Annotated in this window: 45 protein-coding genes, 1 tRNA gene and 2 pseudogenes; 22 read left to right on the forward strand and 26 right to left on the reverse strand. The window is 71.0% G+C overall.

Annotated features, from left to right (window positions below; all coding sequences use genetic code 11):
• Positions 1-1,216, reverse strand: a 1,216-nt coding sequence (locus tag ABT288_RS30085; protein WP_502972860.1) for an SUKH-4 family immunity protein, incomplete at its 3' end; no start/stop codon positions are given.
• A 10-nt stretch (positions 1,217-1,226) separates the two neighbouring features.
• On the reverse strand, positions 1,227-2,246 hold the full coding sequence (locus ABT288_RS30090) for an SMI1/KNR4 family protein (RefSeq protein ID WP_351614231.1): 1,020 nt from the start codon (positions 2,244-2,246) through the stop codon (positions 1,227-1,229).
• Between the two features lie 297 nt (positions 2,247-2,543).
• Here ABT288_RS30090 and ABT288_RS30095 point away from each other — a divergent pair, with 297 nt between their 5' ends.
• Both ABT288_RS30095 and ABT288_RS30100 read left to right on the forward strand, forming a co-directional pair.
• On the forward strand, positions 2,544-3,059 hold the full coding sequence (locus tag ABT288_RS30095; RefSeq protein ID WP_351614234.1) for a YwqJ-related putative deaminase: 516 nt from the start codon (positions 2,544-2,546) through the stop codon (positions 3,057-3,059).
• Between the two features lie 51 nt (positions 3,060-3,110).
• Positions 3,111-3,605: an SUKH-3 domain-containing protein gene (locus ABT288_RS30100; RefSeq protein ID WP_351614237.1), complete on the forward strand. Its 495-nt coding sequence runs from the start codon at positions 3,111-3,113 to the stop codon at positions 3,603-3,605.
• Between the two features lie 63 nt (positions 3,606-3,668).
• On the opposite strand, the gene ABT288_RS30105 is transcribed toward ABT288_RS30100, so the two are convergent.
• Entirely contained in the window at positions 3,669-4,982 is a 1,314-nt protein-coding gene (locus tag ABT288_RS30105; protein ID WP_351614240.1) for a sensor histidine kinase, read from the reverse strand.
• 166 nt (positions 4,983-5,148) lie between these two features.
• Here ABT288_RS30105 and ABT288_RS30110 point away from each other — a divergent pair, with 166 nt between their 5' ends.
• The 8 genes from ABT288_RS30110 to ABT288_RS30145 all read left to right on the forward strand — a co-directional run bounded on the left by ABT288_RS30110 (position 5,149) and on the right by ABT288_RS30145 (position 11,055).
• Positions 5,149-6,021 (forward strand): helix-turn-helix domain-containing protein, encoded by an 873-nt coding sequence (locus ABT288_RS30110; RefSeq protein ID WP_351614243.1) that lies wholly within the window; start codon positions 5,149-5,151, stop codon positions 6,019-6,021.
• An 11-nt stretch (positions 6,022-6,032) separates the two neighbouring features.
• Positions 6,033-6,103: transfer RNA gene (locus ABT288_RS30115), tRNA-Gln, on the forward strand.
• Positions 6,104-6,236: 133 nt separating this feature from the next.
• Positions 6,237-7,685 carry a bifunctional UDP-N-acetylglucosamine diphosphorylase/glucosamine-1-phosphate N-acetyltransferase GlmU gene (glmU, locus tag ABT288_RS30120; protein WP_351614246.1) on the forward strand — a complete coding sequence of 483 codons (1,449 nt, stop codon included), beginning with the start codon at positions 6,237-6,239 and terminating at the stop codon, positions 7,683-7,685.
• Positions 7,686-7,839: 154 nt separating this feature from the next.
• Complete coding sequence (locus ABT288_RS30125; protein ID WP_228624688.1) at positions 7,840-8,820, forward strand: ribose-phosphate diphosphokinase; 981 nt, start codon at positions 7,840-7,842, stop codon at positions 8,818-8,820.
• A 207-nt stretch (positions 8,821-9,027) separates the two neighbouring features.
• Positions 9,028-9,624 (forward strand): 50S ribosomal protein L25/general stress protein Ctc, encoded by a 597-nt coding sequence (locus ABT288_RS30130; protein WP_351614249.1) that lies wholly within the window; start codon positions 9,028-9,030, stop codon positions 9,622-9,624.
• Positions 9,625-9,699: 75 nt separating this feature from the next.
• A complete protein-coding gene (pth, locus tag ABT288_RS30135; RefSeq protein WP_351614251.1) occupies positions 9,700-10,305 on the forward strand; it encodes an aminoacyl-tRNA hydrolase in 606 nt (201 codons plus the stop codon).
• Positions 10,306-10,357: 52 nt separating this feature from the next.
• Positions 10,358-10,873 (forward strand): hypothetical protein, encoded by a 516-nt coding sequence (locus tag ABT288_RS30140; RefSeq protein WP_351614253.1) that lies wholly within the window; start codon positions 10,358-10,360, stop codon positions 10,871-10,873.
• Entirely contained in the window at positions 10,870-11,055 is a 186-nt protein-coding gene (locus tag ABT288_RS30145) for a hypothetical protein (RefSeq protein ID WP_351614256.1), read from the forward strand. Before ABT288_RS30140 ends, ABT288_RS30145 begins: the two co-directional genes overlap by 4 nt.
• Before the next feature lie 68 nt (positions 11,056-11,123).
• Here the strand turns inward: ABT288_RS30145 and ppc are convergent, their stop codons facing one another.
• On the reverse strand, positions 11,124-13,856 hold the full coding sequence (ppc, locus tag ABT288_RS30150; RefSeq protein ID WP_351614258.1) for a phosphoenolpyruvate carboxylase: 2,733 nt from the start codon (positions 13,854-13,856) through the stop codon (positions 11,124-11,126).
• 301 nt (positions 13,857-14,157) lie between these two features.
• On the opposite strand from ppc, the gene ABT288_RS30155 reads away from it, so the two are divergent.
• Genes ABT288_RS30155 through ABT288_RS30165 form a run of 3 tightly spaced genes read left to right on the forward strand, consistent with a single transcriptional unit; the run spans position 14,158 to position 16,357 of the window.
• Positions 14,158-15,165 carry an acyl-CoA desaturase gene (locus ABT288_RS30155; protein WP_351614259.1) on the forward strand — a complete coding sequence of 336 codons (1,008 nt, stop codon included), beginning with the start codon at positions 14,158-14,160 and terminating at the stop codon, positions 15,163-15,165.
• Positions 15,162-15,839, forward strand: a complete 678-nt coding sequence (locus tag ABT288_RS30160; RefSeq protein WP_067049993.1) for a TetR/AcrR family transcriptional regulator — start codon at positions 15,162-15,164, stop codon at positions 15,837-15,839. The genes ABT288_RS30155 and ABT288_RS30160 overlap by 4 nt, the downstream gene beginning before the upstream one ends.
• Before the next feature lie 29 nt (positions 15,840-15,868).
• Positions 15,869-16,357 (forward strand): hypothetical protein, encoded by a 489-nt coding sequence (locus tag ABT288_RS30165; protein ID WP_351614260.1) that lies wholly within the window; start codon positions 15,869-15,871, stop codon positions 16,355-16,357.
• Here the strand turns inward: ABT288_RS30165 and ABT288_RS30170 are convergent.
• Together ABT288_RS30170 and ABT288_RS30175 are read right to left on the reverse strand one after the other, a co-directional pair.
• Positions 16,306-16,689 (reverse strand): VOC family protein, encoded by a 384-nt coding sequence (locus tag ABT288_RS30170; RefSeq protein WP_351614263.1) that lies wholly within the window; start codon positions 16,687-16,689, stop codon positions 16,306-16,308. The genes ABT288_RS30165 and ABT288_RS30170 overlap by 52 nt on opposite strands.
• A 2-nt stretch (positions 16,690-16,691) precedes the next feature.
• A complete protein-coding gene (locus tag ABT288_RS30175) occupies positions 16,692-17,516 on the reverse strand; it encodes a trans-aconitate 2-methyltransferase (protein WP_351614266.1) in 825 nt (274 codons plus the stop codon).
• An 88-nt stretch (positions 17,517-17,604) separates the two neighbouring features.
• On the opposite strand from ABT288_RS30175, the gene tamR reads away from it, so the two are divergent.
• Entirely contained in the window at positions 17,605-18,102 is a 498-nt protein-coding gene (tamR, locus tag ABT288_RS30180; protein ID WP_351614269.1) for a MarR family transcriptional regulator TamR, read from the forward strand.
• Here tamR and ABT288_RS30185 read toward each other — a convergent pair.
• Positions 18,061-18,834 (reverse strand): LuxR C-terminal-related transcriptional regulator, encoded by a 774-nt coding sequence (locus ABT288_RS30185; RefSeq protein WP_351614272.1) that lies wholly within the window; start codon positions 18,832-18,834, stop codon positions 18,061-18,063. The two genes, tamR and ABT288_RS30185, sit on opposite strands and share 42 nt — an antisense overlap.
• A 257-nt stretch (positions 18,835-19,091) precedes the next feature.
• Between ABT288_RS30185 and ABT288_RS30190 the strand changes: the two are divergent.
• Positions 19,092-19,517, forward strand: a pseudogene (locus tag ABT288_RS30190) (GNAT family N-acetyltransferase); the annotation flags it as partial.
• A 260-nt stretch (positions 19,518-19,777) separates the two neighbouring features.
• Here the strand turns inward: ABT288_RS30190 and galK are convergent.
• Genes galK through galT form a run of 3 tightly spaced genes read right to left on the reverse strand, consistent with a single transcriptional unit; the run spans position 19,778 to position 23,003 of the window.
• On the reverse strand, positions 19,778-20,944 hold the full coding sequence (gene galK / locus ABT288_RS30195) for a galactokinase (RefSeq protein WP_351614275.1): 1,167 nt from the start codon (positions 20,942-20,944) through the stop codon (positions 19,778-19,780).
• Positions 20,944-21,921 carry a UDP-glucose 4-epimerase GalE gene (galE, locus tag ABT288_RS30200; RefSeq protein WP_351614277.1) on the reverse strand — a complete coding sequence of 326 codons (978 nt, stop codon included), beginning with the start codon at positions 21,919-21,921 and terminating at the stop codon, positions 20,944-20,946. The genes galK and galE overlap by 1 nt, the downstream gene beginning before the upstream one ends.
• Positions 21,918-23,003 carry a galactose-1-phosphate uridylyltransferase gene (gene galT / locus ABT288_RS30205; RefSeq protein ID WP_351614280.1) on the reverse strand — a complete coding sequence of 362 codons (1,086 nt, stop codon included), beginning with the start codon at positions 23,001-23,003 and terminating at the stop codon, positions 21,918-21,920. Before galT ends, galE begins: the two co-directional genes overlap by 4 nt.
• Before the next feature lie 180 nt (positions 23,004-23,183).
• Here galT and ABT288_RS30210 point away from each other — a divergent pair, with 180 nt between their 5' ends.
• The gene (locus ABT288_RS30210) at positions 23,184-24,875 is read left to right on the forward strand and encodes a sodium:solute symporter family protein (RefSeq protein ID WP_351614282.1); all 1,692 of its coding nucleotides are present in this window, start codon (positions 23,184-23,186) and stop codon (positions 24,873-24,875) included.
• A 21-nt stretch (positions 24,876-24,896) separates the two neighbouring features.
• Positions 24,897-25,241 (forward strand): hypothetical protein, encoded by a 345-nt coding sequence (locus ABT288_RS30215; protein WP_351614284.1) that lies wholly within the window; start codon positions 24,897-24,899, stop codon positions 25,239-25,241.
• Between the two features lie 201 nt (positions 25,242-25,442).
• Here the strand turns inward: ABT288_RS30215 and ABT288_RS30220 are convergent, their stop codons facing one another.
• The 10 genes from ABT288_RS30220 to rsmI all read right to left on the reverse strand — a co-directional run bounded on the left by ABT288_RS30220 (position 25,443) and on the right by rsmI (position 38,998).
• Positions 25,443-26,126: a helix-turn-helix transcriptional regulator gene (locus tag ABT288_RS30220; protein ID WP_351614287.1), complete on the reverse strand. Its 684-nt coding sequence runs from the start codon at positions 26,124-26,126 to the stop codon at positions 25,443-25,445.
• Between the two features lie 228 nt (positions 26,127-26,354).
• Complete coding sequence (locus ABT288_RS30225) at positions 26,355-28,100, reverse strand: outer membrane protein assembly factor BamB family protein (protein WP_351614290.1); 1,746 nt, start codon at positions 28,098-28,100, stop codon at positions 26,355-26,357.
• A gap of 97 nt (positions 28,101-28,197) precedes the next feature.
• Entirely contained in the window at positions 28,198-29,982 is a 1,785-nt protein-coding gene (locus tag ABT288_RS30230; RefSeq protein ID WP_351614293.1) for an outer membrane protein assembly factor BamB family protein, read from the reverse strand.
• A 576-nt stretch (positions 29,983-30,558) separates the two neighbouring features.
• Positions 30,559-32,367, reverse strand: a complete 1,809-nt coding sequence (locus tag ABT288_RS30235; protein ID WP_351614296.1) for an ABC-F family ATP-binding cassette domain-containing protein — start codon at positions 32,365-32,367, stop codon at positions 30,559-30,561.
• A 254-nt stretch (positions 32,368-32,621) separates the two neighbouring features.
• Positions 32,622-33,515, reverse strand: coding sequence for a 4-(cytidine 5'-diphospho)-2-C-methyl-D-erythritol kinase (locus ABT288_RS30240; protein WP_351614299.1), 894 nt, complete (start codon positions 33,513-33,515; stop codon positions 32,622-32,624).
• On the reverse strand, positions 33,512-34,486 hold the full coding sequence (gene rsmA, locus ABT288_RS30245) for a 16S rRNA (adenine(1518)-N(6)/adenine(1519)-N(6))-dimethyltransferase RsmA (RefSeq protein ID WP_351614302.1): 975 nt from the start codon (positions 34,484-34,486) through the stop codon (positions 33,512-33,514). The genes ABT288_RS30240 and rsmA overlap by 4 nt, the downstream gene beginning before the upstream one ends.
• Before the next feature lie 145 nt (positions 34,487-34,631).
• On the reverse strand, positions 34,632-36,221 hold the full coding sequence (locus tag ABT288_RS30250; protein WP_351614305.1) for a resuscitation-promoting factor: 1,590 nt from the start codon (positions 36,219-36,221) through the stop codon (positions 34,632-34,634).
• Positions 36,222-36,409: 188 nt separating this feature from the next.
• On the reverse strand, positions 36,410-37,306 hold the full coding sequence (locus tag ABT288_RS30255; RefSeq protein ID WP_351614308.1) for a TatD family hydrolase: 897 nt from the start codon (positions 37,304-37,306) through the stop codon (positions 36,410-36,412).
• Between the two features lie 47 nt (positions 37,307-37,353).
• Positions 37,354-37,782, reverse strand: a complete 429-nt coding sequence (locus tag ABT288_RS30260) for a hypothetical protein (protein ID WP_351614311.1) — start codon at positions 37,780-37,782, stop codon at positions 37,354-37,356.
• A gap of 352 nt (positions 37,783-38,134) precedes the next feature.
• Positions 38,135-38,998, reverse strand: coding sequence for a 16S rRNA (cytidine(1402)-2'-O)-methyltransferase (rsmI, locus tag ABT288_RS30265; protein WP_351614314.1), 864 nt, complete (start codon positions 38,996-38,998; stop codon positions 38,135-38,137).
• 124 nt (positions 38,999-39,122) lie between these two features.
• Between rsmI and ABT288_RS30270 the strand changes: the two genes are divergently transcribed.
• On the forward strand, positions 39,123-40,871 hold the full coding sequence (locus ABT288_RS30270; protein WP_351614317.1) for a dolichyl-phosphate-mannose--protein mannosyltransferase: 1,749 nt from the start codon (positions 39,123-39,125) through the stop codon (positions 40,869-40,871).
• Positions 40,872-41,115: 244 nt separating this feature from the next.
• Positions 41,116-42,786: a penicillin-binding transpeptidase domain-containing protein gene (locus ABT288_RS30275; protein WP_351614319.1), complete on the forward strand. Its 1,671-nt coding sequence runs from the start codon at positions 41,116-41,118 to the stop codon at positions 42,784-42,786.
• Here ABT288_RS30275 and ABT288_RS30280 read toward each other — a convergent pair whose 3' ends face one another.
• Positions 42,787-43,125, reverse strand: a complete 339-nt coding sequence (locus tag ABT288_RS30280) for an SsgA family sporulation/cell division regulator (protein WP_351614321.1) — start codon at positions 43,123-43,125, stop codon at positions 42,787-42,789. It lies immediately after the preceding gene.
• Between the two features lie 288 nt (positions 43,126-43,413).
• Between ABT288_RS30280 and ABT288_RS30285 the strand changes: the two genes are divergently transcribed.
• From ABT288_RS30285 to ABT288_RS30295, 3 genes are all read left to right on the forward strand, one after another.
• Positions 43,414-43,875, forward strand: a complete 462-nt coding sequence (locus tag ABT288_RS30285; protein ID WP_351614323.1) for a MarR family winged helix-turn-helix transcriptional regulator — start codon at positions 43,414-43,416, stop codon at positions 43,873-43,875.
• A 106-nt stretch (positions 43,876-43,981) separates the two neighbouring features.
• Entirely contained in the window at positions 43,982-44,428 is a 447-nt protein-coding gene (locus tag ABT288_RS30290; RefSeq protein WP_351614326.1) for an organic hydroperoxide resistance protein, read from the forward strand.
• 83 nt (positions 44,429-44,511) lie between these two features.
• Positions 44,512-45,672, forward strand: coding sequence for a serine hydrolase domain-containing protein (locus tag ABT288_RS30295; RefSeq protein ID WP_351614327.1), 1,161 nt, complete (start codon positions 44,512-44,514; stop codon positions 45,670-45,672).
• A gap of 37 nt (positions 45,673-45,709) precedes the next feature.
• On the opposite strand, the gene ABT288_RS30300 is transcribed toward ABT288_RS30295, so the two are convergent.
• The 5 genes and pseudogenes from ABT288_RS30300 to ABT288_RS30320 all read right to left on the reverse strand — a co-directional run.
• Positions 45,710-45,985, reverse strand: a complete 276-nt coding sequence (locus tag ABT288_RS30300; RefSeq protein ID WP_351614330.1) for a DUF1876 domain-containing protein — start codon at positions 45,983-45,985, stop codon at positions 45,710-45,712.
• A 55-nt stretch (positions 45,986-46,040) separates the two neighbouring features.
• Positions 46,041-46,931: an NAD(P)-dependent oxidoreductase gene (locus tag ABT288_RS30305; protein WP_351614331.1), complete on the reverse strand. Its 891-nt coding sequence runs from the start codon at positions 46,929-46,931 to the stop codon at positions 46,041-46,043.
• A gap of 56 nt (positions 46,932-46,987) precedes the next feature.
• Complete coding sequence (locus ABT288_RS30310) at positions 46,988-47,164, reverse strand: hypothetical protein (RefSeq protein ID WP_351614333.1); 177 nt, start codon at positions 47,162-47,164, stop codon at positions 46,988-46,990.
• Between the two features lie 511 nt (positions 47,165-47,675).
• Complete coding sequence (locus tag ABT288_RS30315) at positions 47,676-47,876, reverse strand: hypothetical protein (protein WP_351614335.1); 201 nt, start codon at positions 47,874-47,876, stop codon at positions 47,676-47,678.
• 21 nt (positions 47,877-47,897) lie between these two features.
• A pseudogene (locus ABT288_RS30320) lies at positions 47,898-48,107 on the reverse strand (replication initiator); the annotation flags it as partial.
• Between the last annotated feature and the right edge of the window lie 113 nt (positions 48,108-48,220).

Consider the following 48,220-nt stretch of genomic DNA (forward strand, 5'->3'; position numbering starts at 1 on the left):
GCGCAGGCGCCGGCGCCTGCGGATAGCCGTAACCAGGAGCGCCCTGCGGAACGCCGGGACCCTGCGGATAGCCGTAGGTGGGCACGCCCGGGGGCGGCGGAGGCGTGCTGCCCTGCGGGGCGCCCGGGGCACCGGGAGGGACAGGGGGCGCGAGCGGAGTGCCGGGCGCCGGCGGGTACGCGGGTGCGCCCGGCGCAGGTGTGCCGGGAACCGCCGGCGGCTGCGGGTAGCCGTACGGCGGCGTACCGGGCGGCGGCGGGGGCGTACTGCCCTGCGGAGCGCCCGGCGCACCAGGAGCACCGGGCGCCACGGGCACACCAGGTGCGCCCGGCGCACCGCCAGGGGCGGACGGCCCACCCGGCGCGCCCGGCGGGAAGCCCTGCGCACCCGGCGGGAAGCCCTGCGCGCCCGGCGTGTTCGAAGGATCGAGCGCCGGCGCGACCGCCGTCGGCGGCAGCTGGCTGCCCCCCGACATCAACGCCGTCTTCGCATCCGGCGCACTCACCGGCGGCCGCGGAACCTCGTCGTCGGAATCGCTCAACGGCGGCGCGAACACCGTCGCGGGCAACGGCACCGAACGGTCGTCCTCACCGGAGTCCGCGTTCGTGTCCGTACCGGCCCAGGGCGTGGCCCCCACCGGCACATCCGCGGAAGGCGCGCCCACAGGAGCGGGCGCCCCGGACGCACCCGCCGGCACCCCCGCCTGCGTCTCCGCCGGCCCAGCCCCACCGGACGAAGCCCCACCGACACCGGAACCGGAACCCACACCGGAACCCACACCGGAACCGGCACCCGAACCGGCCCCCGAAGCACCCCCGCCCCCCGGCCGCCGCTCCCCGATGCCCAGCTTGTCCGCCGCCTCCTGCAACCACTCCGGAGGAGTCAGCAGGAACGACGTCTGATTCAGATCCACCCGCGCGGCAGCCGGCGCCGGAACCGCGTCCCGCGGCTCGTCGCCACGGCCGTACTCCTCCTCGTACCGGCGGATCACCTCACCCACCGGCAACCCCGGCCACAGCGTCGCCTCCCCGCTGTCCCGGGCGATCACCAGCCGCTGCGCACCCGCGTCCGAACGCGGCCCCTCCGCCCGGTCCTCGCCCCACACGACGAAACCCAGCTCGAACTCCCGCACCCGCACCTCACGATGCTGGTACGCGGGCACGTCACCGTTGATCCACTCCTCGGCGCGCTCCTGCGCCTGCGCGTAGGTCACCATCGTCTGAAGCTCACTCCCCCACCGGACCGGAAGACACCGCACCGGAAGAACCGGAAGACACCGGGACGACACGCGCGAAACCGCCGTCGACCATCAGATCCGCCACCGTCTCCAACTCCGGCGGACTGCCCGCCAGCCGCGACAGAAAGGCGTCGAAATCATCACCGCACGGCAGCAGCAGACGCTCCACCCGCTCCGCCGGCGACCACGACGGATCCACATCACGCACATCGTCGTACGCGCAGAACCACACCGAACCGGGCCGCTCGCCCCTCACCTTCACCGCGAGCAACCCGCCCTGCACGAACACCACCGCGAGGTAATCCTTCGTCAGATGGTCGCGCAGACACTTGTTCACATACACCAGGTCATTGACGGCCGCCTCCTCACGCACCGTGAAGAACGGCTGGTCCAGCAACAGACCCAGTTCCGCGTCCAGAGCCGTGCCCACCGGCGCACACCCACCCGCAGCCTTCAGGAACGAGCGGTACGCGCCCGGAAGCCGGTAGCCCAGGTCCTCCTCGACACCCTGAACCTGCGCCTCCGACACCGCCACACCCGACTTCGGCAGCCCGAAATGCGCCGGCCGGGTCTCCTGCAACGGCCGCGTCCCCCGCTTGGCGTGGTCCACCGCCGCCGTCGCCACCCCACCGTGATGCCGCAGCAACGCCTTCACCTCGACCGGAACCAGCTCCAGCCGCCGCGTCCCCGCCACGTGATGCCACGTCCAGCCGTGCGGCGTCGCCACATCCGGCACCGTGTCCCACAACTCGTGCCGCTCCGCCGCCAACGCCGCGTTCGCCGACACATAGTCCGTCAGCCGCAACTCGTCGACACCGAAACCCTCCGGCGGCTCGGCGATCTCCACCGCCACACGCGCGTACGGAGAGAAATCCGGGTAACCACGCTCATCGACCCGTACCCCTCTCGGGTGACGTGCCGCCCGGACCGGATCCGGAAAGTGCACGACCTGCCCGGCGTAGGCCGCGTTCGGCGGCGCGGCTTGCTGCCCGAGCCGACCTGTCGTCATGGCGGTAGCCCCCTGCGGCGTTCTCTCTGGCCTTGATACGGCGCTGTCGATCGCGGATGCCGACAGCCTATGCGGTACGCGAACCCCGGTCACCGGCCCACCACACCCCGGGGGAACCACCCCTCCACATCCCCGGAAAAACCACCCACCGCATCCGTGACCAGCCGTCACCCCACCGTGACGACCTGCCCCGACCCGGGCGTGTCGCACCGCCCCAGCTTCCGCAGCCGCCACGGGATTTGGCACCCTGTGTCCTTCGGGGGATGCCGGGGAACGCCCGGGGAGGGGAAAACGATCATGAATATCTTGCGAACCGGAGGTACCGACGTGCGGGCCGGCGACCCACGCATCGGCTGGAGCGGCACCGACACACCCCCCGCCCCCACCCTCCGCCACCGCCGCGACGGCATCCTGCCCACCATCGCCGCCGCCCTCTCCGTCCGCGGCGCCACCCTCACCGGCACCGCCGCCCGCGGCGACCAGCCCCCACCCCTGCACCCCCTCGTCCAGGACTTCCTCGACACCCTCACCAGCGGCGAACGCGACCGCTTCACCGGACGCTGCGCCGAAACCATCCTCATCTCCCGCCACCTCACCACCGCCGACGCCGCACGCAGCAAACGCGCCGCCCGCAAACCCATGACCAACGGCGAAGCCCGCAAAGCCCTCAAGAACGCCAAACTCACCGCCCGCCGCATACGCGAGGACGGCGACCCTCTCCACGGCAGCTTCGCCGCCCCCTGCCGCGCCTGCTCCGCCCTCAGCGCCCACTTCGGCATCCGCGTCGTCGACCCCACGGCAACCGACGGCTGACAGCCCCCGTCAACACCAGTAGCACCAGCAAGCTCGACGAACGAAGGGCCGATGCACGCCGACCGCACGTCCACCACACGCTTCCCCGTACTCGTCGACGCCGCTCTGCGCGCCGCCGGCTGGCAACCCGGACGCTGGGACATAAAGCAGGCAGAGATCTGGGCCGACGCCCTGCGCGAACACACCTCACCCGCCGGACACCGGCACACCGTCTTCCCCGCCGCCGTCGAAGCCTGGGCCGAATTCGGCGGCCTGACCATCACCCCGGGCGGCCCCGGCCGCCAGATCGCCCCCGCCACCCTCCACCTCGACCCCCTCCACGGCCTCCACCACGCCCGCACCCTCGGCGACCTCGGCCGCGCCCTCGGCACCGAACTCTGCCCCCTCGGCCAGGAGACCGAGACCGCCGCCGTCCTCACCATCGACACCGAAGGCCGCGTCTACACCCTCGACCACACCGGCGACTGGTACGTCGGCCCCGACATCGACCACGCCCTCACCACCCTCGTCACCGGCATCGAACCCGTACGCCTCACCGCCGGCTGACCCCCGCAGAAGACACACGCGCAGCGGACACACACGCAGAGGGCACACGCGCAGAGGGCACGTCTACGCCGCCGGAATCACCGCCGACACCCGGAAACCCCCCGCATCCGTCGGCCCCGACACGAACACACCGCCCAGCGCCACAACCCGCTCACGCATCCCCACCAGGCCGTTCCCACCCGACGGCAACCCCGCCGCCGACGCCGACCCCGGCTCCGGCGGCGGCTCGTTCTCCACCTGCATCGCGATCTCCGACACCCGATGCGCGAGCCGCACATGCGTCTTCGCACCCGCCGCATGCTTGTGCACGTTCGTCAACGCCTCCTGCACCACCCGGTACGCCGTCTGCTCCACCTCCGCCGCATACGACCGCGCCTCCCCCTCCACCGACAGACGCACCACCATCCCCGCAGCCGCCGACTGCCCGACCAACTCCTCCAGCTCCGACAGACACGGCCCGTCCACCACGCCGTCCGACTCCGCCACCCGGGAAGCCGCAGCCGCAGCCGCCACCCCCACCGCCGCCAACGGCACCGCGGAGGCACGCCGCCCCGGCTCCTCCCCCGCCCGCAGCACCCCCAGCATCTCCCGCAACTCGGTCAACGCCTGCCGCCCCATGTCCCCCACCAGCGCCGCATTCCGCACGGCCTTCTCCGGATCCTTCCGGGCCACCGCCTGCAACGCCGCCGCATGCACCACCATCAGACTCACCCGATGCGCGACCACGTCATGCATCTCACGCGCGATCCGGGTCCGCTCCTCGTTCCGCGCCCACTCGGCCCGCTCCTCCGCCCGCTCGGCCAGCAACTGCAGCTCCCGCTCCAGACTGTCCGCCCGCTCCCTGAGACTCTCCATCAACCGCCGCCGCGCCCCCACATACAAACCCAGCAGCACCGGCGGAGCCGTCAGCCCCAACGCCGTCGTCACCGCCGCGAACGGCACGAACCAGTCACCCAGCGTCAGATCGCCCCGCGCCATGTCCTGCCGCACCCGCACGAACGTCACCACCGCCGTACCCACCAGCGACATCCCCGCCAGCGCCCCGATGATCCGGCGCGGCAGCTCACACGCGGCCAGCGTGTACAGGCCGACGACACCCAGCAGGAACCCCATCTGCGCGGGCGTGATCGCGATCGCTACGAGTACGACGGCAATGGGCCACTTCCGCCGCACGAGCAACACGGACCCGGCGATCACACCGAAGACGATCCCCACCGCCGGCGGGATCCCCGCGTCCCGGGCGAACGGAACCCCCTCGGCTCCGCACTCCACGGCCGACACCAGCGCGAGACTCCCGTCGAGCACCGCACTGCGCCACCTGGTCCACCACCACGGCCCCGTCCGGGCCCTGGCGTTCTCTTCCCCCGTCGTGGTCATGCCTCCAGCCTACGGGCGACGGCTGCGGCTTTTCCGGTGACTTTCACCGACCTCCACACACCACACCCCGTAACCGGACGACCTCGAAACCCACCGGTATCACTCGAACTGGTGAACCCTTCCTGTTCGATCCCGGAACACCCCATTCCGGCCGGACGGTATGCCCATGGCACATTCGATCAGCAAATACGCCGACTTCGAAGACTTACGGGAACGGGCGGTCGCCCTGCGGCGAGCCGGCTACAGCCTCCGGCAGATCCGGGACGAGCTGAAGATCTTCAACAACGACATCCTCAACCAGCTGGTGAAGGGGGAGCCGCCACCGGAGTGGACCAAGCGCCCGAACGCGAAGGACGACCTGCGGGCGAAGGCCCGGGAGCTACGGCTCCAGGGCTGGACGTACGACCAGATCGAGGCGGAACTGGGCTGCTCGAGGAGTTCGGTGTCACTGTGGGTGCGGGACCTGCCGAGGCCCGAGCGCAAGCGCACACCGGAAGAGGCGGCAGCCATCGGGCGCAAGGGCTGGGAAGAGAGGCTGCGCATCCGGGACGAAGAGCGCAGGCACACAAAGGAAAAGGCCAAGAAGACGATCGGCAACCTGTCGACGCGGGAGCTCTTCCTGGTGGGCGTGGGCCTGTATTGGGCCGAGGGCGGCAAGGACAAGCCCTACGACCGCCGCGAGAACGTCGCTTTCGTCAATAGTGACCCCGGCATGATCAAGGTCTTCCTCGCCTGGCTGCGCCTGCTCGGGGTGGAGCGCGAACGGCTCCGCTACACGGTGATGATCCACGAGAACGCAGACGTCGCGGGTGCCGAGCAGTACTGGGCAGACCTCGTCGACGCCGACGTCTCCGCTTTCAACAAGACGACCCTCAAGAAGCACAACCCCAAGACGGTCCGCAAGAACACCGGTGACAACTACCGTGGGTGCCTCGTGATCAAAGTCCTGAAAGGTGCTGACTTGTACCGTCGCATCGAAGGCTCTTGGTACGGCATAGTGGAGGCCGTGCGCGAAGCCGATCAACCAAATCGGACATAGCGCATAAATAATCCCGGATCGTCTAAGGGTAGGACAAACGGTTTTGGTCCGTTGAATGAGGGTTCGAATCCTTCTCCGGGAGCGCACAGCACACAAGACCTAGGTTCGGGCCCTGACCGGTATCACCCCCGTCAGGGCCCGCTCTCACCTCCCCCAAGAAGCACCCCGGTATCCTGCGGCTGTCACCCCACCACCCACAGCCGAAGGGCAACCCCGTGAGCGCCATTCGCCCGGCAGCCGTCGTCGTTCTCGCAGCGGGTGAGGGCACCCGTATGAAGTCGGCCACACCCAAGGTCCTGCACGAGATCTGTGGCCGTTCCCTGGTGGGCCATGTGCTGGCCGCCGCCCGTGAGTTGGACCCGGAGCACCTGGTCGTCGTCGTGGGGCACGCCCGGGAGCAGGTCGCCGCCCATCTGAGCGAGATCGACCCGGGCGTGCGCACCGCCGTGCAGGCGGAGCAGAACGGGACCGGGCACGCCGTGCGCATGGGTCTGGAGGAGTTGGGCGGGGCGGTCGCCGGGACTGTTGTGGTCGTGTGCGGGGACACGCCGCTGCTCACCGCCGAGACGCTCGGGCGGCTCGCCGGGACGCACGCCGCCGACGGCAACGCCGTGACCGTGCTGACGGCGGAGGTGCCGGACGCCACCGGGTACGGGCGGATCATCCGTGACGAGGCGACGGGTGCTGTCACCGCGATCGTGGAGCACAAGGACGCGTCCGAGGTCCAGCGGGTGATCCGGGAGATCAACTCCGGGGTGTTCGCGTTCGACGGGCAGTTGCTGGCGGACGCGCTGAAGAAGGTGCGGACGGACAACAGCCAGGGTGAGGAGTACCTCACGGACGTGCTGGGGATCCTGCGGGAGGCCGGTCACCGGGTCGGTGCGTGCGTGGCCGGCGATCACCGGGAGATCGCCGGGATCAACAACCGGGTGCAGCTGGCCGAGGCGCGCCGGATCCTGAACGACCGGCTGCTGACCGCTGCCATGCTGGACGGGGTCACCGTCGTGGACCCGGCCTCGACCTGGGTCGATGTGACCGTGTCCTTCGGGCGGGATGTCGTCGTTCATCCGAACACGCTGCTCACCGGGTCGACGCATGTCGGTGAGGGTGCGGAGGTCGGTCCGAACAGCCGGCTGAAGGACACGCGGGTGGGTGCAGGGGCGCGGGTGGACAACACCGTGTCGGACGGGGCTGTGGTCGGGGCGGAGGCGTCCGTGGGGCCGTACGCGTATCTGCGGCCGGGGACGCGGCTGGGGGCCAAGGGGAAGATCGGGACGTACGTCGAGACGAAGAACGCCTCGATCGGTGAGGGCACGAAGGTGCCGCATCTGTCGTATGTCGGTGACGCGACGATCGGTGAGTACACGAACATCGGCGCGGCGAGTGTGTTTGTGAACTACGACGGTGAGAGCAAGCACCACACGACCGTCGGGTCGCATTGCAAGACGGGTTCGGACAACATGTTTGTGGCTCCTGTCACGGTCGGGGACGGTGCTTACACCGCCGCCGGGTCTGTGATCACGAAGGATGTGCCGCCCGGTTCGCTGGCCGTGGCCCGTGGTCAGCAGCGGAATATCGAGGGTTGGGTGGCTCGGAAGCGTCCGGGGAGCGCGGCGGCGAAGGCGGCCGAGGCGGCGTCCCGGAGGGGTGAGAGCGAGGACTGACCGGAAACGGGTGCGCCGGACACGGCGTACCGTGATAAGTGCACATCCGCACACGTGCACCCGCACCCCTACCAGCTGATTCGGCCTCTCATGCCCAGGCGGGAGGTCGGGGTAGCAGTCGGCTGGCTGAGACAACCTCTGAGGAGACTGTGCTGTGACCGGGTTCAAGACGACCGGCGAGAAGAAGATGATGTTCTTCTCCGGCCGCGCCCACCCCGAGCTTGCCGAGGAGGTCGCCCACGAGTTGGGTGTCGGGGTTGTCCCGACGAAGGCCTTCGACTTCGCGAACGGTGAGATCTACGTCCGTTACCAGGAGTCGGCGCGTGGTGCGGACTGCTTTGTGATCCAGAGCCACACGACTCCGATCAACCAGTGGATCATGGAGCAGTTGATCATGATCGACGCGCTGAAGCGTGCGTCGGCTCGCTCCATCACGGTGATCGTGCCGTTCTACGGTTACGCGCGGCAGGACAAGAAGCACCGGGGTCGTGAACCTATTTCGGCGCGTCTGATCGCGGATCTGATGAAGACGGCGGGTGCCGACCGGATTCTGACCGTGGATCTGCACACGGACCAGATCCAGGGTTTCTTCGACGGGCCGGTGGATCATCTGTTCGCGCTGCCGCTGCTCGCCGACTATGTGGGCGAGAAGGTGGACCGGGACAAGCTGACGGTCGTGTCGCCGGACGCGGGCCGGGTGCGTGTGGCCGACCGGTGGTGTGACCGGCTGGGTGCGCCGCTCGCGATCGTGCACAAGCGGCGTGACAAGGATGTGGCGAACCAGGTGACCGTCCACGAGGTCGTGGGTGAGGTCAAGGGCCGGGTGTGTGTGCTGGTCGACGACATGATCGACACCGGTGGGACGATCTGTGCCGCTGCCGATGCGCTGTTCGCGCACGGTGCGGAGGATGTGATCGTCACGGCGACGCACGGTGTGCTGTCCGGGCCCGCGGCGGACCGGCTGAAGAACTCGCGGGTGAGTGAGTTCGTGTTCACGAACACGCTGCCGACGCCGGCGGAGCTGGGCCGGGATCTGGACAAGATCACGGTGCTGTCGATCGCTCCGACGATTGCGAGCGCGGTGCGTGAGGTGTTCGAGGACGGTTCGGTGACCAGCCTCTTCGACGAGCAGTGAGGTTTCTGCGACCCCGCTGCGCGAGGTAGCCGGAGATCCTTTTGGTGCGGCCTCCCGGTCCGAGTAGACTGCTGCAGTTGCTCGGCGAGGGAGGCCGTTCTCCGTTTCTGACGGGGTACGGCGGTCCGTTATCGACGCGCTCTTCGTAGCAGGCCGTTCGTGGCCGGGTGACCACGTCCGTTCCGAGTTCTACGAGGAGTGATCATCATGTCCGAGGTGAAGCTCACCGCCGAGACCCGTACCGAGTTCGGCAAGGGTGCCGCCCGTCGCCTCCGCCGTGCCAGCAAGGTTCCGGTTGTTCTCTACGGCCACGGCACCGAGCCGCTGCACCTGACCCTGCCGGGTCACGACCTGCTGCTGGCGCTGCGTACGCCGAACGTCCTGATCTCCCTGGACATCGACGGCAAGACCAGCGAGCTGGCGATCCCGAAGGCCGTGCAGCGCGACGCGATCAAGGGCTTCCTGGAGCACGTCGACCTGCTGCTGGTCAAGCGTGGCGAGAAGGTCACGGTCGAGATCCCGGTCCACACCGAGGGCGAGCTGGCCGCCGGTGGCAACCTGCTGGAGCACGTCCTGAACGCGCTGCCGGTCGAGGCCGAGGCGACGCACATCCCCGAGGCCGTCACCGTCTCCGTCGAGGGTCTGGAGGCCGGTGCCTCGGTCCACGCCAAGGACATCACCCTGCCGAGCGGTGTCTCGCTGGCCGTGGACGAGGACGCCGTCGTTCTCCAGGTGCTGCAGGCCCAGGTCGAGGTGACCGAGGGCGAGGCCGCCGAGGAGGGCGAGGAGGCGGCCGAGGCCTGAGCCTCGCCGTAGTCGTCAGTTGTTCAGCCGCCGCTTCCCTCGCGGGGAGCGGCGGCTGGCGCGTATCAAGGAGACATGGACGTGACCACTCCCGCCAGCACTGATCCCTGGCTGATCGTCGGGCTCGGGAATCCCGGGCCGGACTACGCCATGAACCGGCACAACGTCGGTTTCATGGTGGCGGACCTTCTCGCGCAGCGGATCGGGGGGAAGTTCAAGCGGGCGGGCAAGGCGCAGGCGCAGGTGCTGGAGGGCCGGATCGGTCCGGCGGGGCCGGCGAACCGGCGGGTGATCCTGGCGAAGCCGATGTCGTACATGAACCTGTCCGGTGGTCCGGTGAACGCGCTGAAGGACTTCTACAAGGTGCCGGTGGCGAACATCGTGGCCGTGCATGACGAGCTGGACATCGACTACGGCACGCTGCGGCTGAAGCTGGGCGGTGGGGACAACGGGCACAACGGTCTGAAGTCGATGACGAAGGCGATGGGTTCGGACTATCACCGGGTGCGGTTCGGGATCGGGCGGCCTCCGGGTCGTATGCAGGTGGCGGACTTCGTGCTGAAGGACTTCTCGTCGTCGGAGCGCAAGGAGCTGGACTACTTCGTGGACCGTGCGGCGGACGCGGTGGAGTGTCTGGTGATCGAGGGGCTGGAGCGGGCGCAGAGCGCGTACAACTCCTGACATGTGCTTGTACGGCGGACAGCGAGGTTGACCTCCCGTACGGGTATGGCCAATGATCCCGGCCATGTCTGCCACAGCCAGCACTGCTCGCCAGGCCTCCGTGACCGCGTTGCGGTGGGGGCGGGTCGGGGCGATGGGTGCGGTCGCCGCGTTGATTCTGTTCGCCGGGGTGTGGGGTTCCTGGGGGACCGCGCAGCAGGTGATGCTGTCCAAGGGGCGGGAGCAGGGCACGGTGCGGGTGACGTCGTGTTCGGGTGACACCTGCAGTGGTCCGTTCTCGCCGACGTCGACGGGGGCGCAGGCACGCGCGCGTGTGGAGATCGCGCAGCCGGTGGCGGTGCGCAGGGGGCGGACGTACGACGTCGTGCTGAAGCCGGGTACGGCGGACGCGGTGCGGTCGGGTCCGGCGGGGATCCTGTACGCCTGGGTGCCGTTGGGCGGGGCGTTGCTGCTGGCCTCGGTGGTGGTGGCGGGCGGGATGCGGCTGACGCGGGCGGCGTGGGTGCTGGCGGGGTGCGGGACGGCCTTGCTGACGGGCGCTTTCCTGGCGGTGTCCGCCGGTTCGTGAGTCCGCGCGCCGGTCGTGGCGCGCGGGTGGAGCGGCGTGCGCCGCGGGCGCGGGCGCGGGCGCGGGCGCGGGAAACAGCGCTGCCGGGCGTTCCGGCGGGTGCGCTGTCGGGTGTCGCGGCCGTGCTGGTCGGCGTGCCGGGCGGCTACCTGGTGGTGCGGCGCCAGAGGGCGCGCCCCTGACCTGAGCCGCGTACAAGGGTGCCCCCGGGGTCGTACGGCCTCGGGGGCACCCTGGTGTGTGGTGGCGGTCAGCCGGTGTTGCGCAGGCCGGCTGCCACACCGTTGACGGTGAGGAGCAGGGCGCGGGAGAGCAGCGGGTCGGGGGTGAGGCCGGCCGCGGCGGCGTCGCGCTGGCGCTTGAGCAGGGTGACCTGGAGGTAGGAGATGGGGTCCAGGTAGGCGTCGCGGATGGCGAAGGTCTGCTTCAGGACGGGCTGGGCGTCCAGGAGTTCGCTCTCGCCGGTGACCCGCAGGACCTCGCGAACGGTCAGCTCGTGTTCGGCCTTGATGGTGTCGAAGACGTGCTTGAGCTCGTCGGGGACGAGGGTGTCTACGTAGTGCTGAGCGATGCGCAGGTCGGTCTTCGCGAGGGTCATCTCGACGTTGGAGATGAAGTTGCGGAAGAAGTGCCACTGCTGGTGCATCTCGTCGAGGACAGTGTCCAGGCCGGCCTCGCGCAGGGCCTTGAGGCCGGAGCCGACGCCGAACCAGCCGGGGACGATCTGCCGGGACTGGGTCCAGCCGAAGACCCACGGGATGGCGCGCAGGCCGTCGAGCGAGACGCCAGAGCCGGGGCGGCGGGAGGGCCGGGAGCCCAGGTGCAGGTCGGCGAGCTGGTCCACCGGCGTCGACGCGAGGAAGTACGTCGGCAGGTCCGGGTCCTCGACGAGGGCGCGGTAGGCCGCGTGCGCCGCGTCCGACACCACGTCCATGGCGGCGTCCCAGCGGGCGAGGGCCTCGTCGGACTGGCGGGGGGCGGTGTGCAGGGCGGAGGCCTGGAGGGTGGCGGCGACGGTGAGTTCCAGGTTCTCCCGGGCCAGGGAGGGGATGAGGTACTTGTCGGAGATGACCTCGCCCTGCTCGGTGACCTTGATCTCGCCCTCCAGGGTGCCCCAGGGCTGGGCGAGGATGGCGTCGTGGGAGGGGCCGCCGCCGCGGCCGACGGTTCCGCCGCGGCCGTGGAAGAGCCGGAGGCGTACGCCGTACCGGTGGGCGACGTCTCGCAGGCGCCGCTGGGCGCGGTGGATCTCCCACTGGCTGGTGGTGATGCCGCCGAACTTGGAGGAGTCGGAGTAGCCGAGCATGACCTCCTGGACGTCGCCGCGCAGCGCGACCAGGCGCCGGTAGGACGGGTCGGAGAGCATGTCCTCGAGGATGGTGTCGGCGGCCTTGAGTTCGTCGGTGGTCTCCAGGAGGGGGACGATGCCGATCTTCGCCCAGCCGGCGTGGAGGTCGATCAGGCCGGCCTCCCGGGCGAGGACGGCGGCGGCGAAGACGTCGTCGGCGCCCTGGCACATGGAGATGATGTAGGACTCGATGACCTCGGGGCCGAAGACCTCGAGGGCCTTCTTGACGGTCCCGAAGACGCCGAGGGTCTTCTGCCCGGCCGCGTCGACGGGTGCCGGGGTGGGGGCGAGCGGCCTGCGCGAGCGCAGCTCCTTGGCGAGGAGCTTGGCGCGGTACTCGCGGGGCATGTCGGCGTAGCGCCAGGACTCCTCGCCGAGGCGGTCGAAGAGCTGGCCGAGGGCGTGGTGGTGGGCGTCGGCGTGTTCGCGGACGTCCATGGTGGCGAGCTGGAGGCCGAAGGCGGCCAGGGTGCGGATGGTGCGGGCCAGGCGGCCGTCGGCGAGGAGGCCGCCGCGGTGCTCGCGCAGCGAGACCTGGATGAGGCGGAGGTCGGTGAGCAGCTCGCTGGTGCCGAGGTAGTCGCGGCCCGCCTCGTGCGGGGTGCCCTTGGCGAGGCGCTGCTTGGTGTTCTGCAGCTTCTGCCGGATGCAGGTGGCCTTGAGCCGGTAGGGCTCCTCGGCGTTGAGGCGCTTGTAGCGGGGGCTGATCTCGGGGAGGAGTTCGAGGTCTGTGTTCAGGGACTGGAGGAGCTCTTCGGTGGCGCCGGTGTAGCGGATGGAGTTGGAGAGCAGTCCGCGCAGCTCGTCGATCATCTCCAGGGCGTCGTTGATGCCGTGCTCGTGCTGGAGGATGAGGACGTCCCAGGTGACCTGGGGGGTGACGTTGGGGTTGCCGTCGCGGTCGCCGCCGATCCAGGTGCCGAAGGTGAGCGGGCGGGTGTCGTCGGGGAGCCTGACGCCGACCCGCTCGAGTTCCGCGGTGAGGTCCTCCAGGACGTCGCCGACGGCGTTCGCGTGCAGCTCGTCGAGGTAGTAGATGGCGTTGCGGGCCTCGTCGGCGGGCTCGGGGCGTACGACGCGCAGCTCGTCGGTCTGCCACACCAGGTCGATGTTCTCGGCGAGGCGGACGTCGTGCCGGCGGCGGTCGGAGCCCTGGACGGGGGCCTCCAGGAGCGCGGCGATGCGCCGGAGCTTGTTCAGCACCGAGCGGCGCGCGGCCTCGGTGGGGTGTGCGGTGAACACCGGGCGAACGTTGAGGTGCCGGACGGTCTGCTTGAGGTGTTCGGGGTCGGCGTCCTTGAGCCGGTCGGCGGTGCGGGCGAGGAGGCCGCCCTCGGCGGCGCGCCGGGCGCGCAGTTCGCGGCCGCGGTGCACCTGCTCGGTGACGTTGGCGAGGTGGAAGTAGGTGGAGAAGGCGCGCACCAGCTTGGCGGCGGTCTCCAGTTCGGTGCCGCGCAGCAGCTCGGCGGCGGCCTCGCCGTCCTCGCGGGTGAGGCGGCGGACCTTCTCGACCAGGTCGAGGAGCTCGGGGCCTTCCTGCCGTACGAGGGTCTCGCCCAGGAGGTCACCCAGCCGGCGGATGTCGGCGCGCAGCTCGCTGCTGGTCGTGGTGGTCTGGTCGTCGGCACTGCTCACAGGTGCGGCTCCTTGCAGTGTGGAAGCTCGTCTGGAGGGAACCCGGGCGGCTGCCGCGCGGCGGGCGCCGCATACGGGCCTCAGCGTCCGGGAAGGAAACTTCAGCGGACCGCGCTGTCCGACCGAGTTCAAGGATAGGTGTCGATGGGGACGCGCAGGCTCTGGGGCTCTTGCCGCCGCTCGACACGCTGCCATACTTACGACGCCGTAGGTTACGGAACCGTAGGGAAGTACCGTCGCCTTCCGTCCGGTCCCGGCGGCCCGGCACCTGCCTCGACCCTCGACCCCACAGGGGACGCGCATGACCTCAAGTTCCGATGTGATCGAAGAAGCCCTTACGGCCGACGACAATCCGATCCCGTCCGCCACGCTGGGTGGCGAGCAGAAGCGTTCGATCGAGCAGATCACGCTGCTTTTGTTCATCACCGTGCCGTTCCTGGCGCTCGTGGCGGCGGTGCCGCTGGCCTGGGGCTGGGGGGTGAGCTGGCTCGATCTGAGCCTGCTGGTGTTCTTCTACTTCCTGGGGTGCCACGGCATCACGATCGGTTTCCACCGGTACTTCACCCATGGTTCGTTCAAGGCCAAGCGGCCCCTGAGGATTGCGCTGGCGATCATGGGTTCGCTGGCGGTCGAGGGGCCCCTGGTGCGCTGGGTGGCCGATCACCGCAAGCACCACAAGTTCTCCGACGCGGAGGGCGACCCGCACTCTCCGTGGCGGTTCGGCGAGACGGTTCCGGCGCTGATGAAGGGCCTGTGGTGGGCTCACATCGGCTGGATGTTCGACGAGGAGCAGACTCCGCAGGACAAGTACGCGCCGGATCTGATCAAGGACCCGGCGATCCGGGCGATCTCCCGTCAGTTCGTGTACTGGACGGCCCTCTCCCTCGCCCTGCCGCCGCTGGTCGGCGGTCTGGTGACGATGTCCTGGTGGGGCGCGTGCACGGCGTTCTTCTGGGGTTCACTCGTCCGAGTGGCGTTGCTGCACCATGTGACGTGGTCGATCAACTCGATCTGTCACGCGGTGGGCAAGCGGCCGTTCAAGTCGCGGGACCGTTCGGGCAACGTGTGGTGGCTGGCGGTGCTGTCGTGCGGTGAGTCCTGGCACAACCTGCACCACGCCGACCCGACCTCGGCGCGGCACGGTGTGCTGCGCGGCCAGATCGACTCCTCGGCGCGGTTCATCCGCATCTTCGAGCTGCTCGGCTGGGCGCATGACGTGCGCTGGCCGTCACGCTCACGTATCGATTCGCGCCGGAACACCGGGGAAGACGGCTCCGAGCACCGGAGGGAGACCGCGAAGGCGGCATGATTGACGCCGTGGCGACCGACTCCAGCAGCACCTCCAGCAACGACAAACCGCGGCGGACCCGCCGGACCCGTATGACCGGTGCCGAGCGCCGCCAGCAGCTGCTGGAGATCGGTCGCACCCTCTTCGCCGCCAAGGGTTTCGAGGGCACCTCGGTGGAGGAGATCGCGGCGAAGGCCGGGGTGTCCAAGCCGGTGGTGTACGAGCACTTCGGCGGCAAGGAGGGCCTGTACGCGGTGGTGGTGGACCGCGAGATGCGGCGGCTGCTGGACATGGTGACCAGCAGTCTGACGGCCGGCCACCCGCGTGAACTGTGCGAGCAGGCGGCGTTCGCACTCCTGGACTACATCGAGGAGTACACGGACGGCTTCCGCATCCTGGTCCGTGACTCGCCCATCCCCCAGTCCACGGGCTCCTTCGCCTCCCTCATCTCGGACATCGCCACCCAGGTGGAGGACATCCTGGGCCGCGAGTTCAAGTCCCGCGGTTTCGACCCGAAACTGGCCCCGCTGTACGCGCAGGCGCTGGTCGGCATGGTCGCGCTGACCGGTCAGTGGTGGCTGGACGTGCGCCGCCCGAAGAAGGCGGAGGTCGCGGCACATCTGGTGAACCTGGCGTGGCACGGCCTGGACGGGCTGGAGCAGAAGCCGCGGCTGATAGGGCACCGCAAGGCGTAGCGCCGGGGGCGGGGTCGTACGATCGCCCGGTGGCCAGACGACTCAGGGTCCGCACAAGGCGGCAGAAGGCGTGGGGAACGGTCATGTGCGGCGTGCTCGCCGCCGGCCTCCTCGGTGGAGGCGTCTACCTGGGTCTTTCGGCCGTGGGTCACCTGGGTCTGATCGGGCGTTCGCAGACGATGCGGGTCGCGTTCTGCGACACGACCTCGCCCGCCACGACCTCGCGCGGCGGGTACACCTCGTCCGCCGACCTGTACTGCGTGGGCTACGTCGACGGGGGCCGGAGGATCAGGGCGACCGGCTTCTCCTCGTATCCCCGCATCGATCTGCCCGTGGAGATATCCAGGGAGCCGTGGGGGTCCTGGGTTCCGGTGGACCAGGGCATCTCCCACAAGCTGTCCCGCGTACTCTCCCCACTGGCGCTCCTCGCGATCTCGGTCGTGTTCGCCAGGTGGACGGTGATCAGTTACCGCGACTGGAGGAACTCCAGCCGGTTGCCCGCCGGGTCCTCCGAGTAGAAGCGGAGGTGGCCGGGGAGGTTGTCGTCCCAGGTGACCGGTGCGCCCTTCGCGGCCAGCCGGGCCGCGTACGCCTCGATCTCCGTCACCCTGAGCCCCGGGTGGGCCTTCTTCGCCGGGCGGCAGTGGCATGTTCCGCCTCCGGCGGGGGCCTCCTCGATCCCGAGATGGATCTGCACGGCACCCGCCTGGAACCAGCAGCCGCCCCGCGCCGCCAGCACGGGGGGCTTGGGGATCTCCGTCATCCCGAGGACGTCGGTGTAGTACGCGCGCAGCGCGTCCTCCGAGCCGGGCGGGGCCGCCAGCTGCACATGATCGATCGCGGCGAGCATGCTCAGGCCTCCTTCACGGCGACGGCGAACAGGCGGCGGAAGGGCAGGACCGTGCCGTACGGCGCGCTGGGGTAGGCCTGCCGGAGCAGCTCCCGGTACTCGGAGAGGAAGGCGCCCCGGGCCTCGGGGTCGTCGGCGAGGGCGGTCAGCGCGGGCCGCAGCCCGGTGCCCTTCACCCAGTCCAGAACGGGATCCTCACCCTGCAGGACGTGGAAGTACGTCGTCTGCCACACGTCGGCCGCACAGCCGAGGCGGGCGAGGCGGTCCAGATAGGCGCCGGGCGTGTGCACGGAGTCGGTGCGGCGCAGGACGTCGGCGAGGCGGGACTTCCAGCGGGGGGTGGCGGCGAGTTCGCGCATCAGGGCGTGCAGCGGGGCGTCGATGTTGTCGGGCACCTGGAAGGCGAAGGTGCCACCGGGCCGGAGGCCGCCGATCCAGTCGGCGAAGCGGCCGGCGTGCCCCGGCACCCACTGGAGGGTCGCGTTGGAGACGATCAGGTCGTACGGCTCCTCGGGCGCCCAGGTACGCGCGTCGGCGTGGGCGAAGTCCAGCCGGCCGCCCCCGGCGGTGGGGCCCTCGTGCTCGGTGTGGGCCTTGTCGAGCATCTCGGGCGAGTTGTCGTAGCCGGTGACGTGGGCGGTGGGCCAGCGTTCGGTGAGCAGCACGGTGACGTTGCCCGGGCCGCAGCCGAGGTCGGCGATGCGGGGCTGCCCAGCGGGCGGTTCCGCGGGCAGGGCGGGGACGCGGGCGAGGAGGTCGGCGAAGGGGCGGGCGCGGTGACCGGCGTGCCGCAGGTACTGGCCGGGGTCCCAGGTGGGGTTCGTCATGTCTCCCACTTTCCCGCCCCACTTATCTCGATGTCAAGAGACTCGAAATCAAGAGACTTCATGTCGACACAACCACTACACTGATCTCATGGAGGACGAGGTCGATCGGCTGGTCGCAGCGTGGCGCCGGGAACGTCCGGACCTCGACGTGGAGCCGCTGGAAGTGCTCAGCCGGGTGAGCCGACTCGCCCGGCATCTGGACCGTGCGCGCCGGCTCGCCTTCGCCGAGCACCAGCTGGAGCCGTGGGAGTTCGATGTGCTGACCGCGCTCAGACGCGCGGGCACGCCGTACCAGCTCTCCCCCGGTCAGCTGCTGACGCAGACCCTGGTCACCTCGGGCACCATGACCAACCGGATCGACCGGCTGGCCAAGAAGGGCCTGGTGGAGCGGCTGCCCGACCCGAGCGACCGGCGGGGCGTGCTGGTCCGGCTGACCGACACCGGCCGGGACCGCGCCGACCAGGCACTGGCCGGGCTGCTGGAGCAGGAGCGGGCGATCCTCGCCGAGCTGTCCCCCGCCCAGCGTACGGAACTGGCCGGTCTGCTACGCCAGTTGACCGCCCCGTTCGACAACATCCCCGGCTAGGTCGGCCGGCCCGACCCCCGCCCGGCGGGCGAGGGCGACGGCGGCCAGCGTCGAGTGGACGCCCAGCTTGCCGAGGACGTTCTGCATATGGGTGCGCACCGTGTGCGGGGAGAGGAACAGCCGCTCGGCGACGGCCTTGCGGCCGAGGCCCGCGACCATGCAGCGCAGCACCTCCCGCTCGCGCGGGGTGAGGGACTCCACCAGCCGCTCGCTCTCGGTGCGGTGCCGGCGGGCCGCCGTCAGCTCCCTGAGCACGCCGGTGAGCAGGGCGGGCGGCAGATGGGTCTCGTCGCGCAGCACGCCCCGGATCACCGTCAGCAGCCGGGACAGCGAGCAGTCCTTGGCGACCCAGCCCGAGGCACCGGCCTGCAGGGCGAGCGCCGCCCGCCGGGGATCGTCCTTCTCGGCGAGCACGACGATCCGTACGGCCGCCTGGGCGGCCCTGACCCCGGCGACGAGCGAGATCCCGTCGACCAGCCCCTCCTCGTTGCCGTCCTGCACCGGCACGGGCAGAGCCGGACGGGTGCCGGGCACCTGGCCGCCCAGGTCGGCGTCGACCAGCAGCACGTCGAAGCGGCGGCCCTCACCGGCCGCCCGCTCCAGGCAGCGCAGCGCGGCGGGGCCGCTGCCGGCCGCGGAGACGTCGACGTCCGGCTCGGCGGCCAGGGCGGCGGCGAGCGACTCGGCGAAGATGCGGTGGTCGTCGACGACCAGGACTCGGATACGAACCACGAAACTCCTCCCGGACCGGGCCTGGCCCTCCGGAGAACGACGACCCGCGCGGGTACGGGCACCCACGGAAAGGACACGCGCCGCGCGGCCGCCGCCGTCGCGGAAACTGTTACCCCCACCGCGGGCGCCGTACCCGGCTGTCTCGCCCCCTGAACAGCACCGGCCCCCACCGGTGCTGTTCCACAGAGTACGGATGGGAGCACGCAGCGGAAGGAGATTTGCAGAACTGGCCGCCCAGCGCGTTTATCGTGTGCCGCATGTTTCGTATTGAGGCGGAAGTCGACAAAGGCCGACGTGATCTGCTCCGCTCGCGGCTACGGGACACCAACACGGCGGCGTCCCCGGTCCTGGCCGCCCTGCGCGGCACGCCCGGCGAACGCGAAGTCCCCCTGCACGTCTGGGCGCTGGACTCCTCCGGCGGTCTGGTCGGCCACACCTGGACCATGTGGCTGCACGTCACCTACCTGTGGGTCGACGCCGCCCACCGCGGCACGGGCCTCGGCTCACGCCTGCTCGCGGAGGCGGAGCACATCGCCGCCACCGGCCGCGGCTGCACCGCCGCCCGCCTGGAGACCTGGGACTTCCAGGCCCCCGGCTTCTACCGGAAGCAGGGCTACGAGGTGGTGGGGGTGATCCCGGACTATCCGCCGGGGGTCACGGAGTACACCCTGACGAAGCGGCTGGCCCGACCGGCGCTCACTCCGACACCGACGGGGGCGGCGGCGGAGGAGGCGGGGACAGCCGGGGCTCCGTCGACCGCCGAGGACGGGGGGCCGGCCGCCGGAGCGTGAGCGGCGGCGCCGGGGCCGGCGGCTCACCTCCCACCAGTACCGGGGTCGTCATCGCGCCGGAAGAGCGGCACGAGGCTTCTGCGGCCCTGCTGCACGGCCGCGCCTCCCGTGACAGCCCGTGAGCCCCGCACCCTTGTACGGGGCCGACGGGATCACCGACCGGCTCGGACCACCTGCCGCGCCCCCGCCGAAGGCACCGCCTCGAACACCCGCGGGGCCTTGAAGCCCGCTGCCGCGAAGGCCTCCTCGACGGCCTTCGTGAGGGTGTCGACGTCCGTCGCCTCTGTCAGGACGATCGCCGAGCCGCCGAAGCCGCCGCCGGTCATGCGGGCGCCCAGGGCGCCGTTCGCCAGGGCCGTGTCGACGACCAGGTCCAGCTCCGGGCAGGAGATGCGGAAGTCGTCGCGCAGGGAGGCGTGCCCCTCGGTGAGGACCGGGCCGATCGCGCGGGTCTCACCGGCGCGCAACAGCCCGACCACCCGCTCCACGCGGTGGTTCTCCGTCACGATGTGCCGGACCAGACGGCGTACCTCCTCCTCGTCGCCCAGCCGGGCCAGCGCCGAGTCCAGTCCGGCGTACGGCACGTCCCGCAGGGCGTCCACGCCGAGCAGGGCCGCGCCCTTCTCGCAGCCGGCCCGCCGCTTGCCGTACTCGCCGCCGCTGTGCGCGTGCTTGACCTGCGTGTCGACCACCAGCAGGCGCAGGCCCTCGGCCGCGAGGTCGAAGGGGATCTGCTGCTGGGACAGGTCTCGGGTGTCCAGGAAGAGCGCGTGGCCCTGCTCGCAGCAGGCCGACGCCGTCTGGTCCATGATCCCGGTGGGCGCGCCGACGTAGACGTTCTCGGCGCGCTGGCACAGCCGGGCCAGCTTCCAGCGCGGCAGGTCCAGTCCGTACAGGTCGTTCAGCGCCAGGGCGATCACGACCTCCAGCGCGGCGGACGAGGACAGGCCCGCGCCGGTCGGCACCGTGGAGGACAGGTGCACGTCCGCGCCCGTCACCCCGTGTCCCGCCTCGCGCAGCGCCCAGACCACGCCCGCCGGGTACGCCGTCCAGGCGTCGTCGCTCTGCGGGGCGAGGGCGTCCAGCCGCAGTTCCCTGACGCCGCCCTCGATGTCCGCCGAGTGCAGGCGCAGGACGCCGTCGGTGCGGCGGGACACGGCCGCGACCGCCCGGTGCGGCAGCGCGAACGGCATCACGAAGCCGTCGTTGTAGTCGGTGTGCTCGCCGATCAGGTTGACGCGGCCGGGTGCCGCCCAGACGCCCTCCGGCGCGGCCCCGTACAGCTCGGCGAAGCGCTCCGCGACCTGCTGTGCCCCCACTAGTGCTCCTTCGTGATGCTCTGCGTGAACTCCCACGCGTCCGCGACGATGCCCGCGAGATCCGCGCGGGAGGGGTTCCAGCCCAGCTTCTCGCGGGCCGTGTCCGCCGAGGCGACCAGGACGGCCGGGTCGCCGCCGCGGCGCGGGGCCACGATCTCGGGGATCGGGTGGCCGGTGACCTGCCGGACGGTCTCGATGACCTGGCGGACGGAGAAGCCCGCGCCGTTGCCGAGGTTGCAGATCAGGTGCTCGCCCGGGGTGGCGGCCGTCAGGGCGAGCAGATGGGCCTCGGCGAGGTCCGCGACGTGGATGTAGTCGCGGACGCAGGTGCCGTCGGGGGTCGGGTAGTCGTCGCCGTAGACCGAGATCGCCTCTCGGCGGCCCTGGGCGACCTGGAGGACCAGCGGGATGAGGTGCGACTCGGGGTCGTGGCGCTCGCCGACCATGACACCGGAAGACGTGCCGTAGGCGCCGGCCACGTTGAAGTAGCGCAGGGAGACCGCGGCCAGGCCGTGGGCGTTCGCCTCGCCGGTGATCATGTGGTCGACGGCCAGCTTGGAGGCGCCGTAGGGGTTGGTCGGCCTCGTCGGCGCGCTCTCCACGATGGGGACCTGCTCCGGCTCGCCGTACGTGGCCGCCGTCGAGGAGAAGACGAGCGTGCGGACGCCCGCCTCGCGCATCGCGCCGAGCAGCGCCATGGAGCCGGCGACGTTGTTGTCCCAGTACTTCTCCGGCTTCACCACCGACTCGCCGACCTGCGAGGACGCGGCGAAGTGCAGCACGCCGTCGTAGGAGGGGTCGAGCCACTTGGCGGCGTCGCGGATGTCGCCCTCGACGAAGGCCGCCCCGGCGGGCACCCCCGCGCGGAAGCCGGTGGAGAGGTTGTCGAGGACGGTGACCTCGTGGCCGGCCTCCAGCAGATGCTGGGCCACGACACTGCCGACGTAACCCGCGCCACCCGTCACCAGGTACTTCATGAACTCGCTACCTCTCGCAGTCGCTCGGCCGCGCGCTCCGGCGGCACGTCGTTGATGAACACGCTCATGCCGGACTCGGAACCCGCGAGAAACTTCAGCTTGCCGGAAGTGCGGCGGATGGTGAAAAGCTCGAGGTGGAGCGCGAAGTCGTCCCGCAAGACACCGTCGAACTCCTCCAGCGCACCGAACGGGGCCTGGTGCCAGGCCGCGATGTACGGCGTGGGAGGGTCACCCGCAGCGTTTTCCCCTCCGTCCCCCCCATCGAAGATCCGGTCGAAGCGCCTCAAGAGTTCCAGATAGACCTGGGGGAATTCTGTGCGTGCCGCCTCGTCCAGGGCGAGCAGGTCGGGGACGCGGCGCTTGGGGTACAGGTGGACCTCGTACGGCCAGTGCGCCGCGTACGGCACGAACGCCACCCAGTGTTCACCCTCAAGGACGACCCGCTCACCGGCGAGTTCGCGCTCCACGACGGCGTCGAAGAGGTTCTGGCCGCCGGTCGCCTCCTTGTGCGCGGCGAGCGAGCGGAGCATGAGCGCGGTGCGCGGGGTGGTGAAGGGGTATGCGTAGATCTGTCCGTGCGGGTGGCCCAGGGTGACCCCGATCTCGGCACCGCGGTTCTCGAAGCAGAAGACCTGCTCCACGGAGGGCAGATGCGACAGCTCCGACGTACGGTCCGTCCACGCGTCCAGCACCAGGCGCGCCTGCTCGACGGTCAGGTCGGCGAAGGAGGCGTCGTGGTCGCAGGTGAAGCAGACGACCTCGCAGCGGCCGGAGTCGCCGGCGAGGGAGGGGAACCGGTTCTCGAAGACGACGACGTCGTACGACGAGTCGGGGATCTCGCTCAGCCGGTCGCCCCGCGTGGGGCACAGGGGGCACTCGTCGGCCGGCGGATGGTAGGTGCGGCCCTGCCGGTGGGAGGCGACGGCGACACAGTCGCCGAGCAGCACGTCACGGCGGATCTCGGACGTCGTATGGGTCCGCTCCAGCGGGCGGCGGTCGACGGCGTCCCGCACGGTGTCGTCCCGGAGGTCGTAGTAGATCAGCTCACGACCGTCGGCCAGCCGTGTCGAGGTCTTCTTCAACGCCGGACTCCTCTACGTCCCGCACCCAATCACTCAACACAATCAAACATAACAGATCACAACTCGACAACATCCAGGACCATCACAATCAAACAAAGAACACCAACAGAAGTGTTCAATTTCTGAACGCGGAGGCGTAGGTTCCGCTCTGGATCAGTTCGCGCAACGAAGCGAGTACTCATGCAAACCCCCACAGACAGCCCCCTGTATCTGGCGGCGGGGCTACGGCTCCCCACCAACTGGCTGGACTACACGATCCTGGCGATCTACTTCGTCGTCGTCCTCGGCATCGGCTTCGCGGCCCGCCGCTCGGTGAAGACCAGCCTCGACTTCTTCCTCTCCGGACGCTCGCTGCCCGCCTGGATCACCGGCCTCGCCTTCATCTCGGCGAACCTGGCGGCCACCGAGATCCTGGGCATGGCCGCGAACAGCGCCCAGTACGGCGCCTACACCGTGCACTGGTACTGGATCGGCGCCATCCCCGCCATGGTCTTCCTCGGCCTGGTGATGATGCCGTTCTACTACGGCAGCAAGGTCCGCTCGGTCCCCGAGTTCCTGCTGCTGCGCTTCGACCGGGGCGCCCACCTGCTCAGTTCGATCCTGTTCGCGTTCGCCGCCATCCTGATCGCCGGCGTCAACCTCTACGCCCTCGCGATCGTCGTCGAGGCCCTGCTGGGCTGGCCCCAGTGGGTCGCGATCGTGGTCGCCGGCGCCTTCGTGCTCGCGTACATCACCCTCGGCGGCCTGTCCTCGGCGATCTACAACGAGGTCCTCCAGTTCTTCGTGATCCTGGCCGCCCTCATCCCGATCACCGTCCTCGGCCTGAAGAAGGCCGGCGGCTGGAGCGGGCTGACCCACAAGCTCACCGCGACGCACGGCGCGGACTTCACCACCGCCTGGGGCGGCACCGGCATCGGACACGTCAACCCGCTCGGCGCGAACTGGCTGACCATCGTCCTCGGCCTCGGCTTCGTGCTGTCCTTCGGCTACTGGACGACCAACTTCGCCGAGGTGCAGCGCGCCCTGTCCGCGAAGAACCTCTCCGCAGGTCAGCGGACCCCGCTGATCGCCGCCTACCCGAAGATCTTCATCGTCTTCCTGGTGATGATCCCCGGCCTGGTCGCCGCCGCGCTCGTACCGAAGATCGGCACCCCCGGCTCGGGCCTGCAGTACAACGACGCCATCCCGTACCTGATGCAGGAACTGCTGCCCAACGGCGTGCTCGGCATCGCCGTCACCGGTCTGCTCGCCGCGTTCATGGCCGGAATGGCGGCCAACGTCTCGTCCTTCAACACGGTCTTCACGAACGACATCTGGGCGAAGTACGTGGTGCGCGGCCGCGAGGACGCCTACTACGTCAGGTTCGGCCGCCTGATCACCGTGATCGGCGTCCTCGCCTCCATCGGCACGGCGTTCCTGGCGTCCTCGTTCTCGAACATCATGAGCTACCTGCAGACGCTGTTCTCCTTCTTCAACGTGCCGATGTTCGTGGTGTTCATCGTCGGCATGTTCTGGAAGCGCGCGTCCGCCAAGTCCGGCTTCTGGGGCCTGCTCGCGGGCACCGTCACCGCGATGATCAACTACTTCGTGTTCTACAAGAAGGGGATCATCTCCATCCCCTCCGACCAGGGCGCCAACTTCGTCTCCGCGATCGCCGGCTTCGTCGCCGGCGCGGTCGTGATGACCGCGGTGTCCCTGTTCACCAGCCCCAAGCCGGCCGGGGAGCTCCAGGGGCTGGTCTACGGCACCCGCTCCCCCGGCATGTCCGAACCCCCCGCACCCGGCGACGAGGCCTGGTACCGCCGGCCGGCCCTGCTGGGCTGGGGCGCGGTCGTGTTGGCCGCCGTCTGCTACGTCCCGTTCTCGTTCTGACGCGGGAGGATCGAGGAAACCATGTCCGAACACGCCGAGCACCCTGACCGTCACCACCACTACACCGAGGACGAGGTGGCGCGGGAAGTCACCGAACTGGAGGGCAAGTCCGCGACCGCGGCCCGCATCTTCGACCTGCGCCGCATCATCGGCGGCCTGTTCGTCCTCTACGGCGTCATCGTCACGATCGCCGGCATCACCGACTCCCAGTCCGCCATCGACAAGGCCCAGGGCGTCAACATCAACCTCTGGACCGGGATCGGCATGCTCCTGCTGGGCATCTTCTTCCTGGCCTGGCTGAAGCTCCGCCCGACCCCGCCGCCGCTTCCTCCGGAGGGGCTGCCGGAGGAGAAGCAGGGGGACTGAAGCGCCGCCCCCGTCCGCGGGTGCGTGGGGGGGCTGGTCGCGCGGCTCCCCGCGGAGTGACTGCCGGCCGGGGGCGGCAGCGCCGCGGGGGTGCGGGCCGTCCCCGGCTGCGGATGCGTCATGGCCGGTTGGTCGCGCCCAGCGAAGGCGCGCATCGGCACAGCCCCGCGCCCCTTCGCAGGCGCCGGCGGCGCCGGACGCCTACTCCGGACCGAAGCCCAGCGGCCCCGCCCGGTCCAGCAGCCCCGTCCGTGCCGCCAACGCCGCCGCCTCCAGGCGCGAGCCGACCCCCAGCTTCATCAGCACCCGCTGGACATGGGTACGGGCCGTGCTCGGCGCGATCCCCATCCCCGCCGCGATCAGCCGGGTGTCCTCCCCGTCGGCCACCCTGACCAGCACCTCCACCTCCCTCGGCGTCAGCATCGACAGCAACCGCTGCGCCTCGTCATCGGGCTGAGCGGCAGGATTGAGCAGCTCCCCGAACGCCCCCTGCAGCAACTGCGGCGCCACCGCGGCCTCCCCCGCCCGCGCCTTCATGATCGCCCGCTCGACGCCCTCGATCCGCTCGTCGTGCCGTACGTACCCCGACGCCCCGGCCGCGAACGCCGCCGCGATGCCGCGCGGCGAGGGCACCGGGCCGAGCACCAGCACCGCCACCTGCGGCCGCTCCCGCTTGATCTTCGCCACCGGGTCGAAGACACCCGGTTCGGCCGGCGCCGCCGTACCCAGCAGGCACACCTCCGGCGCCCGCGCGATCACCAGGTCCGCCGCGCCCGCGGCCGGCGCCGCCGCGGCGAGCACCCGGTGCCCGCGCAGCTTGAGCGCCGACGCCAGCGCCTCCGCGAGCAGGCGATGGTCGTCGACGACCATGAGCCGCACTCCCATAGAGCAACCCCCCAGTCCCCCCCATGGATGCCCCACTATGGACGCCCACCGGTCCGCAAGGACAGAGGGCCCCCCGGCACCTCGTCCTTCATGCCCCCGGAAGCTACACGCTTGTTCGACCTCGCGCTGCCCCTCCTGATGAGAAGTGCCCCGGATCGATGAAATCCGGGGCACTTCTCGGTAAGTCACCCATTCGGGCGAGACCCGCCGACCACGTCGGCGACGCGGTCAGCCCTTCGGGCCGAACGCCAGAACCAGGTACTTCTTCTCGTACGCGTCGCCCTTCTTGCTCGCGAAGACGTCCGACATGTACAGGCGGCCGTGCCCGAAGAGGATCTCCGCGTAGTCCGGCATCATGGTGCTCTCCGCCTGCCGCACGCTCTGCGTGGACGGATTCTCCAGCAGCTTGCTCTGCTTGAACGACCCGCCGTCGATGCTGACCACCTGACCGCCCTTGTCGTACGGCGGCCGCTTGTACGCGAGCAGGTTCGAGCCGTCCATGCGCAGCGGGGAGAGCGTGTAGCCGTCCCCGGCCTCGGCGCGCTGACCGGTCGGCTTTCCCGTGTTCAGGTCGAAGGAGACGATCTCGTTGGTGCGGCTGTAGTTGCCGCTGCCGTCGTGCTCCGCGGTCGGCAGGTACAGCTTGCCGCCGCCGACGGCGATCTCCTTGCAGTCCTCGATGCGGGTACCGCTGTCGCACCTGCCGCCGTAGGCCTTGCCCGGCGCGGAGATGTGGGCGAGCAGCTTGCCGGTCCTGCTGTCGATGGAGAAGTAGTCCAGGGCCTGGCTGTCGGAGCCGGCCTCGGCGGCCACCACCAGCGGGTCGGTGGAGACGACCGAGGCATAGCCGATGCCCGGGTCCATCCGGTACTCGGAGATCACCTTGCCGGTCTTCGGGTCGAGGGTCTGGATCAGCAGCCGCTCGTTGTCCAGGCCACCGCAGTGGCGCACCGCGACGAGCTTGGCGCCGCCGCCGTAGCCGGCGTCGTAGCAGTCGTCGCCCGGCTTCGGCAGCCACAGCGGCTTGCCGGAGTCGATGTCGAAGGCGGCACCGCCGTCGGTGTCACCGACCGCGACGGTGCGCTGAGCGACCGTCACGTTCTCGTAGTTGACCGGGTAGTCACCGGACTTGACCGTCTGGGTCCAGAGCTTCTTGCCCGAGTCGAGGTCGATCGCCGCGATCTGGGTGCAGCCCGCGATGGTCTTCCCCGTGTCCCACTTCGGCTGGTAGGTGATCGCGGTCTTGTCGTCCGCGGTGGCGTGCTTGCTGGCCGAACAGACCGGACCGGGCAGCTTGAGCGTCCACAGCCTGGTGCCCTTGACCGGGTCGTAGCCGGCGACCTCGGCGACGCCGGTCTTGACGTACACCTTGTCGGTCAGCCAGGAACCGACGGTCCTGACGATGTCGTTCGCGGTGGGCATCGGGGCCTGGAACAGCAACTGGCCCGAGGCGTCGGCCGGCACCTTCTCCTGGCCGCCGCCCGTGCCGCCACTGCCGTCCTTGCCGCCGGTGCCGCCACTGGAGGACGCGGTGTCGTGCTTCCTGCCGCTGTCCCCCGAACTGGCGTACCAGATACCGCCGCCGACGATCAGCGCGATGGCGACGACCGCCGCGACGACGATGAACAGCGCGGTGTTGTTCCGCCCGCCGCCGCTCTGCCCCGGCTGCGGCTGCATGGGCATGGTCGGCGGATGGCCCGGATAGCCGTAACCCGGCTGCGCGGGCTGGGCGTACGGGTTCTGCTGCGCGCCGGGGTAGCCGTAACCGCGCTGGGGCGGCTGCGGTGGCTGGGGGGCCGACGCGGGCTGCGGGTAACCGTAGCCCGGCTGCGGCTGCGGGGGCTGCGGGTAGCCGTAGCCCGGCTGCGGGGGCTGGGGGGACTGAGGGGGCTGAGGAGGCTGCTGCGGGCTCGGGGGGCCGAAACCGCCCTGCTGCGGGGGCTGGTTCGGCGGCGGAGGGGGCGGCTGGGTCATGGGACGGGTACCTCGGTGAGGCCGGAAAGGCCGGACGGCGAAAGGATTCGCTAGGGACGGGGAGATGCCGGTACGGGCGGGAAGCCGGGACGGCGGCTCAGTTGCCGAAGGCCATGATCAGCTTCTCCTTCGCCTGATCGCTGCCGGACAACCGGCCGGTGGAGATGAAGAACCGCCCGTCGGCCCAGTCCACGACGGAGTCGAAGAAGGTGCCCTCGATCTCGGCGGTGCCCTGCGGGTTCTGCAGCAGCTTGGTGGGCGTGTGGGAGGAACCGGAGGCCGGGATCGACACCACCTGGCCGCCCGCGTCGTACGACGGCTGCACATAGGCGACGAGCTTGCCGCCGTCGGCCTTCATCGGATACATCGGCTCGTCGGCCGGGGACCTGGCCCGCCACTTCGCCTTGCCGGTGACGAGGCTGACGGCGACGACCTCGTTGGCGCTGTTCGTGCTGTCCGTCGGCAGGTACAGCGTGCCGGCGTCGGCCACGACGCCCTGACAGCCCTCCAGACCCTGGTCGAGGAAGCCGCAGCGGGGGGCGAACTTCTCGTCGACCTTCACCTCGGAGCGGAACGTGCCGTCCTTGGTGAACGTGGAGATGTTCCAGGCCTTCTTGTCCGGGTTGGTCAGGTACACCACGAGCGGGTCCACGGAGTACACCTTGGTCACCTGCCAGCCCTTCTTGACCGGCTGGGACCACGTGACCCTGCCGGTGGCCGGGTCCAGTTCCTGGATCTCGTCGTGCTCGTTGGGCGCGTACGCGGCGCAGGAGGACGCCTGGATCAGTCGGCCGGCGCCACCCGCGTACCCGGACGGAGCGCACGAACCGCCGTACTCCCCCTTCTCGTACAGCTTCTTGCCGCTGTCGATGTCGTACGCCGTGCCCGCACCCACGCGGCTCACCATCAGCGTCCTGCCGCTGACGGCCAGGTGGATCTCGACCTGGATGTCGAACGCCCCGCGCTTGTCGACCGTGCCGCTCCAGCCCTTCCGGCCGGTGTCCAGGTCGATCTGCTGCAGCTGGTTGCACACGGCGTTGTCGCCCGCGCCGCTCATGTACGCCACGACGACCTTGTCGTCCGCCGACTTCTGCGGCGTGACGGCGCAGATCTTCTGCGGGAAGGAGATCGGGCTCCAGGCGGGCCTGCCGTCGCCGACGCCGTAGCCGAAGACCTGCTGGTACGCCGCCTTCACCACAGCCTTGCCGGTGACCCACATGCCGGGCGCGTCGGCGCCCGAACCGGGGGCGTCCGGTGCCGACTTGTACCAGAGCACCTTCGCCTCACCGGCCTTGCGGCCCGCGTTGAGGTTCTCCGGGTCGTCACCGCCGCCGCCCGACGCGCTCGGCGAGGCGGAGGCGGGCGGCCTGGGATCGTCGCTGTGCTGGGCGACCGGCTTCTTCTTGCCGCCGTCGTCCCCGCCCGTGACCGCGTACACCGTGCCGCCGATGACGAGCAGCGCGGCCGCCGCGGCACCGACGATCAGCGCGGTCCTCGCCCTGGACTGCCCGCCGGGCGCGGCACCGGGCACACCCGGGTACGGCGGCTGCTGCGGCTGGCCGAAACCGGGCTGGGGCGCCGCCCCGTAGGGGCCGGGCTGCTGCGGATGTCCGTAGGGGCCCGGTGTGCCGGGCGCGGTGGGGGCGCCGTACGGCCCCGGCTGCTGGGGGTATCCGTAGCCCGGCTGGGGCGGCTGCGGCGGGACGGCGGGCGGCTGGGCCGGCGGCGGGGGCGTGGGAGGTATGCCCGGGGTGCCCTGCGGGGCGCCGAAACCGCCCTGGGCCGGTGGCGGCTGCGGGGCGCCGAAACCGCCACCCTGCGGTGGCCGGTCCTGCGGCGCCCCGAATCCGCCCTGCGGCGGTTGGCTGGGCGGCTGGGTCATCAGCGGTCTTCCCCCTCGTTCACTGATTTTTCGCCACGCCCTGAGGTTCTCGACGGACCCTGGGTCGTTACTCAGACAGTTCTCAGACGGCTCTTTCTATCACCCGGTACCGACAGCCCACGGGCTCGGTTCCGCCGCTGTTCCCAAGGGACGACCAGCCCGTGATGCCGCCGTTACGCGCCTTCACGCCCCCTTCACGCAGCGCACGCGACAGCACCGCGCGCCGGGGACGGGCGCCGGCGCGGTGGGGTGTGGGGTGCTGAAGTGGGCGCGCAGGGTGGCTGGTTCACGCCGGGGGGTGGGCGTGAGCGGGGGCGAGGGCGCGGGGCTCGGGGCGCGGGTTACACAACGAGGGGCGTGCGCCGGTTGCGAGCGCCGTACCTGGCAGCGCTCACGACCGCACCAAGCGCCGCGCTCGGCAGTGCGCGCGACCGGACCGAGCGCCGTACAAGGCGGCGTGCACTACAGCTTGAGCGCCGCACTTGGCAGCGCGCGCACCCCCGCCCCGAGCGCCGTACAAGGCAGGCGCGCGCACGCTCGGGCGCGCGCCCGTGCCCCGCGCGCCCCGGCTCCCGTCTACGCGTCCTCCGCCAACTCCAGCCAGCGCAGTTCCAGTTCCTCACGCTCGCCGGCGAGGTCGCGCAACTGGGCGTCCAGGTCGGCGACCTTGGCGAAGTCGGTGGCGTTCTCGGCGATCCGGGCGTGCAGCTTGGACTCCTTCTCGGAGATCTTGTCCAACTGGCGCTCGATCTTCTGGAGTTCCTTCTTGGCGGCGCGCTGGTCGGCGGCGCTCCTCTCGGTGGTGGCCGGCTTGGGCGCCGCGGCGGCGGCCTGCGCGGCGACCGCCTCCTCCATGCGCTGCCGCCGCTCCAGGTACTCGTCGATCCCGCGCGGCAGCATCCGCAGCGTGCCGTCGCCGAGGAGGGCGAAGACCCGGTCCGTGGTGCGCTCGACGAAGAACCGGTCGTGGGAGATGACGATCATCGAGCCGGGCCAGCCGTCGAGGACGTCCTCGAGCTGGGTGAGGGTCTCGATGTCGAGGTCGTTGGTGGGCTCGTCCAGGAACAGGACGTTGGGCTCGTCCATCAACAGGCGCAGCAGCTGCAGGCGGCGGCGCTCGCCACCCGACAGGTCACCGACCGGCGTCCACTGCTTCTCCTTGTTGAAGCCGAACGTCTCGCACAGCTGCCCGGCGGTCATCTCGCGCCCCTTGCCGAGGTCGACGCGTTCGCGGACCTGCTGTACGGCCTCCAGGACCCGCCAGGCGGGGTCGAGTTCGGCGACCTCCTGGGAGAGGTAGGCGAGCTTGACGGTCCTGCCGACGGCGATACGGCCACCGGCCGGCTGCTCCTCGCCCTCGGTGCGCGCGGCGTCGGCCATGGCGCGCAGCAGCGAGGTCTTGCCGGCGCCGTTCACGCCGACGAGACCGATCCGGTCGCCGGGGCCCAGCTGCCAGGTGACGTGCTTGAGCAGCACCTTGGGTCCGGCCTGCACCGTGACGTCCTCGAGGTCGAAGACGGTCTTGCCGAGCCGCGAGGAGGCGAACTTCATCAGCTCGCTGCTGTCCCGGGGCGGCGGCACGTCCGCGATCAGCTCGTTGGCGGCCTCGACCCGGAAGCGCGGCTTGGACGTACGGGCGGGGGCCCCGCGCCGCAGCCAGGCCAGCTCCTTGCGGATCAGGTTCTGCCGCTTGACCTCTTCGGTGGCCGCGATCCGCTCGCGCTCGGCACGCGCGAAGACGTAGTCGGAGTAGCCGCCCTCGTACTCGTAGACATCACCGCGCTGCACGTCCCACATGCGCGTACACACCTGGTCCAGGAACCACCGGTCGTGGGTGACGCACACCAGCGCCGAGCGCCGGTTCTGCAGGTGCTTCGCGAGCCAGGCGATGCCCTCGACGTCGAGATGGTTGGTGGGCTCGTCCAGGACGACCAGGTCCTGTTCCTCGATGAGCAGCTTGGCGAGCGCGATACGGCGGCGCTCACCACCGGACAGCGGCCCGATGACGGTGTCCAGCCCTTTGGGGAAGCCCGGCAGGTCCAGTCCCCCGAACAGCCCGGTCAGTACGTCCCTGACCTTGGCGTTGCCGGCCCACTCGTGGTCGGCCATGTCGCCGATGACCTCGTGGCGGACGGTGGCGGCGGGGTCGAGGGAGTCGTGCTGCGTGAGCACGCCGAGGCGCAGCCCACCGGAGTGCGTGACCCGCCCGGTGTCGGCCTCCTCCAGCTTGGCGAGCATCCGGACGAGGGTGGTCTTGCCGTCGCCGTTGCGTCCGACGACCCCGATCCGGTCCCCTTCCGACACGCCGAGCGAGACGCCGTCCAGCAGGGCACGGGTGCCGTACACCTTGCTGACGTTCTCGACATTGACGAGGTTGACGGCCATTTCACTCCTGTGCGCGGGGCTGTGTCGGCATGCGGCTCCGCCGCGTGGGTCAGCCTTCTAGCGTAGGGCCTGCCGGGGTGAAGGCGGTGCGCGAGGGAGGTGTCACTCTTTGTGGTGACATGAGCGGAATACGACGCGGGTCGAGCCGACCGGACGCGCGTCGAGCCGATCGACGGTGAGCCAGTGGGCCGGCGGCCCAGTGAGCCGGTGGGCCAGTGAGCCGGTGGACCGCCGTCGGCGCCCTCCGAAGCCCGTCAGACGACCGTTGCCCCCGCCACCGGCCCCACTGCCGTCCGCACCGCCTTGCACGTCCCCGACGCCCGCAGCACCTCCGCCACCTTCTCCGCCGTCTCGGCATCATGCGCGAGGAAGGCCGTCGTAGGCCCGGAACCGGAGACCAGCGCGGCAGCCGCCCCCGCCCCGCGCCCCGACTCCAGCGTGTCCGCCAGCTCCGGGAACAGGGACAGGGCGGCGGGCTGGAGGTCGTTCGACACAGCAGCGGCCAGCGCCTCCACGTCCCCCTGCGCCAGCGCCTCCAGCAACTCCGCCGAGGCCACCGGCTCGGCAATCTCCCGGCCCTCCGCCAGCCGGTCGAACTCCCGGAAGACCGCCGGAGTCGACAAGCCCCGCTCGGCCATCGCGAACACCCAGTGGAAGGTGCCGCCGACCTCGAGGGCGGTCAGTTGCTCGCCCCGCCCGATGCCGAGAGCCGCGCCCCCGACCAGACTGAACGGCACGTCGCTGCCCAGTTCGGCGCAGATGGCGAGAAGCTCGGCCCGCGACGCCGCCGTACCCCACAGCGTGTTGCAGGCGAGCAGCGCGCCCGCGCCGTCCGCGCTGCCGCCCGCCATGCCGCCCGCGACCGGGATGTCCTTGGCGATGTGGATGTGGACGTTCGGCTCGATGCCCCGGCGCGCGGCGAGGGCGATCGCGGCGCGCGCGGCGAGGTTGGTGCGGTCCAGGGGGACCTGGTCGGCGTCCGGGCCCTCGCAGGTGACCCGGAGTTCCTCGGCCGGGGTCACCGTCACCTCGTCGTGGAGGCCGACGGCGAGGAAGACGTTGGCGAGGTCGTGGAACCCGTCGGGGCGGGCGGCGCCGACCGCCAGCTGGACGTTGACCTTGGCCGGGACGCGTACCGTGACGCTCACGTGCCGCTCTCCTCGTGCTCGGTGATACCCGCGTCCTTGTGCTCGTCGGGTTCGGCGATCCGCGCGTCCTTGTGCTCGGCGATCCGCGCGTCCTTGTGCTCGGCGATCCGCGCGTCCTTGTGCTCGGCGATCCGCGCGAACTCCTCCACCGTCAGCGACTCGCCGCGCGCCCGCGGCGAGACCCCGGCCGCGACCAGGGCGGCCTCGGCGGCAGCGGCGGACCCGGCCCAGCCGGCCAGTGCCGCCCGCAGGGTCTTGCGGCGCTGCGCGAAGGCCGCGTCGACGACGGCGAAGACCTGGGCCTTGGAGGCGGTCGTCCTGACCGGCTCGGCCCGCCGGACGAGGGAGACCAGCCCGCTGTCGACGTTCGGCGCGGGCCAGAAGACGTTGCGGCCGATGGCCCCGGCCCGCTTCACCTCGGCGTACCAGTTCGCCTTCACGGACGGCACGCCGTACACCTTCGAGCCGGGCGCGGCGGCCAGCCGGTCGGCGACCTCGGACTGCACCATGACGAGGGTGCGCTCGATGCTCGGGAAGGTGTCGAGCATGTGCAGCAGCACGGGCACGGCGACGTTGTAGGGGAGGTTCGCCACCAGCGCCGTCGGCGGGGGGCCGGGGAGTTCGGTGACGTGCATCGCGTCGGAGTGGACGAGCTCGAACCGGTCGGCGCGCGCCGGCATGCGCGCCCCGATGGTCGTGGGCAGGGCCGCGGCGAGCACGTCGTCGATCTCGACGGCGGTGACCCGGTCGGCGGCCTCCAGCAGCGCGAGCGTGAGGGAGCCGAGCCCCGGGCCGACCTCGACGACCACGTCGTCGGGGCGGACCTCGGCGGTGCGGACGATACGGCGCACCGTGTTGGCGTCGATCACGAAGTTCTGGCCGCGCTGCTTGGTGGGACGGACACCGAGCGCTGCCGCCAGCTCACGGATGTCGGCGGGACCGAGGAGGGCGTCGGGGGTGGGGCTGCTCACGGGACAAGGGTACGGGGGCCCGCCCGGCCGGATCGCCAGGCGTCCCGGTGCCGAGGCCCGGCACGGTGTCGCAGCCCCACGGGGCCCGCACCCGGCAGACGGCCCGCGGCCCGGGGACCGCCCCCGCTCAGCCGTGAACCCCGCGTCAGCCGTGCAACCGTGCCCCGCAACTCGGCCAGGGCGTGGACCCCCGGCGCGTGTACAGCTTCTTCGCGCGGAAGGTCTGTTCCTCCACCGGGGCGTCCTGGGGCCGGCCGCTGCCGCCGAGGGCGTGCCAGGTGCCGATGTCGAACTGGTAGAGCCCGCCGAACGTCCCGGAGGGGTCGACCGCGTGCGGGCGGCCGCCGGACTCGCAGGCGGCGAGGCCGTGCCAGTTCAGGTGGTCGGCGCCCTTCACGGAGGTCGGCCGCGCCTTGGTGCCCACCTTCACCACCTGCTTGCGCGGCTTGCGCACGACCTCGGACTTCTCCCGGCGCGGCTTCTCCCGGACCCCGTTGACGATGCGCAGCAGATAGGTGTCGCGGCGCAGCCCGGGCTGTCCGACCTGCGTGACGACCTCGGTGCCCTTGAAGAGGGAGGGGTCGTCGGTGCGCTCGACATCGAACGGGATCTCTTCCTCGCGGACCTCCCGGGAGCCCTTGATCCGGAGCACGGTCACCGTCTGCCCGTCGCGCGGGAAGCTGTCCAGCGGGACGGAGGTGGTGTCCTGGCCCTGCAGGCCGATCCCGGCCTCCTCGACGGCCTCGCGGACGGTGGCCGCGTTGGTGCGGATGGTCCGACTCCGGCCGTCGGCCATGATCGTGACGGCGCGCTCGGTGCGTACGTCGAGGGCGAGCCCGGCGCGTCCGATGGTCTGGGAGCCGGAGGCGGACAGGTATGCGCCCTCGGCGCGCACTCCCAGCTCGTCCAGCGCGCCTGCCACCGTGTGCGCCGTCGTCCACACTTCGCGCCGCTGGCCGTCGAGGGTGAGCCGGACGGGGCGCCCGTAGCGCACGGCGACCGCGTCACCGCTGGTGAGCGCCTTGCCGGGGGCGGGCGCGACCATGTCGTGCGCCCCCACCCGCACGCCCTCCTCGGCGAGCAGCCCGCGCACGTCGTCGGCGAAGGTGTGGAGGGTGCGCTGCTTGCCCTCGACGGTCAGCTCGACCGCCTTGTCCTTGGCGACGAACGCGGTGGTGCCGCCGGCGAGGAAGGCCACGACCAGCGCCTGCGGCAGCAGGCGGCGCACGGCGGACTCCGGGCGCTCGGCGCAGCGCGCCTTGCGCCGGCGATCGGCCCGCCCGCTCACACCGGCGGACACCCCGGCGCCGCACTCCCCTTCCTCGCCGAGCACGCCCGGCGCACCGGCGACGCCCGCCGCGCCCCCGGCGGTCTGCGTGCCCCCGGCGGCCTGCATGTCCCCGCCGGCCTGCGGGCCTCCCGCACCACCGGCATCCTGCGCGCTCCCGGCCCATGGCACGCCGCTCCCGCCCTGCCGCGGCAGCACCGGATCGGCGACGAAATGGGCCTGCGCCTCGTATGCGGGCCGGTAGGTGTCCTCGTACAGCTCATAGGGGCCGTACGGTCCGTATGGCCCGTACCCGCCGTACGACAGGGTCTCCGCCGTGTGCACGGAGGTGTCGGTGCCGTACGGCTCGTATGGCCCGTATGGCCCGTACGAGCCGTAGGGCTCGAACGTTTCGTACGGCCAGTACGGCTCGTAGGCCTCGAACGCCTCGTACTGCGACTTGCTCACGCCGACACGCTCCAGAGGGCAGAGGGGTCCGGATCGGGCCCCCAGAACCTAGCGGAGCGGTCGTCACTCTCCAAAGCGGCACGGCTACGCACTGTTGCCCGTCGAGCGCGCGCCCAGTGCCCGAACAGGCGACTCAGCAGAACAGCAGATGCAGACTCAGAACTGGAGACACATGAGTCTCAGCAGCCTCAGTAGCCGAAGGCGCGGGCGGTGTTGACGGCGAGGGCCGTCGCCAGCGCGTCCTCGTCGATGCCGCGCACGGCGGCCATCGCGCGCACCGTGACGGGGATCAGGTACGGCGCGTTGGGGCGCCCGCGGTACGGCGCCGGGGTCAGGAAGGGCGCGTCGGTCTCCACGAGGACCAGCTCCAGCGGGGCGACGGCGAGCGCGTCCCGGAGGTTCTGGGCGTTCTTGAAGGTGACGTTGCCGGCGAAGGACATGAAGTAGCCCTCACGGGCGCAGATCTCCGCCATCTCGGCGTCGCCGGAGTAGCAGTGGAAGACGGTGCGCTCGGGGGCGCCCTCCTCCTTCAGGACGCGCAGGACGTCGGCGTGCGCGTCCCGGTCGTGGATGACGAGCGCCTTGCCGTGCCGCTTGGCGATCTCGATGTGGGCGCGGAAGGACCGCTCCTGGGCCGCCTTGCCCTGGGGGCCGGTGCGGAAGTAGTCCAGGCCCGTCTCGCCGACGCCCCTCACCTGGGGCAGCCCGGCGAGCCGGTCGATCTCCGCGAGCGCCTCGTCCAGCGCCGCCTGACCGCCCGGCTCCCGGGCGCCCTGCCGCGACCAGCCGTCGGGGTCGCCGTGCACGAGGCGCGGGGCCTCGTTGGGGTGGAGGGCGACGGTGGCGTGGACACTGTCGTGGGTAGCGGCGATCTCGGCGGCCCACTGCGAGCCCTTGAGGTCGCAGCCGACCTGCACGACCGTCGTCACTCCCACCGACGCGGCCTTCGCGAGGCCGTCCGCGACCGTGCCGGACTGCATGTCGAGGTGGGTGTGCGAGTCGGCGACCGGAACCCGCAGCGGCGGCGGAAGCGGCGGTGCGGCGTTCTTGTCGCCCTTGGAGGTCTGGCCGGCGTTCGAAGGCATGCCCCGATCCTACGAAAGGGGCATGCCCGCACCGGCAGGCGATCCGCTCAGCCGGCCTTGCGATGGAACGGGTGCAGGAGATCGGACAGGTGCCAGTGGTGCGGCTCCCCGGACTCCCCGGGCTTCGCGGGCTCCCCCGTCTCCGCGGGCACCACGGGCGCCTCGACCGGGCCCGCCTGCGGCACGGCGTGGTGCCGCTCGGCGGTGCCGCGCACCGACGAGACCTGGCCCGCGCGCATGATCCGCACGACGTGGCCGTCGCAGTTGTGGCAGCTGGGCCGGCTCAGCGGCGACGGCACGACCCCGCCGTCGGCCACGTACCGCACGAACTCGTGCCCGTCGGCGTCCACGTGGTGCTCTATCTCGTACGACTGCTCCCAGCCGTGCCCGCATCGCATACAGGCGAACGAATACGACTCGTGAACGACGGCTGTGGGCGTGCCACGGAGGCCGGTCCGCCCTGCGATCTCGCTCATGCCAGCTCCTCTTGTCCGCTGGACAAAGGCCCCGCAAACGGGGCGTCTCTTCAACCAGTGGACGCCTTCACCAGCGCGAACGCACCAGGGCTGTCGAGTGTTGGAGGCGATTTGAGTCTTCCTTGCAGAAAAGCCCCCGACCGGCCCCGTTTCCCTTTGCCATCGGCGACAGCCCTTTGCCGTCCCATGGCCCACTCGCTCACCCGAGAACAGCCCTGCTCAGAGGGGTTGTCGACGCGGGCCGGGGCAGCGCCCGAGGGGCGCGGGCCCGTATCGACCTGCGGCTCCGCCGCGTGGGCGCGACCCGCCACGACGCTCCCGCACCCCGCCACGAATCCCCGGCCCGGCGGCGCTACCGGGCCCCGGCTCCCCCGTCGGAGCTCTTCGCTGCAACCACCGCATCGAAAACCACCCGCTTCGGCACCCCCGCCTCCACGGCCACCGCCGCGATCGCCTCCTTGCGCCGCTCGCCCGCCTCCTCACGCGCGCGTACCCGGCGCACGAGTTCCTGCGCGTCGAGTTCCTCCGGCCCGGCCTCCGGCGCCCCCTCGACCACCACGGTGATCTCCCCGCGGACCCCCTCCGCGGCCCATCGCGCCAGCTCGGCCAGCGGGCCGCGCCGTACCTCCTCGTACGTCTTGGTCAGCTCCCGGCACACGGCCGCCCGCCGGTCCGCGCCGAAGACCTCGGCCATGGCGGCAAGGGTGTCGTCGAGCCGGTGCGGGGCCTCGAAGTAGACCAGCGTGCGCCGCTCGGCGGCGACCTCCCGGAGCCGGGAGAGGCGCTCGCCTGCCTTGCGCGGCAGGAAGCCCTCGAAGCAGAAACGGTCGACGGGCAGCCCGGACAGCGCGAGCGCGGTCAGCACGGCGGACGGCCCCGGTACGGCGGTGACCCGGATGTCCTTCGCCACGGCGGCCGCGACCAGCCGGTAGCCCGGGTCGGAGACGGACGGCATCCCGGCGTCGGTCACGAGCAGCACGCGCGCGCCGCCGAGCAGCTCCTCGACCAGCTCCGGCGTACGGGCGGACTCGTTGCCCTCGAAGTACGACACGACGCGGCCCTTGGGCGTGACGCCGAGGGCCTGGGTGAGCCAGCGCAGCCGCCGGGTGTCCTCGGCGGCGACCACGTCGGCGCCGGCGAGCTCCTCGGCCAGCCGGGGCGGCGCGTCCGCGATGTCGCCGATGGGGGTACCTGCGAGGACAAGGGTTCCAGTCACGCTCCCCATCCTCGCAGGAACCACTGACAGCCCCGCCGACGATGACGGCGGAAGGACGACCGCATCCCGACCGGTACCCCACATGCACGGGACTCGCACAGAACGGTTCCCTACCATGGCGCGGGTGACCAGTACCGCGTCCTCCATGGACCTCCGGCAGGGCCAGGCGCCGCACGACCAGCGACCGTCGTGGCAGCAGCGGCTGCGCCGATTCGGGTACGTACCGGCAGGGAACGCGCCCTCGGGCGGCGTACGCGACCGGCTGGTGCCGCCGTACGCCGAGCCGGCCCCCCGGCTGTGGCAGGTGCTCGGCGTGCCACCGGTCCTCGCCGACCGGATCACCCGCTGGGCGGGCTGGGGCGGTCCGCTGCTGGTGACGCTGATGGCGGGCCTGACGCGGTTCTGGAACCTGGGCAGCCCGCGCGCGGTGATATTCGACGAGACGTACTACGCCAAGGACGCCTGGGCGCTCGTCCACCGCGGGTACGAGGTCAACTGGGACAAGAACGCCAACGACCTGGTGCTGCAGACGCATGGCCATCTCGCGATCCCCACGGACGCGGCGTACGTCGTGCATCCGCCGGTCGGCAAGTACGTCATCGGGCTCGGCGAGCTGATGTTCGGGTTCGACCCGTTCGGCTGGCGGTTCATGACCGCGCTGCTGGGCACGCTCTCCGTCCTGCTGCTGTGCCGGATCGGGCGCCGCCTGTTCCGCTCGACCTTCCTCGGCTGCCTCGCGGGCGCCCTGATGGCGGTGGACGGCCTGCACTTCGTGATGAGCCGGACCGCGCTGCTCGACGGCGTGCTGATGTTCTTCGTGGTGGCCGCTTTCGGCTGCCTGGTCCTCGACCGGGACCGGTCACGGGAGAGGCTGGCCGCGGCCCTGCCCGTGGACGCCGACGGCCGCGTCCGCCCGGACGAGCATGTCGCCGATACGTTCCGCTTCGGCCTGCGTCCCTGGCGCTGGGCGGCCGGGCTGATGCTGGGCCTGGCCATCGCCACCAAGTGGAACGGCCTGTACATCCTGGTGGCGTTCTGTGTGATGGCGGTGCTGTGGGACGTGGGCGCCCGCAGGACCGCCGGCGCGCAGCACCCGTACGCGGCGGCGCTGAAGTACGACACGGGCATCGCCTTCCTGGCGACGGTTCCGGTGGCGATCGCCGTCTACCTGGCCTCCTGGACCGGCTGGATCCTCTCTCCGACGGACGGCACCGGCGGCTACTTCCGCAACTGGGCGGCCACCGACGGCAGGGGCGGCAGCTGGACCTTCCTGCCGGACTGGCTGCGCAGCCTGTGGCACTACGAGCACGAGGTCTACAAGTTCCACGTCGGCCTGACCTCCCCGCACACCTACCAGTCCAACCCGTGGAGCTGGATCGTGCTGGGCCGCCCGGTGTCGTACTTCTACGAGTCCCCGAACCCCGGCGCCGACGGCTGTCCGGCGAACGCGGGCGAGAAGTGCGCCCGTGAGGTGCTGGCGATCGGCACTCCGCTGCTGTGGTGGGCTGCCTGTTTCGCGATCCTGTACGTGCTGTGGCGGTGGGCGTTCCGCCGGGACTGGCGGGCCGGTGCCGTCGCGTGCGGGATCGCGGCGGGGTATCTGCCGTGGTTCCTGTACCAGGAGCGGACGATCTTCCTCTTCTACGCGGTCGTCTTCCTGCCGTTCCTGTGCCTGGCGGTGGCGATGCTGATCGGTGCGATCGTCGGCCCACCGGGCTCCTCCGACACCCGCCGCCTGATCGGCGCGTCGGCGGCGGGCGTCCTGGTCCTGCTGATCGCCTGGAACTTCATCTACTTCTGGCCCCTGTACACGGGCACCGCGATCCCGATCGACTCCTGGCGGTCGCGGATGTGGCTGGACACCTGGGTCTAGCCGGGCGAAGCTCCGTCGAGACCGGCCGGCAGCTTGCTGGCGCGGGCCGCTGTCCCCCACGCGCGCGTGGGGGGCGTTCGTGCACGCGCGTGTGCCGGGGCGCTCGCCCGGGCTGATTGTCGCAAGCGTGCTACGGATTCGCCTCCGGGATCACCCTCCGAGGCGGGGACCTTAAGGTGAGTGCCGTCGTTGGGGAGTGTGAGGGCTACGGGGACCCCGGGGAAGACACGGAGGAACTGAGGCTGTGGGCAAGAGAAGGCACGTCGCCGAGCGACGGAGGACGACCGGGCCCGCCGTGATCGGCGGGGTGATCGCCCTGGTCGTCGGCGGCGCCGGGTTCGCCGTCTACGCGCTGACCAACGACGGTGCGGCCGCCGACGAGCGAACGTCCGCCTCGGCCGGCCACAAGAACGTCAAGACCGGACCGCTCAGCGCCGCCGAGGTCCGCACGGCCTCCACCCGCTTCCTCACCGCGTGGCAGCAGGGCAGGATCGGCGAGGCGGCCGCAGCCACCGACGACGCCACCGCCGCGACCGGGCTGCTGACCGGCTTCACCAAGGACGCCCACCTGAAGGGCGTCACGCTCACCGCCGGCACGCCCACGGGCGCCAAGGTGCCGTTCTCCGTCAAGGCGACGGTGTCGTACCAGAACCTCGGCAAGCCGCTGGCGTACGGCAGTTCGCTCACCGTGGTGCGCCGGGCGAGCGACGGCGCGCCGGTGGTCGACTGGCACTCCGCGGTCGTCCAACCGGACCTCAGGGACGGCGACACGCTCGTCACCGGCGAGTCCGGCACCCCGCCGGTCAAGGCGCTGGACCGTGACGGCGGCGAGCTGACGACCGCCAAGTACCCGTCGCTGGGCGCGGTGTTGGACGGGCTGCGGCAGAAGTACGGCAAGACGGCGGGCGGCAAGGCCGGCATCGAGCTGCGCGTGGTACGCGGCAAGGCCTCGCAGAAGGCCGGCATGTCCGACAAGACGCTGGTGGAGCTGAGCAAGGGCACGCCGGGCACGGTGAAGACGACGCTGAGCCCCACCTTCCAGGCGGCGGCCGAGCAGCAGGTGGCCAAGCAGGCACGGGCGTCCGTGGTCGTCGTACGGCCCTCGACCGGCGAGATCCTCGCGGTCGCCAACACGGACCACGGCTTCAACGTCGGCTTCCAGGGCTCCCTCGCGCCCGGCTCCACGATGAAGATCGTGACGTCGACGATGCTGTTCGAGAAGAAGCTCATCACGCCGGACGCCTCGCACCCGTGCCCCAAGACGTACAAGCTGGCCGGCTGGACGTTCCACAACGACGGCGACTCCGAGATCAAGAAGGGCACGTTCAAGCAGAGCTTCGGAGCCTCCTGCAACAACGCCTTCATCGACTTCGCGCCGAAGCTGTCCGCCGGCGACCTGACGAAGGAGGCGCAGCAGGTCTACGGCCTCTCCATGGACAACTGGGCCATCGGCGTCCCGTCCTTCGACGGCTCCGTCCCGGTGCAGAGCGGCGCGCAGATGGGCGCCTCGCTGATCGGGCAGGGCGGCGTGCGCATGAACCCGCTGAACATGGCGTCGGTGGCGGCCACGGTGGAGTCGGGCGCCTTCCACCAGCCGTACCTGGTGTCCCCCTCGGTGGACAACCGCACGCTGGCGAAGGCCGCGCGCACCATGTCCGCGACCACGCAGTCCCAACTGAAGGACGTCATGCGGTTCACGGCGGACTACGGCACGGCGGCCAAGGCGATGGCGGGCATGAGCGGCGACTACGGCGCCAAGACGGGCTCGGCCGAGGTCGACGGGCAGAAGAAGCCGAACGGCTGGTTCACCGCCTACAAGGGCGATCTCGCCGCCGCGGGTGTGGTCCAGGCGGGCGGCCATGGTGGCGACACGGCCGGGCCGATCGTGGCGGCCCTGCTGAAGATGGGCGGCTGATCAGGTCCGTACCGGCTCCGCCGTGTACGTCCGGCGCAGAAATCTCACCAGCGCCTTCGAATCGAACTGGACCACCTCGACACCGTTGTCGGAGTGGAACTCGACAACGGCCTGAACGCGTCCGCACGGCCACACCCGTACCGCGCCGCTCTCCACCGGTGCCCGCAGACCTCGTTCGAGCAGCGCGCGCGAGAAGGTCCATTCGTGCGGGCCCGGCAGGCCGACCCGGACCGACCGTGGATCGGAATCGGGGTCGTACCGCAGCACCACCGGTACGGCCCCCGGGTCCTCCTCGTCCGTGACGATATGGGCGCGTGCGTACTGCTCGACCACAGACATCGGACAGACCTTTCACGCTGAGTCACCGATACGGAAGCCAGGCTTCCTTTTCTTCTCCAATGTCCCATATTTTCCGTTTTGCGCCACGGCGAGGTGGCGTGCGCGGCCTGGGGTAGCGGCTCGCGTTGCGCGTGAACGGCGCACTGGCGGACGCTCCGGCGCCCGTGTGGAGCGCCCACGGCGCCCATGACGGCGCGCACCTCCCTGCGCGCGCCGTGGGTGGCGGGGTCGATCTCCTCGCATGCGCCCTGGAGCCGCGCCCGATCCGGAGTCCGTGACAATGGGCGCGTGACGAACGAGGACCGCGCCACCGAAGGGTCGCTGCTGCTGGACGACCAGCTGTGCTTCGCGCTGTACGCCGCGCAGCGGGCGGTGACCGCCGCATACCGTCCGCTTCTGGACGACCTCGGACTCACCTACCCGCAGTACCTCGTGCTCCTGGTGCTGTGGGAGCGCGGCGAGACCAGCGTGAAGGAACTGGCGTGCGCCCTGCGCCTGGACTACGGGACCGTCTCGCCGTTGCTGAAGCGGCTGGAGGGGGCGGGTCTGGTGCGCAGGGAGCGCGCGGCCGGCGACGAGCGCTCGGTGCTCGTCGCGTGCACGGGGCGCGGTGAGGAACTCAGGGAGCGCGCGACGCGCGTACCCGGCGCGCTCCTCACCACTACGGGCCTCGGCGCGCAGGAGGTCGCGCGGTTGCGTGAGGCGTTGTGGAGCCTCACCGAGCGCGCCGACGCGGCGGCCGACCGCTGATCTCGGGTTACCCGCGGTTGCCACCCCTGGCGCCCGCTGCTGACCTACCAGCCAGTACCTTGTGCGCGATGTACTTGTGCGCCACTTGTTCCGGGGGAGGCCGGCCATGACCGAGGACACCGCTGTCGACACCCGTCCGACGAAGATCATGTACGTCGCCGAGGCCACCGCCCACGGCGGCCGCGACGGTTACGTCACCAGCCAGGACGGCCGGATCGAGCTGAAGGTCGCGATGCCTCCCGAGCTGGGGGGCGACGGCAACGGCACCAACCCGGAACAGCTGTTCGCGGCCGGCTACAGCTCCTGTTTCCACAACGCGCTGATCCTGGTCGGCAACCGCGAGGGCTACGACCTGACCGGCTCCACGGTGGCTGCCAAGGTCGGCATCGGCCCGAACAGGCACCGCGGCTACGGCCTCGCGGTCGCCCTCAGCGTCTCCCTGCCCGTGCTGGACCCGGACATGGCGGCCCGGCTGGTGGACGCGGCGCACGAGGTCTGCCCGTACTCCAACGCCACGCGCGGCAACATCGATGTAACGATCCTGCTGGGCTGATCCCACCGAGGAATCACAGGCGCACAGCCGGCGTTGCACGCACTGTCGCAGGCGATGGACAGTGATCGAAAGGACGGGCGGGCGTGGACGTGAACGGCGCAGTGGCCGAGGGCTTCGAGCCGGTCAGGGAGGCGTTCGCAGCGAACTTCGCGCTGCTCGGGGAGCGCGGCGCGGCCGTCGCCGTGTACCGCGACGGGCACAAGGTCGTCGACCTGTGGGCCGGCACCAGGGATGTGGACGGTACGGCGCCCTGGGAGCCCGGCACCGCGCAGATCGTGCACTCCGCCACCAAGGGCGTCGCCGCCGCCGCGCTGCTGCTCCTGCACCAGCGTGGCGAGCTGGACCTGGACGCCCCCGTCGGCACGTACTGGCCCGAGTACAAGGCGGCCGGCAAGGAGCACACCCTCGTCCGGCACCTCCTCGCCCACCGCGCCGGCGTGCCCGTGCTGGACCGCCCGCTGACCCCCGCCGAGGCCGCCGACCCCGACCTGGGCGCCGCGGTGATCGCCGCGCAGGCGCCGGTGTGGGAGCCGGGCACGGACCACGGCTACCACGCCCAGACCTACAGCTGGCTCACCGGCGAGCTGATCCGGCGGATCACCGGCCGGCCGGCCGGCGCGTGGATCGCGGACGAGATCGCGCGTCCCGTCGGCGCGGAGCTGTGGCTCGGCCTGCCGGAGTCGGAGCACGCGCGCGTGGGACGCGTCGGACCGGTCGAGGCGCCCGAGGCCGTCGGCGGCCTGAGGACCCGCCCCAAGCGCGCGGTGGCCGAGGCCTACGCCGACCCGGACTCGCTGACCCGGCGCGCTTTCGCCGCGATCACCCCGCTGCCCGACGAGAACGACCCCGCCTACCGCGCGGCCGCCCTGCCCGCCTCCAACGGCATCGCCACCGCCGACGGGCTGGCCCGCATCTACGCCTCGCTCATCGGCGAGGTGGACGGCGGGAGCCGGCTGTTCACCCCGGAGACGAGGGAACTGGCGCGCGCCGAGCAGTCCGCGGGACCGGACCGGGTCCTGGTGGTCGGCACCCGGTTCGGCCTCGGCTACATGCTGCACGGCGCCGCGTCCCCGCTGCTCTCCCCCACTTCCTTCGGCCACCCGGGCCGGGGCGGCCCCCTCGCGTTCGCCGACCCGGAGACCGGCATCGCCTTCGGCTATGTCACCAACGGCTTCCGGAAGGGCGTGACGGCGGACCCGCGGGCGCAGGCGCTGGTACGGGCGGTGCGCACGGCGCTCGCATAGGGCGCGCCGTGCGCCGTGCGCGCCGTGTACGGCGGTGTCAGACGTTGATCGTGTGCGAGGTGCGCCCGGACGCCGCGTCGATCTCGTCGTGGGCCTTGGTCAGCAACTGCATGGCCAGTTCGTTGAGGGCACGTGCGCCGGCTATCTCCTCGCCGACCCTGGGCTGGTTGGCGTCGACGCGGTGCCGGGTCGCGTGGCCGTGCGCCCGCACCTCGCTTCCGTCGGGCAAGCGCACCAGGGCCGCCGCCTTCGTGTGCTGATCATCCTCCTTGAACTCCAGCTCGACGTGCCATCCCACAGTGGTGTGCATCATGACGATCACCTCCGAAAACCCTTGCTTCCAGGGTGCGCCCCGGCACCCCGGCCCGTCATGTCGACGCCTCGTCCTCGAAGCTGGCGAAGTACGCGGCGGCCATGTCCTCGTCCGCGTGCCCCTGGGCGGCGGCGCGGGCGAACCGTTCCGCGGCCGCGGCGGCGACGTCGAGCCGTACCCCGCCCCGCTCCCCCGCCTGGACGATGAGCCGGGCGTCCTTCTCCGCGGTGGCCACCGCGAACGACGGCGGGGTCAGCCTGCCGTCGAGCACCAGCGCGGACTTCGCGCGCAGGTACCCCATGTCGAGCGGACCGCCCTCGATGAGGTCGAAGAAACCCTGCGGATCCACGCCGAGGGCCCGGGAGAGGGCGAGTACCTCGCCGGCCGCCGCGGTGGCCGCCAGCACCCAGCTGTTGGCGACCAGCTTCAGCCGGCTGGCGCTGCCCGCGCCGCCGTCGGCCCCGGTCCACACGGTCTTGGCGCCGACCGCGTCGAAGACGGGCGCGACCGTCCGCCGCCCCTCCTCCGGCCCGGCGGCCAGCACGGTCAGCTGACCGGCCTCGGCGGGCTGCCTGGTACCGAGGACGGGTGCGTCGTAGAAGACGAGTCCGTGCTCGCCGGCGAAGGCGGCCAGGTCGGTTACCAGGTCGATCCCGGCGGTGGTGCACTGCGCCCACACCGTGCCGGGCCGCAGCGCCGGTGCGGCCTCGCGCATGACGTCCAGGACGGTGTTGCCGTCGTACAGCATCGTCAGGACGACGTCGGCGCCCTCGACGGCCTCCGCGGGTGTGCCGGCGATCCGTGCGCCGTCGGCGGCGAGCGGCTCGGCCTTCTCACGGGTGCGGTTCCAGACGCGCACGCCCAGCCCGGCACGGCACAGGTTGCGGGCCATCGCGGCCCCCATGATGCCGGTGCCCAGAACACTGACGGTCGGTTTGTCGGTCATTGACGGCTCCCTGTCGTCCCATTGCTGCCCAGCGCTTCTCACTGGCAACTACCCGACTACCCGGCGTGCATCATCAACCCTCGATCCACTGCCGTATCTCGCAGGCCAAGGACGAAGATCGGACCGGAGTCGACCGGCAGGAACACATCTGCCGGGACATCGCCGAACGGCTTCAGCTCCGTGTCGAGCCGGCCCACGATTACGTGGACAACAACCGGTGTGCTCGTCGTCATGTTGCGGAGGGGTGCTTCTCCAGCCGACGGCGAGCGCCTGCTTCGGCGGCGGATTCGCGAACGGTCAGGACGACGAGGAACTCGCCGACGTCGTACGCGAACACCGCGGGCATGACGGGCATCACGACCAGCCAGAGGACGCGTCCGGCCAGGGCCGGCCCCACATTGCGGCCGGCCGGGGCACGTCGTGCTGCACGGGTCTCGGTCGGCGTGGGCGGGTTCAGGAGCGCGTTCTCGTGCCCGTCGGCGTGCTGCCACCCATCCCCAGGCCAGGGCCACGCAGGCCAGGGCCACCTGCGCGCAGTCCCACACCAGGCGCACAGTGGACGGCAGGTCGACTCGGAACGACTGGTAGAGCCGGACCACGATGTAGCCGACAAAGGCGAGCACAGCGAGCCAGAGAAGCCCCGTGAAGACCCGGCGCAGCCAGTAGCGCGCTCCGCGCTTGTGCCAGGAGGTGCCGAGCCCCGGCAGGGACGGGACCTGAACCGGGTTTCGGGAAGCAGCAGTGTCAGAGGATGCTCGTGAAGCTCTTGAGGCCATGCCAGACGTCGTCCTTGAGTCGTACGAAACAGCTCGCGTCGGTGGCCGGCTTGTCGACGACTTGCGTCAACGGCTTCACCACGCCGTCCAGCTTGTCCTTGGCGTTCTTGTACGTGTCGGACATCGTGCGCAGCGTGCCGATGTCCCCGCCGACCCGACTGTCGCCCATCAGCCCTTCTCCAGGCCCAGGTCATCGAACAGTCCACGCAAGGCCGACCGAGGAGGCCAGGCGCCGCCGGACGTCGATGACGAAGCGGTCCCACAGCTGGGTGGCGTGCGCGTGCCACGGCACGTGGCCCATGTAGTCGTAGCAGTCGGGGCAGAGCGGTTGGCCGACGGCCGCAGCGTCCGGGGCATGTATGGCCCCGCAACCGAGGGAGCGTCCGTGTCCGCAAGTGCCGCCGTCACGGCGAGGACATCATCCCCGTGGCCGCATGTCGGTTTCACCGGGATCGATCAGGCCGTCGGCCACATGGGGAGTTCATCGGCGGGCTGCCGACGTGACCAGGGCGG

The sequence above is a fragment of the Streptomyces sp. NPDC001093 genome (genome assembly GCF_040298985.1).
GTDB lineage: Bacteria > Actinomycetota > Actinomycetes > Streptomycetales > Streptomycetaceae > Streptomyces.

What these genes read in the sequence shown, in the direction of transcription:
- ABT288_RS30305 (WP_351614331.1), bottom strand. Translation starts at nt 46,931, where the DNA reads ATGACCGACAAACCGACCGTCAGTGTTCTGGGCACCGGCATCATGGGG.
- ABT288_RS30095 (WP_351614234.1), top strand. Translation starts at nt 2,544, where the DNA reads ATGAATATCTTGCGAACCGGAGGTACCGACGTGCGGGCCGGCGACCCA.
- ABT288_RS30090 (WP_351614231.1), bottom strand. Translation starts at nt 2,246, where the DNA reads ATGACGACAGGTCGGCTCGGGCAGCAAGCCGCGCCGCCGAACGCGGCC.
- ABT288_RS30160 (WP_067049993.1), top strand. Translation starts at nt 15,162, where the DNA reads ATGATTGACGCCGTGGCGACCGACTCCAGCAGCACCTCCAGCAACGAC.
- ABT288_RS30280 (WP_351614321.1), bottom strand. Translation starts at nt 43,125, where the DNA reads ATGTCTGTGGTCGAGCAGTACGCACGCGCCCATATCGTCACGGACGAG.
- ABT288_RS30110 (WP_351614243.1), top strand. Translation starts at nt 5,149, where the DNA reads ATGGCACATTCGATCAGCAAATACGCCGACTTCGAAGACTTACGGGAA.
- ABT288_RS30175 (WP_351614266.1), bottom strand. Translation starts at nt 17,516, where the DNA reads ATGACGAACCCCACCTGGGACCCCGGCCAGTACCTGCGGCACGCCGGT.
- ABT288_RS30310 (WP_351614333.1), bottom strand. Translation starts at nt 47,164, where the DNA reads ATGACGACGAGCACACCGGTTGTTGTCCACGTAATCGTGGGCCGGCTC.
- ABT288_RS30130 (WP_351614249.1), top strand. Translation starts at nt 9,028, where the DNA reads ATGTCCGAGGTGAAGCTCACCGCCGAGACCCGTACCGAGTTCGGCAAG.
- ABT288_RS30260 (WP_351614311.1), bottom strand. Translation starts at nt 37,782, where the DNA reads ATGAGCGAGATCGCAGGGCGGACCGGCCTCCGTGGCACGCCCACAGCC.
- ABT288_RS30170 (WP_351614263.1), bottom strand. Translation starts at nt 16,689, where the DNA reads ATGCTCGCCGCGATCGATCATGTGCAGCTGGCGGCCCCGCCCGGCTCG.
- ABT288_RS30100 (WP_351614237.1), top strand. Translation starts at nt 3,111, where the DNA reads ATGCACGCCGACCGCACGTCCACCACACGCTTCCCCGTACTCGTCGAC.
- galE (WP_351614277.1), bottom strand. Translation starts at nt 21,921, where the DNA reads ATGAAGTACCTGGTGACGGGTGGCGCGGGTTACGTCGGCAGTGTCGTG.
- ABT288_RS30155 (WP_351614259.1), top strand. Translation starts at nt 14,158, where the DNA reads ATGACCTCAAGTTCCGATGTGATCGAAGAAGCCCTTACGGCCGACGAC.
- ABT288_RS30235 (WP_351614296.1), bottom strand. Translation starts at nt 32,367, where the DNA reads ATGGCCGTCAACCTCGTCAATGTCGAGAACGTCAGCAAGGTGTACGGC.
- ABT288_RS30105 (WP_351614240.1), bottom strand. Translation starts at nt 4,982, where the DNA reads ATGACCACGACGGGGGAAGAGAACGCCAGGGCCCGGACGGGGCCGTGG.
- ABT288_RS30290 (WP_351614326.1), top strand. Translation starts at nt 43,982, where the DNA reads ATGACCGAGGACACCGCTGTCGACACCCGTCCGACGAAGATCATGTAC.
- pth (WP_351614251.1), top strand. Translation starts at nt 9,700, where the DNA reads ATGGACGTGACCACTCCCGCCAGCACTGATCCCTGGCTGATCGTCGGG.
- tamR (WP_351614269.1), top strand. Translation starts at nt 17,605, where the DNA reads ATGGAGGACGAGGTCGATCGGCTGGTCGCAGCGTGGCGCCGGGAACGT.
- ABT288_RS30230 (WP_351614293.1), bottom strand. Translation starts at nt 29,982, where the DNA reads ATGACCCAGCCGCCCAGCCAACCGCCGCAGGGCGGATTCGGGGCGCCG.
- ABT288_RS30220 (WP_351614287.1), bottom strand. Translation starts at nt 26,126, where the DNA reads ATGGGAGTGCGGCTCATGGTCGTCGACGACCATCGCCTGCTCGCGGAG.
- ABT288_RS30210 (WP_351614282.1), top strand. Translation starts at nt 23,184, where the DNA reads ATGCAAACCCCCACAGACAGCCCCCTGTATCTGGCGGCGGGGCTACGG.
- ABT288_RS30225 (WP_351614290.1), bottom strand. Translation starts at nt 28,100, where the DNA reads ATGACCCAGCCGCCCCCTCCGCCGCCGAACCAGCCCCCGCAGCAGGGC.
- ABT288_RS30215 (WP_351614284.1), top strand. Translation starts at nt 24,897, where the DNA reads ATGTCCGAACACGCCGAGCACCCTGACCGTCACCACCACTACACCGAG.
- ABT288_RS30300 (WP_351614330.1), bottom strand. Translation starts at nt 45,985, where the DNA reads ATGATGCACACCACTGTGGGATGGCACGTCGAGCTGGAGTTCAAGGAG.
- ABT288_RS30255 (WP_351614308.1), bottom strand. Translation starts at nt 37,306, where the DNA reads ATGCCTTCGAACGCCGGCCAGACCTCCAAGGGCGACAAGAACGCCGCA.
- ABT288_RS30315 (WP_351614335.1), bottom strand. Translation starts at nt 47,876, where the DNA reads ATGGGCGACAGTCGGGTCGGCGGGGACATCGGCACGCTGCGCACGATG.
- ABT288_RS30140 (WP_351614253.1), top strand. Translation starts at nt 10,358, where the DNA reads ATGATCCCGGCCATGTCTGCCACAGCCAGCACTGCTCGCCAGGCCTCC.